Annotated in this window: 40 protein-coding genes (2 of these 40 only partly in view); 15 read left to right on the forward strand and 25 right to left on the reverse strand. The window is 34.4% G+C overall.

All coding sequences use genetic code 11. The annotated features are described in order from the left end of the window. The 8 genes from JC605_RS12715 to JC605_RS12750 all read left to right on the forward strand — a co-directional run. Positions 1-216: the final stretch of a TonB-dependent receptor gene (locus JC605_RS12715; protein ID WP_198856548.1), read on the forward strand. It extends 3,072 nt beyond the left edge of the window; only the last 216 of its 3,288 coding nucleotides appear in the window; the start codon falls outside the window, past its left edge; it ends in the stop codon at positions 214-216. A gap of 25 nt (positions 217-241) precedes the next feature. Beyond that, positions 242-1,975, forward strand: coding sequence for a RagB/SusD family nutrient uptake outer membrane protein (locus JC605_RS12720; RefSeq protein WP_198856549.1), 1,734 nt, complete (start codon positions 242-244; stop codon positions 1,973-1,975). Positions 1,976-2,211: 236 nt separating this feature from the next. Then, a complete protein-coding gene (locus tag JC605_RS12725; protein WP_198856550.1) occupies positions 2,212-3,414 on the forward strand; it encodes an exo-beta-N-acetylmuramidase NamZ domain-containing protein in 1,203 nt (400 codons plus the stop codon). A gap of 301 nt (positions 3,415-3,715) precedes the next feature. Further along, the gene (gene murQ / locus JC605_RS12730; RefSeq protein ID WP_198856551.1) at positions 3,716-4,543 is read left to right on the forward strand and encodes an N-acetylmuramic acid 6-phosphate etherase; all 828 of its coding nucleotides are present in this window, start codon (positions 3,716-3,718) and stop codon (positions 4,541-4,543) included. Between the two features lie 170 nt (positions 4,544-4,713). After that, positions 4,714-6,222 (forward strand): sodium:solute symporter, encoded by a 1,509-nt coding sequence (locus tag JC605_RS12735; protein WP_198856552.1) that lies wholly within the window; start codon positions 4,714-4,716, stop codon positions 6,220-6,222. A 74-nt stretch (positions 6,223-6,296) separates the two neighbouring features. Continuing rightward, positions 6,297-9,293, forward strand: a complete 2,997-nt coding sequence (locus JC605_RS12740) for a glycoside hydrolase family 3 N-terminal domain-containing protein (RefSeq protein ID WP_198856553.1) — start codon at positions 6,297-6,299, stop codon at positions 9,291-9,293. Between the two features lie 111 nt (positions 9,294-9,404). After that, positions 9,405-10,676: an acyltransferase family protein gene (locus JC605_RS12745; RefSeq protein ID WP_198856554.1), complete on the forward strand. Its 1,272-nt coding sequence runs from the start codon at positions 9,405-9,407 to the stop codon at positions 10,674-10,676. A 359-nt stretch (positions 10,677-11,035) separates the two neighbouring features. Continuing rightward, positions 11,036-12,526 (forward strand): PLP-dependent aminotransferase family protein, encoded by a 1,491-nt coding sequence (locus JC605_RS12750; RefSeq protein WP_198856555.1) that lies wholly within the window; start codon positions 11,036-11,038, stop codon positions 12,524-12,526. Between the two features lie 131 nt (positions 12,527-12,657). Here JC605_RS12750 and JC605_RS12755 read toward each other — a convergent pair whose 3' ends face one another. After that, the gene (locus tag JC605_RS12755) at positions 12,658-14,802 is read right to left on the reverse strand and encodes a catalase (protein WP_198856556.1); all 2,145 of its coding nucleotides are present in this window, start codon (positions 14,800-14,802) and stop codon (positions 12,658-12,660) included. A 537-nt stretch (positions 14,803-15,339) separates the two neighbouring features. Between JC605_RS12755 and ligD the strand changes: the two genes are divergently transcribed. After that, on the forward strand, positions 15,340-17,901 hold the full coding sequence (gene ligD, locus JC605_RS12760) for a DNA ligase D (protein WP_198856557.1): 2,562 nt from the start codon (positions 15,340-15,342) through the stop codon (positions 17,899-17,901). Here the strand turns inward: ligD and JC605_RS12765 are convergent. From JC605_RS12765 to JC605_RS12870, 22 genes are all read right to left on the reverse strand, one after another. Beyond that, entirely contained in the window at positions 17,898-18,677 is a 780-nt protein-coding gene (locus tag JC605_RS12765) for a Ku protein (protein WP_198856558.1), read from the reverse strand. The genes ligD and JC605_RS12765 overlap by 4 nt on opposite strands. Positions 18,678-18,839: 162 nt before the next feature. Then, a complete protein-coding gene (metQ, locus tag JC605_RS12770) occupies positions 18,840-19,652 on the reverse strand; it encodes a methionine ABC transporter substrate-binding lipoprotein MetQ (RefSeq protein ID WP_198856559.1) in 813 nt (270 codons plus the stop codon). A 120-nt stretch (positions 19,653-19,772) separates the two neighbouring features. Beyond that, positions 19,773-20,426 (reverse strand): methionine ABC transporter permease MetI, encoded by a 654-nt coding sequence (locus JC605_RS12775; protein WP_095929005.1) that lies wholly within the window; start codon positions 20,424-20,426, stop codon positions 19,773-19,775. Then, positions 20,419-21,450: a methionine ABC transporter ATP-binding protein MetN gene (gene metN, locus JC605_RS12780; RefSeq protein ID WP_198856560.1), complete on the reverse strand. Its 1,032-nt coding sequence runs from the start codon at positions 21,448-21,450 to the stop codon at positions 20,419-20,421. Before metN ends, JC605_RS12775 begins: the two co-directional genes overlap by 8 nt. 333 nt (positions 21,451-21,783) lie before the next feature. After that, positions 21,784-22,788 (reverse strand): hypothetical protein, encoded by a 1,005-nt coding sequence (locus tag JC605_RS12785; RefSeq protein WP_233074097.1) that lies wholly within the window; start codon positions 22,786-22,788, stop codon positions 21,784-21,786. A 14-nt stretch (positions 22,789-22,802) separates the two neighbouring features. Beyond that, positions 22,803-24,017, reverse strand: a complete 1,215-nt coding sequence (locus tag JC605_RS12790; protein WP_198856562.1) for a hypothetical protein — start codon at positions 24,015-24,017, stop codon at positions 22,803-22,805. A 176-nt stretch (positions 24,018-24,193) separates the two neighbouring features. After that, the gene (locus JC605_RS12795) at positions 24,194-25,111 is read right to left on the reverse strand and encodes a DMT family transporter (RefSeq protein WP_198856563.1); all 918 of its coding nucleotides are present in this window, start codon (positions 25,109-25,111) and stop codon (positions 24,194-24,196) included. Continuing rightward, entirely contained in the window at positions 25,111-26,250 is a 1,140-nt protein-coding gene (gene nagA / locus JC605_RS12800; RefSeq protein WP_198856564.1) for an N-acetylglucosamine-6-phosphate deacetylase, read from the reverse strand. The genes JC605_RS12795 and nagA overlap by 1 nt, the downstream gene beginning before the upstream one ends. Positions 26,251-26,259: 9 nt before the next feature. Further along, positions 26,260-29,463: a LamG-like jellyroll fold domain-containing protein gene (locus tag JC605_RS12805; protein WP_198856565.1), complete on the reverse strand. Its 3,204-nt coding sequence runs from the start codon at positions 29,461-29,463 to the stop codon at positions 26,260-26,262. 94 nt (positions 29,464-29,557) lie between these two features. Further along, the gene (locus JC605_RS12810) at positions 29,558-30,745 is read right to left on the reverse strand and encodes an AGE family epimerase/isomerase (RefSeq protein ID WP_198856566.1); all 1,188 of its coding nucleotides are present in this window, start codon (positions 30,743-30,745) and stop codon (positions 29,558-29,560) included. Positions 30,746-30,863: 118 nt separating this feature from the next. Beyond that, positions 30,864-32,903, reverse strand: a complete 2,040-nt coding sequence (locus tag JC605_RS12815; RefSeq protein ID WP_233074098.1) for a GDSL-type esterase/lipase family protein — start codon at positions 32,901-32,903, stop codon at positions 30,864-30,866. A 196-nt stretch (positions 32,904-33,099) separates the two neighbouring features. Then, complete coding sequence (locus JC605_RS12820) at positions 33,100-34,335, reverse strand: MFS transporter (protein ID WP_198856568.1); 1,236 nt, start codon at positions 34,333-34,335, stop codon at positions 33,100-33,102. 115 nt (positions 34,336-34,450) lie between these two features. Next, a complete protein-coding gene (locus tag JC605_RS12825; RefSeq protein ID WP_198856569.1) occupies positions 34,451-35,611 on the reverse strand; it encodes a galactose oxidase in 1,161 nt (386 codons plus the stop codon). 31 nt (positions 35,612-35,642) lie between these two features. After that, positions 35,643-36,563, reverse strand: a complete 921-nt coding sequence (locus tag JC605_RS12830) for a dihydrodipicolinate synthase family protein (protein ID WP_198856570.1) — start codon at positions 36,561-36,563, stop codon at positions 35,643-35,645. Positions 36,564-36,659: 96 nt separating this feature from the next. Continuing rightward, positions 36,660-38,123 (reverse strand): RagB/SusD family nutrient uptake outer membrane protein, encoded by a 1,464-nt coding sequence (locus JC605_RS12835; RefSeq protein ID WP_198856571.1) that lies wholly within the window; start codon positions 38,121-38,123, stop codon positions 36,660-36,662. An 18-nt stretch (positions 38,124-38,141) separates the two neighbouring features. After that, on the reverse strand, positions 38,142-41,576 hold the full coding sequence (locus JC605_RS12840) for a TonB-dependent receptor (RefSeq protein ID WP_198856572.1): 3,435 nt from the start codon (positions 41,574-41,576) through the stop codon (positions 38,142-38,144). Between the two features lie 326 nt (positions 41,577-41,902). Further along, positions 41,903-43,135, reverse strand: a complete 1,233-nt coding sequence (locus JC605_RS12845; protein WP_198856573.1) for an ROK family protein — start codon at positions 43,133-43,135, stop codon at positions 41,903-41,905. Positions 43,136-43,301: 166 nt separating this feature from the next. After that, a complete protein-coding gene (locus JC605_RS12850; RefSeq protein WP_198856574.1) occupies positions 43,302-44,105 on the reverse strand; it encodes a DUF2490 domain-containing protein in 804 nt (267 codons plus the stop codon). A 461-nt stretch (positions 44,106-44,566) separates the two neighbouring features. Next, entirely contained in the window at positions 44,567-45,964 is a 1,398-nt protein-coding gene (locus tag JC605_RS12855; protein ID WP_198856575.1) for a TolC family protein, read from the reverse strand. Position 45,965: 1 nt separating this feature from the next. Then, positions 45,966-47,318 (reverse strand): HlyD family secretion protein, encoded by a 1,353-nt coding sequence (locus JC605_RS12860; protein WP_198856576.1) that lies wholly within the window; start codon positions 47,316-47,318, stop codon positions 45,966-45,968. Between the two features lie 2 nt (positions 47,319-47,320). Beyond that, the gene (locus tag JC605_RS12865) at positions 47,321-48,976 is read right to left on the reverse strand and encodes a peptidase domain-containing ABC transporter (protein WP_198856577.1); all 1,656 of its coding nucleotides are present in this window, start codon (positions 48,974-48,976) and stop codon (positions 47,321-47,323) included. Between the two features lie 102 nt (positions 48,977-49,078). Then, positions 49,079-49,483 (reverse strand): hypothetical protein, encoded by a 405-nt coding sequence (locus tag JC605_RS12870; RefSeq protein ID WP_198856578.1) that lies wholly within the window; start codon positions 49,481-49,483, stop codon positions 49,079-49,081. A gap of 356 nt (positions 49,484-49,839) precedes the next feature. Between JC605_RS12870 and JC605_RS12875 the strand changes: the two genes are divergently transcribed. Further along, positions 49,840-50,298: a DUF1810 domain-containing protein gene (locus JC605_RS12875; protein ID WP_198856579.1), complete on the forward strand. Its 459-nt coding sequence runs from the start codon at positions 49,840-49,842 to the stop codon at positions 50,296-50,298. A gap of 236 nt (positions 50,299-50,534) precedes the next feature. Beyond that, a complete protein-coding gene (locus tag JC605_RS12880; protein ID WP_198856580.1) occupies positions 50,535-51,944 on the forward strand; it encodes a PLP-dependent aminotransferase family protein in 1,410 nt (469 codons plus the stop codon). Between the two features lie 114 nt (positions 51,945-52,058). Here the strand turns inward: JC605_RS12880 and JC605_RS12885 are convergent, their stop codons facing one another. Further along, positions 52,059-52,322 (reverse strand): DUF2024 family protein, encoded by a 264-nt coding sequence (locus tag JC605_RS12885; RefSeq protein WP_198856581.1) that lies wholly within the window; start codon positions 52,320-52,322, stop codon positions 52,059-52,061. Between the two features lie 135 nt (positions 52,323-52,457). Between JC605_RS12885 and JC605_RS12890 the strand changes: the two genes are divergently transcribed. After that, entirely contained in the window at positions 52,458-53,189 is a 732-nt protein-coding gene (locus JC605_RS12890) for a YggS family pyridoxal phosphate-dependent enzyme (protein ID WP_198856582.1), read from the forward strand. A gap of 29 nt (positions 53,190-53,218) precedes the next feature. Continuing rightward, positions 53,219-53,923, forward strand: coding sequence for an AAA family ATPase (locus JC605_RS12895; protein WP_198856583.1), 705 nt, complete (start codon positions 53,219-53,221; stop codon positions 53,921-53,923). Between the two features lie 79 nt (positions 53,924-54,002). On the opposite strand, the gene JC605_RS12900 is transcribed toward JC605_RS12895, so the two are convergent. After that, positions 54,003-55,448 (reverse strand): glycosyltransferase family 2 protein, encoded by a 1,446-nt coding sequence (locus JC605_RS12900; protein WP_198856584.1) that lies wholly within the window; start codon positions 55,446-55,448, stop codon positions 54,003-54,005. Positions 55,449-55,948: 500 nt separating this feature from the next. Between JC605_RS12900 and JC605_RS12905 the strand changes: the two genes are divergently transcribed. After that, entirely contained in the window at positions 55,949-56,395 is a 447-nt protein-coding gene (locus JC605_RS12905) for a response regulator (RefSeq protein WP_198856585.1), read from the forward strand. Between the two features lie 12 nt (positions 56,396-56,407). Further along, on the forward strand, positions 56,408-57,671 hold the 5' portion of the coding sequence (locus JC605_RS12910) for a PAS domain S-box protein (protein ID WP_198856586.1). The gene runs 2,756 nt beyond the window's last position; the window shows 1,264 of its 4,020 coding nt (coding positions 1-1,264); its start codon is at positions 56,408-56,410; the stop codon falls past the right edge of the window.

The following is a 57,671-nucleotide window of genomic DNA, read 5'->3' on the forward strand; positions in this document are numbered from 1 at the left end:
CTTAAAAACTTTACTATCGGATACAACTTGCCAGCAGCTCTTGTGAAAAAAGCAGGATTAGAAAAAGTACGATTATATACTTCTGGTGAAAATATTGCGACTTGGGCAGACAAACGTCTTCCTGTAGATCCTGAAATTGACGAAACAGAAGTTTTCTGGGGAAGAGCTTATCCTTACACAAAAACATGGTCAGTTGGTGTTGATATCTCTTTCTAATTTCTAACTATTCAAAACTCTTACAATGAAAAAATACAATATAAAATCTAAGTTTCTGCTAATGTTTGCAACTGCTTTACTTGCAGGAAGCGCAGTTAGCTGTTCAGATTATCTTACTGATGATCCTGCAGATAAATTTACAAACGATAACTTTTGGCAGTCAGAAGACAACGTAAAAACCTTTTCATGGCTTAATTATGATACTTTTTATGGTTATGGAAATGGTACTACAATCGGACTTTCGTTCTTCTACTATCATGGAAGCGACTATAGAGTTGACGATAACTTGTCTGCCTTTACTTTCTACCAAATGCCAGTTACAGCTGCAACTACGAATCTTTATTCTTGGAATGAATATTACACGCTTATCCGTCGTTGCAACCTAATGCTAGAAAAAATCCCGACAGTAAACATGTCGACAGAAAAAAAGAACCATTACATTGGAGTTGCTAAATTTTTTAGAGCTTATACCTATTTCCGTTTAGTGCAAAAATTTGGAGATGTGCCTTACACTGACAAATATTTAGCTCAAGATGATGCTGCAGTATATGCTCCTTCAAAACCAAGAGCCGAAATTATGGACAACGTAATTGCAGAACTTCAAGAAGCAGCCGATTTGATGCTTGTAAATGATGACAAAAACGTTACGGCAAATAAATACACAGCTTACGCAGCCTTAAGCAATGCTTGTATTTATGAAGGTACTTACAGAAAATACCATTTAGGTCAAGATGGAAGCGTTTACCTTAACAAAGCAAAAGCAGCTTCTTTGATGATTATGAACAATCCAAGCTACAAATTGAATGCAGATTGGAAAGGGCTTTACAACTCAGTTGAATTACTTGGAAATTCAGAGGTGATATTAGCAAAACGTTATTTAACAAACGTATTAATGCACTCTCTTCAAAACTATACAAACACTTCAACAATCCAGTACGGTTTAACAAAATGGGCTGCTGACAGTTATGTAACAACAAACGGATTGCCTATTCAACAAGCTGGAAACAGCCAATACGCAGGAGACGACAATGTTACAAATACATTCACTAACAGAGATCCTCGTTTTAGTAAAACGGTAAATCCTGCTAACTACGGTTACAAAGGAAAACCTTTTGGTACAACAGCTTTAGTTTCAATGTCTGGATATGTATTTGAATTGTACAATAATCCTGCTACAACAGGTCCAGATGTAACTACAGGAGGACGCAACTATACCGATGCTCCATTATTCACTTTAAGTGAAGTGTATTTAAATTATGCTGAAGCTTGTGCTGAATTAGGAACTGCAACAAACGCAGATCTTGATTTATCAATCAACAAAGTGCGTACTCGTGCCGGAATCGCTCCTTTGACTACTGACGGAGTAAATGCTTCTGCAAATGGTGTTCAAATTAACGACCCAAGAAGAACTTCTTCTTTAGAACAATTGACTGGAGTAGTAAATCCGTTAATTTGGGAAGTTCGTCGTGAGCGTCAAATTGAATTCATGAGCTGGACAACATTAAGACAAGCTGATATTTACCGTTGGAAAAAAGGTGATTATTTAGATACAAATAAAAACCCTGACGTTAATCTTGGTGCTAGAATTGGAACTCCAGTTGGATCGCAAACTGTTGTTGATGCAAACGGATATGTAAAAATATACCCAGCAAGCACAAGAACTTTTGAACCTAAGCATTATTTAATGAACATTCCAACGAATGACATTGATTTATACAAAGCTCAAGGTGTAGAATTAAAACAAAATCCAGGTTGGTAATTCGGTAAAAACTGAAAAAACCAAATTTAATAAAACTGCCTCCGACGTGAGACTTTTCGGAGGCAGTATTTTAAAAACACTTTTTTAAAACAAATTGTGACCCCAAAAAACCTGTTCATTCAGGTTGTATCTTGTTAGTTTTTAGATTCCCCAGTCTACCAAAAACAATCATATATTCTCCGATAAAATCTTAATTTTATTAGTCCATTTTGTCTCTAACTAATAACTGTATTAAAATGATAAAATTTATAGCAAAAAGTGCTTTTGTTACAGCATTTCTGTTTTATACTCCGTCTTATTCGGCAGTCATTCAGCCCAATAAAACTATTATTTCAGTAGATAGCAATTACGCTGTTATAAAAACAGGTGCTGACAATTACGAAAAATACCTGCCGCTTTTAAAGGATAAAAAAGTTGGAATTGTAACCAACCAAACCGGAATTTTATCTGACAAAACTCATGTAGTAGATTTTCTATTGGAGAAAAAAATTACTGTTCAGACTATTTTTGCTCCCGAGCACGGATTTAGAGGAACAGCCGATGCCGGCGAACATATCGTTGACGGAAAAGATCCCAAAACAGGCTTGCCAATTATTTCGCTTTATGGCGAAAATAAAAAACCAAAACCAGAGCAGTTATCTGGAATTGATGTCATGATTTTTGACCTGCAAGATGTAGGAGCACGATTCTATACCTACATTTCTTCTTTGCATTATGTAATGGAAGCTTGCGCAGAAAATAACATTCCGCTTATTGTTTTTGATCGTCCAAATCCAAATGGTTCTATCGTAGACGGACCGCTTTTAGAAAAAGAATTTACCAGTTTTGTTGGCATGCACCCTATTCCGCTCCTTCACGGAATGACAATTGGGGAATATGCGCAAATGGTAAATGGAGAAAAATGGCTAAAAGATGGTGATCAATGTAAACTAACCGTTATTCCTTGTGTAGATTACAGCAGAACAATGCCGTACAGTTTATTGGTAAAACCATCTCCGAATTTGCCTAACGATCAGTCTATTAATCTATATGCCAGTTTATGCCTTTTTGAAGGAACAAACGTAAGTATGGGGCGCGGAACTGAGAAACAGTTTCAAATCTACGGCTCCCCGTATTTAACCAAAACCAATTTCAGTTTTACTCCAAAACCCAATTTTGGCGCAAAAGATCCTTTATACAATGGAAAAGAATGTTTTGGCGAAGATTTGACTGCTTATCCGAAATTGAAACAATTAGAACTGAAATGGCTTATTAAAGCGTATCAGAATACCAGCGATAAAACAAAATTCTTTAATGCATTTTTTACCAAACTGGCAGGAACAAAAAAATTACAGCAGCAAATTGAAAGCGGCGTTTCTGAAGCTCAGATAAGACAATCTTGGAAGAAAGATCTAGAATCTTTCAAAAAAATGCGAACAAAATATCTGATTTATAAATAACATTTCTAATTCAGTTCTCTTAGACTAAATTTTTTAAACAATAGAAACATAGACTTTGATAGACTTACAAAAAAGCGTTTCATTAGCATAAACACACACATATATATTGCTATGCAGAAATGTAGTTCTCTTTGGTTTGCTTTTTAAAGATTGGTTACCTTTTTAAACAAAAATCAAAACCTGTGTTTCTATGTTTTTAAAATTAAATTCTATTCTAAATAAAAATATCAAACTATTAATGTAAAAATAGAGAAGCCTGATAGTAGAAAAATCTCGGTTTCAATAATCAAAAAAAAGAAAAATGAAAAATAAAAATCCTGAAACGGAACAAGAATCTTTGTACAAAGACTTGGATCAAATGAGCGTGAAAGAACTTCTTACAAACATTAATACAGAAGACAAAAAAGTTCCGCATATTATTGAAGAGCAAATTCCTAAAATAGAAAAACTGGTTAAAGCCATTGTAAAAAAAATGCAGTTGGGTGGAAGATTATTTTATATTGGAGCGGGAACATCTGGGAGAATCGGAATTTTAGATGCATCGGAGTGTCCGCCAACTTTTGGTGTTCCCCATGATATGATTATCGGAATTATTGCCGGCGGAGACACAGCTATTAGAAAAGCGGTAGAAAATGCAGAAGATGATACCGAACAAGCATGGAAAGATTTGGCAAAATTCGAAATTTCAAGCTTAGATATGATTATCGGAATTGCTGCTTCTGGCAATACTCCATACGTTTTAGGCGCTTTGAAAAAAGCTAAAGAACACAACATTAAAACAGGAAGTATTTCTTGTATCAGCAATGGACTAATCGCTCAAGAAGCTGATTATCCGATTGAGTTAATTGTAGGTCCTGAATTCTTAACAGGAAGCACGAGAATGAAAGCAGGAACGGCTCAAAAACTTACTTTAAATATGATTTCTACTTCGGTAATGATCAAATTAGGAAAAGTAAAAGGCAACAAAATGGTTGATATGCAGCTGTCTAACGAAAAATTGGTGAAACGCGGCATCAAGATGATTATGGAAGAACTTGCTATTGAATATGAAGTTGCCGAAGAATTACTGCAAAAACATAAAAGTGTACGAGCTGTTTTATTAGCGCACACCAAAAATCAGGAAAACTAAAAACCACACTATCAAAATCTTTTTATAGATTTATACAAATTCAAAAACTGGATAAATTCATTTTTTGGAGTTTTTAACACCGACCTGACAGAGTAAAATCCGTCAGGTCAATTAAAAAATCTTCTTTATCTGAGTTATTTATAAAAACCAAAAATCACCAAAACTATAAAATGACACCAAGTACCATCCTTCTCCTTATTATCGTTTATTTCGGAACATTGTTCTATATATCGCACAGAGTCAGCAGAAAAGACAGCGGAAATGAAGCTTTTTTTACTGCCAATAAAAATTCAAAATGGTATTTAGTGGCTTTCGGAATGATCGGAACAGCGCTTTCAGGAGTAACTTTCATTTCTGTTCCTGGAGAAGTTGGCGCACCAAGCGGTGAGCAATTTAAATATTTTCAGTTTGTTTTAGGAAATGCACTTGGTTTTATTGTCATTACAAAACTTTTACTGCCTTTATATTACAGAATGAATCTGACTTCGATTTATGGATATATAGAGCAAAGAATGGGCTTTTTCAGCTACAAAACAGCAGCTTCTATTTTCCTAATCAGCCGAACGATAAGTTCTGCTTTCAGATTGTATTTGGTCGTGATCGTTTTACAGCGTTTTGTGTTCGATTTTTATCATATTCCTTTTGCGTTTACTGTTTTAATTTCATTGTTGTTAATCTTCTCTTACACATATCGAGGCGGACTAAAAACAATTATTATAACAGATACTTTACAGACTTTCTTTTTGGTAACTTCTGTTTTTCTTACGATCTATTTCATTTGTGATCGTATGGATTTAACTGCCATCACCGCATTTGAAGAAGTAAAAAACAGCAATTATTCTAAGATCTTTTTCTTTGATGATTTTACGGGAAGTAAATTCCATTTTGTAAAACAAATTTTGGGCGGAATGTTCGTAACTATCGCTATGACCGGTCTAGATCAAGATTTAATGCAAAAAAACTTGAGCTGTAAAAACATTGGCGAAGCACAAAAAAACATGTTCACTTTTACAGGAATCTTTGTTATCATTAATATTTTCTTTTTGAGTGTTGGAGCGTTGTTATATATATATGCAAACAAAAACGGAATAGCTGTTCCAACCGATTTAGTTACCGGAAAACCAAGAACCGATTTACTTTTCCCTGAAATTGCTTTAAACCATTTAGCGCTTGTTCCCGCAATTGTATTTTTATTGGGAATTATTGCTGCCACTTTTGCAACTACCGATTCTGCCTTAACAGCCTTAACAACTTCTTTTTGCGTTGACTTTTTAGGCATGGACAAAGCAGAAAACAGCCATAAAAAAAACACGGTAAGAATTAGACATTTAGTACATATCAGTTTTTCTATTTTAGTATTTTTTATCATCTTGATTTTCAACTCAATCAATGACAGTTCGGTAGTCGGAATGATTTTTAAAGTTGCCTCTTACACTTACGGTCCATTATTAGGATTATACGCTTTTGGTTTGTTTCAAAAATCAAGACATGTAAACGACAAACTAGTTCCGTTTATCTGCTTGCTTTCTCCATTATTCACCTATTTCATCAATGAATATTCTAAAGTTTTATTCGCAGGATATGTTTTTGATAATGAATTAATTATACTAAACGGATTAATTACTTATTTAGGATTATTTATAACCAGTTCACGCAGTGAAAAAGAAATAAGTTTCTAATTCAGCTTAATACTATTGATGAATCAATTTAAATTTAAATGCATTAAACTCAAATTGATTCTTAAAAAAACGATATGAAAAATCCATTTATAAAAATCAGTTTATACGCCGCTTTTATATTTTTAATTACCAATTGCGCATCCAAAAAAAATAATGGCGCAGCAGATGCCAAAAAGGATATTCCTTTAAAAGACACTGTTGTTTACGTACAAAAAAACACTTCAGACAAAAAAACTTTCTTTAAAGATTCTGATAAAGAAACGGCTTGGGTTGACAGCATTTACAATAAAATGACGGTACAGGAAAAAATCGGACAATTGTTTATGGTTTCTGCCTATTCCAACAAAGATTCTGTACACGTTAATCAGATCAGTAAAATGATTGAAGATTATAAAATAGGAAACGTTATTTTCTTTCAGGGCGGACCAGTTCGTCAAGCGAAATTAACCAACTTATATCAGTCAAAAGCAAAAGTACCTTTGATGATCGGAATCGATGCCGAATGGGGATTAGCCATGAGATTGGACTCTACATATCGCTATCCTTGGAATATGACTTTGGGCGCAATTCAGGATTTAAGTTTAATTGAAAATGTGGGGAAAAATATGGCAGCCGAAAACAAACGAATCGGCGTTCATTTCAATTTTGCACCAGTTTTGGATATTAATACCAATCCGAAAAACCCAATTATCGGAAACCGTTCTTTTGGTGAAGATAAAGTCAATGTAACCGAAAAAGCGCTTGCTTTAATGAAAGGAATACAAGGAAATGGCGTTTTCTGTACCGGAAAACACTTTCCTGGACATGGCGATACTTCAACTGATTCGCATCATGCTTTACCGACCGTTAATTTTTCTAAAGAACGTATGGAATTAGTCGAACTATATCCATATAAAAAATTATTCGACGAAGGTCTTGCTTCTGTTATGGTCGCGCACCTTAATATTTCGAGTTTAGAATCACAACCGAATTGTCCTTCTTCTGCTTCATATAATGTGGTTACCAATCTGCTTCAAAAAGAGTTAGGTTTTAATGGCTTAATTTTTACAGATGGTTTGGCGATGAAAGGCGCTGCCAACTTTAAAGGTCCTGGAGATCTAGAAATCGCTGTTATTTTAGCAGGAAATGATATTTTGCTTTGTCCAGAAAATGTACCCGTTGCTTTTCAGAAATTGGAAGAGGCGTACAATACGCAAGTAATTACGGAAGAACGATTGTCACATTCGGTTAAAAAAATTCTTCATTTTAAATACAAAGCAGGATTAAATAAATACAAACCGATTGATTTAAATAATTTGTACAATGATTTGAATCCGTCGCAAAATGATGCTTTACATTATAAATTGTATGAAAATGCGATTACGGTTTTAAAAAACGAAAAAGAAATTCTTCCGATAAAAGATTTAAGCGAAAAAATCGCCTATATAAAATTGGGTGAAGACACCAATAGCGCTTTCGTTTCGACATTAAAAAAATATACCAATATTACAGAAGTTAAAGACACCAATCTGGACAGTCTAAACAAAGAATTGAAAAAATTTGACAAGGTTATTATCAGTTATCATAAAGTAAATAAAGCTTGGGAAAAACAAGAATTTACATTACAAGAAATGCTTTGGCTAAAAGAAATTGCAAAACACAACAAAGTAATTCTAGACATTTTTGCAAAGCCTTATTCGTTATTGTCTATTAATAATTTTGATGATATTGAAGGATTGGTGGTTTCGTATCAAAACTCAGATATTAGTCAGGTTGTTTCGGCAGGATTGCTTTTTGGCGCCATTGAAGCCAAAGGAAAATTGCCTGTTTCTATAAATGATGCTTTCCATGTAAATGATGGATTAACTACCGAAAAACTAAATCGTCTGGCTTTTACAGCTCCAGAAAATGTAAATATGAATCCGGCAATTCTATCACAAATAGACGCCGTAGCGCAAAAAGCAATTGATGGTAAAATGGCACCGGGAATGCAGGTTTTAGTTGCCCGAAAAGGAAATGTTATTTTTCAGAAATCGTACGGAGCGCAAACTTATGATAACGGAAAAAAAGTAACCGATTCAGATTTATACGACGTGGCTTCGATTTCAAAAATGATTTCAACATTGCCAAATGTGATGCAATTGTACGATAAAAACAAAGTAGAACTGGACACCAAACTAAAAGACATGCTGCCTTTCTTTGCCAAAACAAACAAAGAAAATATCTCTTTCAAAGATTTGCTAAACCATTACGCAGGACTTCAAGCGTGGATTCCGTTTTACAAAGCAACTTTAGACAGCAACAATCAGCCTTCTGAAAAATACTATCGAAAAGCAGCAGAAAACGGTTTTACAACAAAAGTTGCCGAGAATCTTTACATTCGAAATGATTATCATGATACGATTATGAAAATCATTGCTGAAAGTCCTGTAGCTCTAAAAAAAGAATACAAATACAGCGATTTTACTTTTATCATTTTAAAAGAATATTTAGAAAGAAAAACACATAAAAAACTAGAAGAACTGAGTCAAGAAAATTTCTACAGCACTTTAGGAATGACTAATACGCTTTATAATCCATTAGACAAATTTGACAAAAGCAATATTGCACCAACCGAAATTGATAACTATTTCAGACATCAGGTTATTCAAGGTTATGTACACGATATGGCGGCCGCAATGGAAGGCGGAGTCGCTGGTCACGCAGGAATTTTTTCTAATGCCATGGATGTAGCCAAAATGATGCAGCTTTATCTTCAAAAAGGAAATTATGGCGGAATTCAATATTTTTCTCCACAAACTTTTGATGCTTTTAATACTTGCTATTACAAAAATCAAGGTGTCCTGAGGGGTTTAGGATTTGATAAAAGAGTACACAAAGGCGGACCAACCTGCGACTGTGTTTCTGAAGCAAGTTTTGGACACACAGGTTTTACAGGCAACATGGCTTGGGCAGATCCAGAAACCGAAATTGTTTATGTATTCTTATCTAACAGAACGTATCCAGAAGTAGTAAATGACGAAAATAAATTAGCCAAAGGAAAAATCAGAGAAGAAATTCAGCAAATCATTCAAGATGCAATTATCAGATAAATTCCAAATTTTAAATTCCAAATCCCAAACTATAAACTCAAAACCATCAACCATAAACTATCAACCATAAACTATCAACCATAAACTATCAACCATAAACTATAAAACCCAATGACAAAAGAACGCTTAACCTCACTCGATGTCTTTAGAGGATTTACTATTCTCTTAATGACGATTGTCAATAATCCGGGAAGCTGGTCATCTATCTATCCGCCTTTAGAACATGCTGAATGGCATGGCTGTACGCCTACTGACTTAGTTTTCCCGTTTTTTGTTTTTATTATGGGAACGGCTATTCCGTTTGCAATGCCTGTGAAGCATTTTGACGGAAGTGTTTTCAATAAAATTTTAGTTCGTTCTTTGCGAATCTTCTGTTTAGGATTATTTTTAAGTGTTTTCAGCAGAATCCATTTATTTGGTTTAGAAGGCATTCCATTATTGGGATTGCGATTGATAGTTGCTTTTGCCGTTGCTTATGCCCTTTTAGGAAACTTTTCAATGAAAATCAAAACCATTCTTGCCGTTGGCGTATTTCTAATTCTTATCTCATTATCATTTAGCGGACTTGAACATTTTGAAGACACCAGAATTCCAGGCGTTTTGCAGCGAATTGCCATTGTGTATTTCTTTACTTCTATTTTGTATTTAAAGACTAATTTAAAAACACAGCTTTTAGTTTTAGCCACACTTTTAATTGGATATTGGCTTGTAATGGCTTTTGTTCCCGTTCCTGGATTTGGTCCTGCCAATTTCGACAAAGGAACCAATCTTGCCGCTTGGATAGACGATACACTTCTAAACGGACATTTATGGGCTTCATCTAAAACTTGGGATCCAGAAGGAATCTTAAGCACTTTGCCAGCCATTGGAACTGGAATTCTAGGAATGTACATTGGTCAGCTGTTAAATTTATCTATTGATAAAATGGAAATTGTAAAAAAGACCGCCATTGCAGGAACTGCTTTAGTAATTGGAGGCTTAATTTGGAACATCTTCTTCCCTATTAACAAATCACTTTGGACAAGTTCTTATGTTTTATACACAGCCGGAATTGCAACATTATGTTTAACGCTTTTGTATTATATAATCGATATTAAAGGACATAAAAAATGGACGAAATTATTCCTGATTTGGGGTGTAAACCCAATGATCGTATTTTTCTTTTCTGGAATAATTCCGAGAGTTTTAAGTGGCATAAAAGTAGCCGATCCCGAAAAAGCTGGAGAAGAAATTGGGCTTCAAGCGTATATTTATAATCATGGAATTATTCCTTGTTTTGAAAACCCATTAAATGCATCACTCGCTTATGCTTTATCTTATGCTGTTTTCTGGTCATTCATTTTATGGATTTTCTACAAAAAGAAACTGATTTTTAAAGTGTAATTAAGATTATAATAAATTACCACAACGAGTTACAATGTAATATTCCGTAGGAATATCTGGTCGGTAGAAAAAGAATATGTCATTTTGCATTGTGTTCCAGAGGAACACCTGATTTTATATAACAGCGTTCTGTTTTACCAACCAAACGTTCCTACGGAACGTATAACCGCAATACAAATTTTTAATTCTACCAATGAGACATTCCTACGGAATGAATTAAATAATTTCAGCCGGACTTAATAGTTTGATTTGGTCATCGTTCTGGCACTTATTTAGGTAAGATCCCTTTTCTTTTTTTCTAAAAATTTTTAGAAAAGCAGTATCTTGCCGTACTAATAAAAAGTGTCAGTTTATAAATTATGGATAGTCCGGTTGAAATTCCTTTTAAAAGCTTTATTCAGCTTAAACCAGAACAAAGCACTGCTATTTATCTGCAGCTTGTTTTTGAATTTATCAAAGCCATACAAACGGGGTTTCTTCCCGAAGGTACTAAACTTCCTGGCACTAGAATTTTATGTAAAGTGCTTTCTGTTAACCGAAACACTTTAATCAAAGCCTTTCAGGATTTAGAATCACAAGGTTGGATTGAAACACTTCCCAACAAAGGAACTTTCATTTTATCTCAGCAAAAACAAAAAAACAAAGCTGAATTTAGTATTTCGAAAGAACAAAATACCACTTCAGATAATATCGGCTTTAGTTTTCAGCGTTCTACTATTCTTGAAAGTCCGATTGAAATTAGCAATTTGCCATATCAATTTAATGACGGAATGCCCGATTTACGATTGGTTCAAACCGATGTTTTGGCCAGATTATATGTTTCGAAATTAAAAAGACGAAAAACCTCTAAAACTTACGAACAGATAGAACTTCGTTCGCATTCGAATTTTAAAACTCATTTTTCCAATTATCTCAATCTTACCCGTGGAATTCGTATTTCGACTTCTAACCTTCTTACAACAAGCAGTCACGAAATCGCTTTGTATCTGGTTACAAAAGTGCTTATTACTCCAGGCGATAAAGTCATCGTAGCTTCGCCGGGATATTATATGTCAAACATGACGCTGACCAATACGGGAGCGCAGATCATTTCTATTCCGGTAAATGAAGATGGAATTGACACCAAAAAGCTAAAAGAAATCTGCGAAACAACCAAAATCAGGGTTTTATATTTGACATCCAATTATCATTATCCAACCACTATTTCGCTTAGCGCTAAAAAAAGAATCGAAGTGCTGGAATTGGCCAATCAATACGGGTTTGTGATTTTGGAAGACGATTACGATTTTGAATTTCATTATGATAATAATCCTGTTTTGCCATTGGCTGCTTTTGACTCAAATCAGAAAGTAGTTTATATTGGTTCTTTCGGAAAATCACTACCATCTGGTTTTAGCTACGGTTTTGTTGCGGCACCTGCCGAATTTATCAAAGAACTCGAAAAGCATCAAAACATCTTAGAACCCAGAATTGATGTCATAAAAGAACAAGTTCTTACCGAATGGATTACCGAAGGCGAAGTGCACCGTCTTTCTAAGAAAAATAAAAAAATCTATAAAGAACGACGCGATCATTTTGTTTCAATTCTAAATGAAAAACTTAAAGGCAAAATCAAGTTTAAAGTGCCACCAAGAGGATTGGCAATTTGGGTCGAATGGCTGGATCATTTTAATCTGATTCAGTTTCAAAAAGAATGTTCTAAACATGGTTTGTTTCTGCCAAAAACCATTTTATATCAAAGCAAAAACCTCACCGCGACCCGTTTAGGATTTGGACATTTGGAGAAAGAAGAAATGGAAAAAGCCGTTTCTATTTTGAGTGAGAGTTTGGAAATAATTCTAGAGAAATAATTTTTCAATCCATAAAACAAAACATAGCGCGTGGTTTCAACCATGGGTTATATTGGAATATAAATGTGCACAGAATAATTGTTTTATTCTAAAAAAAATGGCTGTCGCAAAAGACAGCCATTTTCATTTTATTACAGACTTTTTTCTCTTTCCCAAAAACGATGTCTTCCCAAAGCTTTTATAAACGAAGTAGCTAGCAATTTGTCTGCCCCATTTTCACTTGTCAAAACTCCAGGGTCTTTAGATTTTATATCACTGTTATTTTTTAAGACCTGTACTCCTTCGGCTTCAGCTGCAATAAATTTACAGTGATGATACGAATCATTTAAAAACTCTTTTACCTCTTTTATTTTCGAAAGATTTGCAATTCCTTTTCCACTTGGAATAAAGACACCATCAAAAAGTACCGATGCCGCAATTTTATATGTCTGATCTACTGGAATTTCTGTTCCTTCTGCAGAAACAATAGTTCCTAGATGCGGTGCTATAATAACGGCTTTTGCTCCTGCATTTTGCAAGGCCGTTTTCATTACTTTTATTGAATCTGCACTTACGCCGTCAGTACATAAAAAAGCTATTTGTCGAGTTGCAATTGTATTGGAAATGGTTGGATTTTTAAGCATACTCAAAGCATCTGAACTTCCTACATTCGGTTTTACTTTTGACGGTTCTTGATTTCCTTCATCATCTGCCCCTACCCCATGATTTATTGGTTTTTCAACATTTTTCGGAACTGGAATTCCTAAATTTTTAGCAACCTTTGATGCTAAATCAGTATTTACCTGATTTAAAAGTCCGAGCATTCTTTCTCTAATCGAAACCGTTTCTACTTTTCCCAATTCAAAAGACAAAGCACTAGCAATATGATCTTGTTCTATAGACGTTTGGCTGTTGTAAAAAAGCGCCGCCTGACTAAAATGATCCGAAAAACTGTTACTTCTCGCACGTACTTTATGAGCATCTACTCGTTCATTAAAACTTACAAATCCGCCCTGATCCATTTTGGCTTGAAATGGGCATCCGCCTCCTAAAGAATTTGGATGATAACTCACTTTACCTTTTGCAATTTCCTGACGCATGTGTCCATCACGCTGATTATTGTGCATTGGCGCAATGGTTCTATTAATTGGAATTTCGTGAAAGTTTGGACTTCCTAATCTTGATAATTGCGTATCGGTATACGAAAATAATCTTCCTTGCAATAAAGGATCATTTGAAAAATCAATTCCAGGAACTATATGTCCAGGGTGAAAAGCCACCTGTTCAGTTTCTGCAAAAAAGTTATCTGGATTTTTATTCAAAACCATTTTTCCAACAATCGTTACAGGAACCAATTCTTCTGGAACTAATTTGGTGGGATCAAGTAAATCAAAATCAAATTTATGTTCATCGCTTTCAGGAATAATCTGAACCCCTAATTCCCATTCTGGAAAATTTCCTGCTTCTATGGCTTCCCATAAATCCTGTTTATGAAAATCTGAATTTTTTCCTGATATTTTCTGTGCTTCATCCCAAGCAACTCCGTGTGTGCCTAATTTTGGTTTCCAATGAAATTTTACAAAATGCGATTCATTTTTCTCATTAATAAATCTAAAAGTATGCACTCCAAAACCTTCCATCATTCTTAAACTTCTTGGAATCGCCCTGTCGCTCATTACCCACATAATCATGTGCATGGATTCTGGCATTAGCGAAATAAAATCCCAAAAGGTATCATGTGCCGAAGCAGCCTGCGGAATTTCATTGTGCGGCTCTGCTTTAACAGCATGAATCAAGTCTGGAAATTTCATGGCATCCTGAATAAAAAATACAGGCATATTATTTCCGACCAAATCAAAAACGCCTTCCTGCGTATAAAATTTAACAGCAAAACCGCGAACATCTCGAGCTAAATCGGTAGATCCTCTAGAACCAGCAACAGTCGAGAATCGAACAAAAACTGGTGTTTTGATACTCTTATCGTTTAAGAAGCCTGCTTTGGTATATTTTTCCACGCTATTGTACAATTCAAAATAACCATGCGCTCCCGAACCTCGCGCATGAACAATACGTTCTGGAATTCTTTCGTGATCAAAATGGGTAATTTTTTCTCGTAATATGAAATCTTCTAAAAGAGAAGGGCCTCTTTCTCCTGACTTTAAAGAATTGTTATTATCGTTTATTTTAACGCCTTGGTTGGTGGTTAAAAATTCGTTCTCGGCATTTGATTTATTCTGTTCTAAATCGTTCTGTTTTCCATCAGAATTGTCTTGATTTGTTTTTTTTGAATTTTTCATTTTCTGTTGATTTTACATTTATCATTCAATGAAGCTTGTGAGGTATTTCTCAAACAATAGGCTAACAAAGTTAGATCGCTTTTCAAGCTAAAACTTATACAATTCAGCTTAAGGATTATAACATTCAAATTATAACATATATGAAAATCAATATTTTACTTATAATTATATAAGCGCTAAATTTAATCCTATAACAGAAAAAACCTTTTTGAAAGTAACTTTGAAATAGAGTTTTAATTCAAAAAGACTTATTTAATTTTTATGTTATAATTGATCTTCTAATGTTATGGAATATCAAAATAGTATGGGTAAAGAATATATTACCAGTTTCTCCACTCAATGCTCTCCTACTAGGAGTTATCAGTGGTGTAATTGGCATACTCAGCTGGATTATCATATTTAAAATGACCGATCATCAACCCCCAATTGATTTTAAAGGTTATTATATTCAGCTGTTCTTTGCCCATATTATTTTTGCTGTCACAGCAACGACGCTTTACTCTATATCATTAACCACTTTAATTCTTTTGAAAACTTATGTCACTGTCTAAATACAACCAAAAAAGAGATTTTAAACAAACTAGAGAACCTAAAGGCAAAGTGGAGAAATCGGAAGACGAACTGATTTTTGTCGTGCAGAAGCATGCTGCATCGCATCTTCATTACGATTTTAGGTTAGAAATGGATGGTGTTTTAAAAAGCTGGGCAGTGCCAAAAGGTCCGTCAATGGATCCTGAGGTAAAACGTCTAGCCATGATGGTCGAAGATCATCCGTACAGTTACAAGGATTTTGAAGGCACAATTCCAGAAGGAAACTATGGTGCTGGAATTGTAATCGTTTGGGATAACGGAACGTATACTTCTGATGAAAAAACAGTTTCGGACGAAAAACAATTGCTGAGTGATCTCGAAAAAGGCCGTTTGAGTTTTATTTTAAAAGGCAAAAAACTGAAAGGTGAATTTTCTCTAGTGAAACTTCACGGAAAACAGGAAAATGCCTGGCTTTTAATCAAGAAAAAAGATCAATATGCTTCTGATGCTGATATTTTAGAAAAAGACAAATCGGTTATTTCTAAAAGAAGTTTGGAACAGCTGATAGCAAAATCTGAAAAACAGGCTTCAAAAACAGAAGAAAAAACGGCTGAGAAAAAAGCTGTAAAAAAAAAGACCAATCCAAAAACCGAAAAAGCTGAATTTCTAAAACCCATGCTAGCCAGCTTACGAGAAAAACCTTTTGATAATGAAGAATGGATTTTCGAAAATAAATACGATGGCTATAGGACGATTGCTGTCATTAATGCGCAGCATGCAGATTTATTCAGCAGAAATCAGCTTTCTTTTACTGAAAATTTCAAACCAATCGCCGAAGAATTACAACAAATAGATCATAATGTAGTTTTCGATGGCGAAGTTGTCGTGGAAAATGATGCTGGTAAAGCCGATTTCCAGCTGCTTCAAAACTATATGAAAACTGGGATTGGAAATCTTAAGTATTATGTTTTTGATTTATTGAATTTGGATGGAAATCTAATTACCGAATTATCGCTTCTGGAACGAAAAGAACTGTTGAAAATTCTCTTCAATAAGTATTCTTTTTCGAATGTTTTTTATTCTGAACATACCGTTGGCGACGGAATACAACAATTTGAAAAAGCGGTTAAAAACAAAACAGAAGGAATCATTGCCAAAAAATCTGATAGCACTTATACTGTAAATAGAAGAAGTTCCAACTGGCTTAAAATAAAAACCGCCAATGAAGAAGAAGCAATTATTATTGGAATCACGGAACCTAAAAATTCGAGAAAGTATTTTGGCGCTCTTTTACTTGGCCAATATGATGGCAAAAAGCTGCATTATATTGGCAAATGCGGAACTGGCTTTACAAAAGCAATCCTTAAAGAATTATACACTAAACTAAAACCGCATTTTATTGAAAAATCTCCGCTTGATGAAAAAGTTCCTTTGCGCGACCCAATTCAATGGATAAAACCAAAAGTCGTATGTCAGGTGAAATTTTCGGAGTGGACACAAGATCAACATTTAAGACATCCAGTTTATCTTGGATTAAGGATTGATAAAAAGGCGGAGGAAGTTTTTTTATCCTTTAAAAAAGAAGATTTAACTCAACTAAATTCAGATGAAATGACCATTACACCAGAAAATAAAAAGGAAAAAAACGAGAACGATTATGATTTAAAAATTGGTAAAACGACTTTGCATCTCACTAATCAGAATAAAATTTATTTTCCAAAAGATAAGATTACAAAAGGCGATATTGTGCAATATTATAATGAAGTTTCAGAACTGATTTTGCCCTATTTAAAAGACCGCCCAGAGTCGATGAACCGTTTCCCGAACGGAATTGATTCTCCTAGTTTTTATCAGAAAGATGTTGATGTTGATAAAATTCCGAAATGGCTTAAAACAAAAAAAATCTTCTCAGAATCCAACAATGCTGATATTGATTATCTGATCTGCAATAATAAAGAAACGCTGCTTTATATGGCCAATTTAGGCTGTATCGAAATGAATCCGTGGAACTCGACCATCAAACATATTCAGAATCCAGATTGGCTCGTAATTGATTTAGATCCCGCCAAAGACGATTTTAAACAAGTGGTTCAGACGGCCTTGGTTGTAAAAGAAGTTTTAGACGAATTGGAAACCGAATGCCTCTGTAAAACTTCGGGCGCTTCTGGACTTCATATTTATATTCCGCTTGGCGCGCAATACGATTATGATTCGATTAAAATTTTAGCCGAGTTAATTGCCAAAGAAGTACATTCCAGACTTCCTGATATTACTTCGGTTGATAGGAGCATCAAAAAAAGGAAAAATAAACTGTACATCGATTTTTTACAAAACCGACGCGGACAAACTTTGGCAGCGCCGTATTCTGTCCGTCCAAAGCCTAGTGCAACAGTTTCTACGCCTTTAGAATGGAATGAAGTAAATGATAAACTGCATCCATCGCAATTTACCATCAAAAATGTATTAAAGCGATTTGAGAAAAAAGGCGATTTATGGAAACCCGTTTTATCTAAAGGCGCCAATATTAAAAAGATTATTCACAAACTGGAAAATAGTCAAAATAGTTAAGACGATTTTTTCTTTTTGTTTTCGAGACTGGCTTTCAGCATTTCCATTAAATCGTCGCTTTGTTTGTGTACCACTTTTAGTTTTGGAGCAGCTTTCTGCGGTTTTCCTTTGGCTTTCTTTTTAATGATATCCAAAAGCTTGGCTGTATATTCATCTTTAAACCCAGAAATATCAAACTTCTCTGTTAGCTGATCTATCAGTTTTTCTGCCATATCCATTTCTTTTGTCGCTTTTTTGGACATTGGTGGCAGCTTCAATTCGCTCGTACTTCTAATTTCCTGTTCAAACCGAATTCGGTTTAAAACAATCACATTTTTGTACGGTTTTAAAATTGCTAGGCTTTCTTTATTTCGCAGTACAAATCTTGTAATGCCTACTTTTCCTGAAGCTTCAAGCGCATCGCGAAGCAATCCGTAGGCATTCATTGCGCCTTTGTCTGGTTCGAGATAATAGGGCTGTTCGTAATAAATACTTTGGATTTCTTTTTCGAAAGCAAAACTTTCAATATCAATTGTTTTGGTTTTAATGGCATCTGCGGCTTCAAAATCAGAATCTTCCAGAATAATATATTTACCATCCAAATTATATCCTTTTACGATATTGGCGTAATCTACTTCTTTGCCCGTATTTTCATTAACACGCTTAAATTTGATATTAGCATGATCTTTCGCATCTAGCATATCCATATCTAGACTGCTTTCCTCTACAGCCGAAAACATTTTTATCGGAATATTAATCAACCCAAAACTTACCGAACCTGTCCAAATCGCTCTCATGATTTTTGTTTTAAAATTGAACACTAAATTTAGTTCAATCAAAAAAGGTAAGCCTTACAAAATCAAAAGATTGTTTTATATAATTGTGAATTGTAAAATGTGAGATGTGAAATGTCTTAATCCATAACATTTCACATCTCACATTTTACATATCACATTCTTTTACCAGCCTTTTACTGCTCCGCCTTTAAATTCTTGCTCGGCTGCTTTTTCAACTTCTGGAGATTGAAAAGCTTGTAAAAACTGTTTTACTTTTTCTTCGTTTTTATTGTCTTCACGGCTTACTACCAAATTCACATAAGGCGACTCTTTATCTTCCACAAATAAAGCATCACGAGAAGGAACCAATCCTGCTGCAGAAGCGAAAGTATTGTTGATGATTGCAATAGAAACATTTTCGTCGTCTAATGCACGAGGCAATTGAGGCGCTTCTAATTCTAAAATTTTTAAGTTTTTAGGATTGCTCACAATGTCAGTTACCTTTGGCAATAAACCAACACCATCTTTCAATTTCAATAATCCGTTTTTCTGTAAAAGCAATAAAGAACGTCCTCCGTTTGTTGGATCGTTTGGAATAATAATCGTGCTTTCGTTTTTCAATTCAGAAAGGCTTTTTATTTTTTTAGAATAAGCTGCAATCGGATACACAAACGTTTTTCCGATAATGGCCAATTTGTAACCGCGTTGTTTTGATTGTTCATCTAAATACGGTTTATGCTGAAAAGCATTTGCATCAATATCACCCTGACTCAAAGCTTCGTTTGGAATCACATAATCGTTGAAAGAAACTAATTCTACTTCCAATCCGTATTTTTCTTTTGCCACTTTTTTAGCCGCTTCTGCCACTTTCAATTCTGGACCTGAAGCCACTCCCACTTTAATAAAATGAGGATCATTATTTTTTTTATTTCCACAATTGGATAAAACAAGCGCCAAAGCCAAAACTCCAGCTATTTTTAAAATATTTCTTTTCATAATAATTATATCTTTTTTAAATTTTAACTTCTAACACTTCACTTTTGACTTTTGACTTTTGACTTTTGACTTTCGACTTTTGACTTTCGACTTTTGACTTTTGACTTTCGACTAAAAATCTTATCTATGATCGAATCGTTTTGATAATCGATCTCCCGCAAACTGAATCACGAATACTAAAATGACCAATAGAGCCAAAACTGAATTCATTGTTACGGCATCATAACCAATATATCCATATTGATATCCAACTTGTCCCAAACCTCCTGCTCCAACAGCTCCGCCCATTGCAGAATATCCGACAAGAGTAATTAAAGTAATTGAAGCCGCATTAATTAACGAAGGCAAAGCTTCTGGCAATAATACTTTGTAAACAATTTGCAAAGGAGTTGCTCCCAAAGCTCTTGCCGCTTCAATTAATCCTGACGGTAAACCTAGCAAGCTGTTTTCTACTAAACGAGCAATAAATGGCGCCGCACCAATACTCAACGGGACTAAAGCTGCACTCACACCAATTGAAGTTCCGACAATGGCACGTGTAAACGGAATCATCCAAACGATTAAAATAATAAATGGAATAGAACGAAAAACATTTACCACAACTGATAATGTTCTGTTTAAAACTGGCTGTTCTAGAATTTGATTTTTACGAGTTAAGAACAATAAAATTCCAGTTGGAAGTCCTAACAAAAAACCGAAAAAGCCCGATACAAAAGTCATAACAATGGTTTCCCACGTTCCTTTTAATAATAAATCTATAAGAGAATCAGACATAACCTATAATTTCTGTTTTAATATGTTTTGAATTAAAATACTGAATTGCCGCAGTGTAATTTTCGCGTTTTCCTGAAAGTTCAATCAGCATTACGCCAAAATTAACTTCGCCCGCCTGATCCATTTGTGCGCTTACAATTTTGAAATCGGTATCAAAAAGTCTTGAAACTTCTGATATAACCGGTTCATTAACCGATTTTCCTGTCATTTCTAATTTCAATAACGGATTCAAATTTCCGTTATCTTCTTTCTGTAATTTTTCCTGATAAACAGAAGGAACATCAATATGTAAAGACGAAGCAATAAACTCTTTTGTCAATTCATGTTTTGGGTCTGCGAAGATTTCTCCAACACTTCCTTGCTCGATCAATTTTCCATGACTGATTACCGCGACTTCATCACAAATCGATTTTACCACTTCCATTTGATGCGTAATCAATAAAACCGTAATATTCAGACGTTTGTTAATGTCTTTCAATAAATTTAAAATCGATCTTGTAGTTGCAGGATCTAGTGCGCTTGTAGCTTCATCAGACAAAAGTACTTTCGGATTATTGGCTAAAGTTCTTGCAATAGCTACTCTTTGTTTTTGTCCGCCCGAAAGACTTGCTGGATAATCGTTTGCTTTTTCGGCTAAACCAACTAATTGCAATAATTCTAAAACACGTGTTTTGATTTCGCCTTTTGAAGTTCCAGCCAATTCTAATGGAAAAGCCACATTGTCAAAAACAGTTCTAGAAGAAAGCAGATTAAAATGCTGAAAAATCATTCCGATTTGTCTTCTTTCAATCGCTAATTCTGCGTTTGATAACTGCATTAAAGCTTTTCCGTCAACGATAATTTCGCCAGAAGTTGGTCTTTCCAACAAATTCACGCAGCGAATCAGCGTACTTTTTCCTGCTCCGGAAGTTCCAATTACACCAAAAATTTTCCCTTCAGGAACTGTCAAAGAGACATCAGACAAAGCCGAAACGATTTTGTCTTTCTGATGAAAAGTTTTGGTTACATTTTTTAATTCAATCATTTTTTGAGTTTTAAAAACAAAAAAGCCTTTCATAAATCAGTTGAAAGGCTTTTTTGAAATAAATTTTATCATTTTATATTTAAGCCAGCTCAATAAATACCATAACAGTAGCACAGCACATCATGCTGCGACGATAATAATTATTCATTTTCTGGTTCTGTTTCTTCATAGCGAGTGCAAATTTAAATAGTTATTTTCAATTTTAACGCATAAATTATCAAAACTTTTATTAACCTATCAATTTAGTAGGTTATTTTAAGGCTTTAAATAAAAAAATCCAAATTCCAATTTGAAGTTTGGAACTTGGATTTAAAAGTATTGAGAGTCAAAATCTTAATTGTTCTGTTCTGCAATTACAGATTTATTCAATTTAATAACTCTAATTTTTTTATTGGTATTATCAGATAAGAAAATACGGTCATCAAGCTGTGCCGTACCAACAATAGTCCCAAATGGATTTTTTCCTAAAATATCAGAAGCGCTTAAAACCGCTTTGTAATTCATTTTATTGAACTCTGCTTTTGGATACAATTTTAAATAAGAAGCACTTCCAATATTTTCTGAAGTAACTGCCCAATCCTTACTAAAAGATACTGCAATTGGTTTAATATCCAAAAATTGCACTTTTTGCGGCTCTATAGGAGTTGTAAGCGAAGCTTCTGCATTAGCTTTTATATTGGCTATATTATAATACAAATAGCTTTTTGCATCTCTTCCTGCTACTACCAAATTTCCGTCAAGAATATCTAATGAATACACTTCTGTCCATCCGTTTAAAGTATTTAATTTGGCAATAGGTTTTAAATTCCAATCGCTGGTTTCTGTAATTTGAGAAGCGTCAAGAACTTTTATGCTTTTTTCTTTTTCTTTTACAAACACCAATCCGTCTTTTGCTACAACACCAAAAACGTGTACAAAAGTTTGCCACCATTGACCGTTTCCTACCGTACTGATTCCCGCATTTGTAGTTTCATCAAAAACAAATAATCTCGATTCTGTACTTCCTACATAAATGCGACCGTTATCAACGCTAACAGATGTTAAGCTCGTTAAAGGAATTGTTGTTGTTCCTTTTTTGTACTCTTTAATTGTTTTAATATGAGCTAATGTTAGTGCATTAAAAACTTCCAATACATTTCCGTTAATAACGTATAATTTCTCATTTGCAATTGCAATTCCTTTTGGATCGAATGCTTCTGTGCTTCCTGGAATATTTTCGTTAGTAATAGAAGCTTCATCTGTTGGATAATAATAGGTATAATCTTTAGATGCTACATCGTCTTTACTGCAATTTGTAAACAAACAAAGCGCTAAAATTAGGGGCAGAATATGTTTCATGTTTAATTTATATTTTAGTTCCATTTTCCTTCACCTTTATATTTCAGCAAAAATGGATTTTTAGGATTAATGGTAAATACTGGTTTTTTATAAGTTCCTTTTACATAAGCCGTTTTTGCATATGTTTTTAAAACTTCTGGATCTGTAAACGGAAGATCATTTAAGTAAATCAGGTATTTATAAAAATGAGTAAGCATTTCCTGTTGGCCACCGCCTTCGCCACTATTTGCTAAATTACTGCTATGGCTAAAACCGATGTGATGCGAATATTCGTGAGACCAAACCGACATTTCTCCTAACCAATGTCCAGTTACATAACCCGACTCCCATTGCGAAGCCAGATTTCCTCCGCCCCAAGCAGAATCTCCTCCTACCATAGCCATCCAAACGGTTCTTTTATCAAGATAGTTCCAATATATTTTTTCGATTTCTTCTTTAGAATAGTAATCGTAAACTCCATCAACATCTTCAGCATTTCCATGCCAATTTAATGCACCGTTTATAGCTGTCCCTGCAGTCGTTGCCTGTTCTTGTTTGTATCTGTCAAAGTTGATGAAAGTATCATAATACAAAGGATGGCTTAACGCATACGAATAGTTAATAATCATCGTAATTGCTTCTTTTGCTAAAGCTGGATTCATTGGAAGAAATTTACCCAATTCATTAATGTGGTATCCATCATGAAACTGAACTAAATGCGTCGATTTTATCTTTTTGATTTTCTTAAACAAAGGATCTTCCGATTCTATAAAAAACTCAATTGCTCCAGACGAAAATCCGTCGATTTTATCGATTGTTACCGTATTTCCTGTTTCTAGCAAATAATCATTTTTCTGCTCCGTTAAAGGAATTTTATGAAACGAACGATGAAAAGCTGGAACTTTTGAAAAATTAAAAAGCAAAAACTTCTTATCGTAATTCGCCAATTTTGCGTACACCTTAACATCTGTCAGTCCAACTGGAGAATAAAGTGAAACTTGTACAGAATCTTTTCCTTTTAAAATAACTTGAAAAGGTTCGTTTACTCTAAACCAGCGATCTGCTTTATTGTACATGATTGAAGGATCTTCGTCGTCTTCAAACATAGTCATTGGTTTATTTTCTGCGGGTAAAGCTGTAGCATCTATGCTTGGCAGGTAACTTGGTTTGTAGTTTTCGCCATCATCACTACAGCCAAAAATAATACTTGCCAATAGGGCAAATACAAAAAAGTGAGTGTTTTTTCTCATCAGTAAGTAAAGTAGGTTTGGGGTTAAAATATCATGCAAAACTATAAATATGCTCGATAAAAACAAGCATATTGCAAGAAAAATATGAATATAAAGTATACTAATAGTAAATTTTTGTATACTATTTCTATACTTAAAACTTTTTTAATGTTTTGATTTTCAAACATTTCATCTTGTCATTTTTCTTTTATTTTTTTTGAAGAAAGGCTAATATACAATCCTAATATTACGAAAACAACACCAAGAAAAGTATAAAAAGTCAATGGTTCCTCGACAACTAAGTAAGCGATTAAAAAACCGAATATTGGACACAAGAAAAGCCAATACGAAGCTTTTATCGGATTTATTTTTAAGAGATAAAGCCAAAGCTGAATGGCTCCAATAGAAACTGCAATTGCCAGCCAAAAAGTGGAAAGCCAGAAATTTAAATCTAAATTATTTTGATCTGATTTATAAGTTAAAACCAAGACAGGAAAAAGAAATACAGCTCCAATTATGGTTTGCCAGCCATTTATGGTTAAAATATGCAAATCATTCCATTCTTGCCTAGAATAATAAATTGTTCCTAATGAATATGCAATCATACTAACTAGAAGAATCAGTATTCCGCTGGGAGTTGCGAAGCTGCTTTGTAATAAAGGATAGGCCGCAAAAAAAACACCCGTAAGACAAAGCAATAAGCTAATAATATTTTTAAAATCGATTTTATGAGATAACCAAACTGCCGAAATCAAAACAATAAAAACAGGATTAGTTGCTACTGCCAAACTCCCTAAACCAGCGGATACTTTTTGCATAGCAAGAACATACAAACCCAAATAAAAAGTAATATTGAGCAAACCATAAATACTGATTTGAATCCATTCTTTTCTTTGAGGCAGACGTTTTGCCATTATAAGATGCGAAATAAGAAGCATAATGCATCCAGCGATTAGAAATCTAAAAATAGAAATTACAAAAGGCTGAGCAGAATGAAGTCCAATTTTTGTAGCTGTAGATGCAGAAGCCCACAAAAAGGAAAAAAAAATTCCGATAAAAATGATTTTGAGTTCTTTAAATTTACTCAAAATTGGAGACACTTTTTCTTTAATCATTAGGAAATAGAACTGTCGGTTTTAGAAAAATCAAGCGTTTCTATTTCACTTAAATCAGCATTGAATTGGACAAAACTGGCAGGAAAACCAGGCTTTATTTTGCCGATTTTTTCTTGCATACCAATAGCAGAAGCTACCCTTGTAGTTGCCATTTTTATTGCTTCATCAGCCGAAACATTCAGATGATTGTAAGCATTTTGCACCGCTTCTGTCATTGATATTGTAGCTCCCGCCAGATTGCCGTCTTCGTTTCTGTAAAAACCATTTTCTAAATGCGCGTCAAAATTGTCCCACTTAAAATTGGCTACTTTTCGCCCTAAAAAAGTTGCATCGCTTATTAGGAAGAATTTTTCTTGTTTTAACTTGTAAGCTACTTTTGCTGCTGCATAATCGCAATGTGCACCATCTAGAATAACTGGAGCATAAACTTCTTCATTTTCAAAAACAGCTCCAACCAAACCTGGTTCGCGGTGGCCAAACTGCGTCATGGCATTAAACAAATGTGTCACAAGATTTATTCCTTTAGAGAAATAAAATTGTGCTTCTTTGTGTGTTATGGTCGAATGGCCAATCGAGATCGTAAATCCGCTCTCGATTAGCATATTCAATTGTTCTTCTGTAAAACATTCGGGTGCAATTGTAATAACTTTTATAACATCTTTTCCCTTTCTGATTATTTCTTCTAATTCTTCATTCGTTGGCTTTCTCACCTGATCAATACTGTGGGCGCCACGTCTTAACGGATTTAAAAACGGACCTTCCAAATGCATTCCGACAACGCCATTTTTGTGCTTTTGCATGTATTCTCGAACTGCTTCAATTCCGTTGAGAATAGTTTCTCTCGAAGAAGAAATCAAACAAGGTAAAACATGTGTTGTGCCATACTTCATGCTTGCATCATAAATATCCTGAATGGTTTCTTCATTTGGAGTCTGACTGAAATAGTACTTTTCTCCTCCATTAATCTGAATATCTATAAATCCTGCAGCGAGATGATTTCCTCCCAAATTAATTTGCTCAATGTCATTTGGTATTTCTTGGTGTACTGAAATAATAGTCCCGTTTTCAATAATTACGGCCCCATTTTCAATTACTTCATCTCCTGTATGCACAATCGCATTTACAATTGCTTGTTTCATGTTTTAATTTTATTTCTTTATAATTTTACTGTTAAGTCCAGTATTTGAATCTTTTACATTTAAAAGATAAATTCCTTGAGGCTGGTCTGCCAATGAAAATGATATCTCTTTTTCGTTCAAATTTAAAACGGAAGTTCGAATTAATTTCCCAGTTAAATCGAATAATTTAATTGCAGCAATTCCAGAAGCATTATTTACTTTGATTTTAACTATATCCTTAACAGGATTTGGACTTACTTCAACACTAAATTCGTTATTTTCTATTACAGTATTTTCTGTTACTTTTTTTGCTGATAAAGAACTTGATGGAGGCAAAAATGTATCAGCTCCGCTTGTAAGCCAGTTTAATGAGAAACGGACAAAATACATCTGATAAGTTGAGCTTTCGCCATTTTCATAATAAATGCCAATTGTTCCGTCTGGCAAAATAGTAAGACTTGAATAAGCAGATGCTCCAGGAAATATTGTTTTTGGCGAACCCCAAGTTGTTCCTTCATCTGTACTCATTTGCACGCTTACATTTTTACGGCTGCTTGAAAATGGAATCGAATGTAATAAGCGATTTTTATCGTAACCATCAAGTGTTGAAGTATAACGAATAAAATCACCATCACAATTTGGATCTGTTATACTTGTTTGATTATAAGCTGTTCCCCATGTTGCTCCTTTATCTGTCGAGATATTAAAACGGCGTGTTCCCGGATTTCTTATACTCATCATAATGTTTCCGTTATTCAATTCTACCACTTTTGCTTCATCTCCATCTATTTCTGCTCTATTTGTCGATGCTGTCCAAGTAATACCGTGATCGGCACTTGTAATTAAATAATTACTAATGCGTTCTGTTCCTGAAACATTTTCTCGAACTGCAATTGTGGCAACAATTTTACCATCACGTAATTGATGTGCTCTACCAGAAGCAACAAACAATCCTTTCCAATTTGGGTTTGGTCCGTAGATCTGACTCGTAATATCTACAGGACTTCCCCAAGTTACGCCGTTATCCGTACTATGAATTACCAAAACCTTTGCAGGAACCGCATTAGTTGAAGCAAAAAATCCTTTATCTGCAGAAACTAAACACAATAATTCTCCTGTCGATTTATCTAAGACCAAAGCCGCATCTCCTGCTCCGGTTGCCGCTCCAAAATTGGCAATTGTTAATGGTGAAGACCAAGTTTTTCCGTTATCGGTACTTCTGCGCACAACAGGATCTATTTTTGCCGATAAATCTCCTGAGCCATTCCATCTTTTATCTGTTACCGTTACCAGCGAACCATCGGCAGCAGTGATGATTGCTGGAATACGATAACTTGCAGAACCTGCATCTCCAGGCGTAAATAAAAGCGTATTGGTTAATAATATTACTCGGTTTCCAGATACTGTATTTGAGGCTACATTATAAGTTATTCCGTTTGCAACAATTGACTCGCAGGTTGCATCTAATAAATTTCCTTCAGTTGCTCCAGCTGAAACATCGTAAGTAATCCAAAAATAATTATCTCCAGAAGCCAATGCTTTTGATCCGTTTACAATAAGATTTCCGCTAGAAGGTGTAACATTTCCAAATAATGTTGCTGTTGTCGGATTAAAAATTGCTGTGCTTCCGCTTGAATATATTTTAATATTTGTAACGTCGCTAATATTGGTAGTTCCTGCCATAGTAAACTTTAAAGCACTTACCGTCAACGGATTTAAATTGCCCGAAACAGAAGCTTTTACCGCTATAATTCTCTGATCTGTATCGCCTAAACCTGTTGGCAATTCTGTCTGAATCAAAGAGATTGAATTAATCTGCATTTCATTCGTCTGCGCAATAACAGAAGCTCCATTCATTAATGTTCCTGGATGATTATTCCCTGAAATATCTGGAACCGTTGTACCACTTATATTTTCAAAATCCCAAGCGGCAATTAATCCAGTTTCTGTTCCCGTTATTGCAACTGTCTTATCGGTCAAAACTTCTGCTGCAGTCATAGCTTTGCTCCAAAAACGAATGTCATCGATTTGGGCATTCATATAAGAAGAAAAATTACTTATCGTGCCAAAAAACAAATCTCCTGTATTTGAAACTGTATTTGTTCCTCCAATGTTAGACGATGTTTTAGTTTGCTGCAAAACACCATCAACATAAATTTTACAGCTTGTGGTGGCAACATCAACTACCATTGCCAAATGATGCCAAACATTGTCTGCAATACTCGAAGTTCCGTACGGCGGGCCTGCTGCTCCTGCGCTTGTCGTTAAATTTACTCCAAACTGTCCTCCTCCTGCCGAAGTATTATTTATAAATTCATATCCAATTCCAGAACCATTTGGACGTTTGCTCAAAATACGTTTTCCGAAATCGCCCGTTTTTATTCTGCAACTTATGGTTAAATTTTGTCCAGCCGCCAAGTTAAAATCACTATGATTTGAAACTAACATATAATCATTTACTCCGTCTAAATTTAAAACCATCGGAAAAGCATTTGGAAAAGTAACAGATCCAAAAAGAGTTCCCGTATGACTATTTCCTGAAATATCTGGAACTGAAGTGCCGGTTATATTTTCAAAATTCCATGCTGCCAAAAGATCTGTCGCAGGTCCATTAACAACTGCTGTCATATCTGCTTGCAATTCAGTTGCTGTCATTGCTTTATTCCAAACACGTACGTTATCAATCTGTCCTGCCCATTTGTAGCTGTTGGAAGCGTCTGAAGTTGCACCAATTACAAAGCTCACAGCATTAGAAAAATCGGAAGTTACAGAAGTAAATGTTTTTCCTGTATTGGCTAAAACTCCGTCAATGTATCCATACATAGTTCGGTTACTCGAGGCATCCATAACCAAAGCGATATGATGCCAAGTTCCGTCTGCGAGAGAATTAGCAGAATAGCCTGCTGTACTTATGCTTGCTGGAGTTCCAGTACCACTCATGTTCATGGCAAACTTTCCTGCATTTGTGCCGTTTCCTGTCCAAAATTCATATCCATTACCAGAAGTGCCATTTCTTTTAGCAAAAATTCTTGGTGTTCCAGTATTGGTTGTTGTTTTAATCCAACAGGTTACGGTTTTATTTTGACCCGAACCAAAGTCTAAATCCGGATGATCTGCCACTGTCATATAAGTTGAAGTGCCATCAAGATTTAAAACTTTACCACTTTGCGCTTTTGTATTTATACTGCATAAACACATCAAACACGAACAAAAATAGCGTAATACATTTTTCATAGTTTTTAATATTTGGTTATAAATTGGTTAAAAAGCATTAAAAAATAATAACGAAAAACTTGATGACTGGCGGATAAATCAGGATAAGCGGACTTTAATTTTTCTCAAGATATTCGTTTAATATTTGTGTACAATACCATTCCTGACGAGGCAAATGAAATGGTCCTTTATAAAGATTACCTTTGGCAGTTTGAGCTACGCTTCCGTCTCGGTGCAAATAGCCAAACCACTCCCCATTTTCTTTATCATGAAATTTACTATACGAGTAATCGTGAATCATTTTATGCCATTTTGCATATTTCTCATTTCCTGTCATGGTATAAGCCAGTAAGGTTGCAATAATCACTTCATTATGTGGCCACCAGAATTTCATATCCTGCCAATATTCCTGAACAGGATTTCCATAAACATCAAGGAAATATAGAATTCCTCCGTGTTCTTTATCCCAGCCTCTTTCCCACATATAATCGAGCATTTTACACCCTAGTTCAATTAAATGTGGATCGTTATTTCTGTATTTTGCTTCATGCAGAATAAACCATGCACCTTCTATTGCATGTCCAGGATTTAAAGTGCGTCCGTCAATATGATCAATTATAGAACCGTCTGGAGCAACTTGTTCCATGACACATTTTATATCGTCTTTTACAAAGTCATTTTCGATTTCGGCTATCCATTTCATAATCCATTCATCACAACGCGAGTCGCCAATATTTTCTCTTATTTGCTGTGCTGTATTGATCATAATCATAGGAGAGCCAATTCCTTTTGAAGGTCTTGTTGAAGTATATTTTGGTTCTAACAAACCAGGAGTTGTTGTATATTTTATGCACTCTCCAAAAAGATGTCGCGCTTGTTCTGCTGCGGCTTCATCTCCACTTGCTTTGGCGTAAGCACTCATCGCAATTGCTGCAAATGTTTCAGAAAAATAATAACGGCGTTTACGAATTGGGCTTCCATCTTGAGTGACGTGAAAAAACATTCTTCCATCAGTATCAAAACAATGTTGATTAATAAAATCGATTCCCGATTTAGCGCCATCAAGCCATTCTTGCTTTGGCTCTATTGTATTATAAAGTGTTGCTAAAAGCCAAGCTGTGCGCCCCTGAAACCAAACCGATTTATCTGTATCAATCAAATCTCCAGTTTGGTTCCGCATCAATAAGTAACCGCCATGCTCGGTATCTACAGATCGCGGAAACCAAAATGGCACTGTATTATTTAGTAATTGGTTCTGATAAAAGTCTTTTAATTCTATTAAATCAGTTTTTGAATAGCTCATTTTTGATATATGTTTTTTATGCCCGAAAATAAATTCAGGTTCAGTTATAGATAGGTGAAGTCACTTTAGCTGAAAAATCAGGTCAGCTAAAGGAAAAATATAGATATAGAGATGCTTTCTAGTTTTTGCTTATAGAATTCAGTTTAAGCTTAAAAGTGGAACATGGGAGACTGGCTTCGTTTACCAAATTTGCTGTTGTATAAGGTTTCCAGGCGTAGAAAACTTCATTAACTTTTTCGCCATTCGGAATACTAATCTCAACTTGATCTTTTATAATTTTTGCTTTGGTTTCAATCCGAATTCCTTTCTCGGTAACTAATTCAAAACCGATTAGGTCTTTTTTATCTGCGGTGTATAATTGTTTTGCATTCGAAAAAGAAACTAGAATTGCATCTCCTTTTTGAATTGCTTTTAAAGGAATTGGTCCGTTTGCTATTATTTTTTTGCCGTATGTATTTTTTAATGCCAATAACGCTAATCGCTCCCCAATTTGCCTTTTCTTTATTGGATGAACATTTGTCTCTTCTCCAAAATCCATACTAACAGCCATGCCACTATTAGGAATTTCTTTTTGAATTCTATTTTGTGCATCTCTAAATTCTGGCCACGATGGTCGATTAATTCCTGATAATTGCACAAAATAAAATGGCAATGAACCTCCCCAAGCGTTTCTCCAATTTTTGACTAATTCTGGCATTAAATGTTCATACAATTCAACATTATGTGCATTGCTTTCTCCTTGGTACCAAATAAATCCCTTTATCGGAAACGCTGTAAAATGCGAAACGCCTGCTTCGTAATTGTAACAAGGATCGTAAGGATGACGCTGTTTTGGGTTTATTGCGTTTTTTAAATTTTCGTCTGCTCTAGAGCGTACCCAAGGCTGCAAGAAATCAGATTTTCTCCAATTTGTTAATACGTCCACTACTTTATCATCATGCTCCAAAGTATATCTCTCAAACCAAGATTCTATTGGAGAACCGCCAACGGCAACTTCTATTAATCCGATTGGAATATTTTCTTCGCGAATAATGTTTTGACCAAAGTAAAAGGCTACTGCCGAAAAATCTTTGGCACTTAAAGAATCGCATGTTTTCCATTTTCCAGAAAAATATTTCAACTGATTTACTTTTTCTAAAGTAATCGAGTCAAAAGCTTTTTCGTTTGTTTCTTGAATAGCTTCAAAATTGAATAATCTAAGGTTGGTGTTCTCAACCGCTTTCTTTACTTCAGAGATTCCATTTTCAGATTTTTTTAGAGGAAAAGCCATATTAGATTGTCCTGAACAAAACCAAACATCTCCAATTAAAATATTTTTTAAAGTGATTTTTTTATCTAAAGTTGAAATTGAAATTTCGTGAATTCCTCCAGATTTCATTGCTGGAAAAATAACTTTCCATTTTCCTGCTTCATTTGTTGTTGCAATTTCTTTTTTATCATCAAAAACTACTTCAACTTTTTCTCCTCCATTTGCATTTCCATAAATTAGAATCGGCTGGTTACGCTGTAAAACCATATTATCGGTAAAAACAGTTCCTAATTTTAAACCTCCAAAATCTTGGGTAACATTTTCGTAAACTGTCTGTGCTAAGATTTTTGCCCCTTCCTTTGTTGGATGCAATGCATCTGGAAAAAGGTCTGGACGCGAATATAATTTTTCATGAAGGTCAATTAAATTGACATTGTTGGCTTTTGTAATCTCGCCGATATGCTCCTGAATTTGCCAAAACCAATCTCGGGTTCCCGATTTAAAACGAGGATGTTCATTGAAAATCGGAGTCATACGACAGATAAAGATTTTTACATTCGGATTCTGTTTTCTTAATGCATCAATCAGCCAAAAATAATCGGCATTAAAATCTTCTTTGTAATTCGGCCAGTTCCTCGGATCAGTATCATTTAATCCCAAATGAATAATTGCAATATCCGGCTGATAGGCAATCGCATCAGAGCATTCTTTAGTTTTATAATAAGGTTTACTCCCTTTTTTTAAAAGAGTTGCACCACTGTGTCCAAAATTTCTAATTTCATAACCATTTCCCATTAAAACCTGCAATTGCGAAGGATAAGATTCTGATTGCGGGTTTGCCAACAAATATCCCGCTGTAACAGAATCTCCCAAACAAGCCACTTTTACAGTCGTTTTTTGTGCATTCATTTTAAATGGAATGACTGTAAAAACTATTAATAGGAACAGAAATAAATTTCGTTTTTGTGTTCTCATTTTTTCTTCAAATTCTATTAAAATTGAGGAATCATGAGCCGAGCGAAACGGCAAGGCTTCGCCCAGGCTTATAAAACCAAAAAACCTAACTAACAAATCTAATTTTTAAAAAAGGGTAAATAATTATGCTTTAAGCCTCTTCAAAATCGTTTACTTTTGGGCGCAAAAAACTAATTTGTGTTATAAGGGCAATCAGTACGATACCGGCCATCAAAGAAAAACCATAACCCAAATTACCAGTATCGGCTGATTTACCTAACAAAGAGGTGACCAATGCGCCACAGCCAACTCCTGTCATATTTAAAATACCATAAGCCGTAGCCCGATATTTTGAAGAAACAAATTGACAGATAATGGGCATATTGTTTGCGTCAAACATTCCGTATCCTATACCAAAACACAAAACTGCGCCAACCACGTGAAGCAACGAATGCCCAAATCCGATCAACATTAATGCGGGAATAGTTAAGCTTAAACCTATCGCGCTAGTATAAATTCTTCCTTTTATATTTTTTTGAACCCATTTATCTGATAAAATTCCACCGAACACAACTCCCAATAAAGAAGAAAATGAAATTGTAATCGTTGCTAAAGGCCCAGCCTGATCCATTGAAATACCTAAATTGTCTGAGAAAAGCGTTGGAAGCCAGTTTTTAGTTGCCCATCCCGGTAAACTTATAATCGCGAAATAGAAAAGAATTACCCAAAAAGAAATATTGGTAAATAATAGGGCTAGACCTTTTAGCAAAGAAACTTTTTCGTGTGTTTTATTAAACTCTGGATCAAAAACCTTTGTCTTTTTCTCAAATAAAAAGAAAACCAAAATGATAGAGTAAACCACGCCTACAATTCCGAAATGATGAAAAGTAGAATGCCAAGAATATCTTGCTGCAATTGTCGCTCCAAAGCCACCTAAAGCCGAGCCAACATAAAGCCCTGTCATGTGGATCCCGATGGCAAGTGATCTTGTTTTTTGTTGATGATAATCGGCAATTAAAGATAAACCAGCAGGAATGTATAAAGCTTCGCTCACGCCCATAATGGCTCTTAGCCAATAAACTTCATCGTATGTTTTGGCATAACCCATTGCATAGGTAACTGCAGACCAAACAAATAAACTCCCAATAATTAGCCATTTTCTATTTAATTTATCGGCGATAATTCCAGAAACTGGACTCATCAAAGCATAAATCCAAAGAAAAACTGCCATTAAGCGTCCAAAATTTTCTCCTGAAACTAATTCAGGAATGTCACTTTCCATTGATGGTCTCATGGTTGCGAGCATCTGCCTGTCCATGTAGTTTAATAAAGCTACAATCCAAAGTAACGCGACTACGAGCCAAGGATAATATTTAGAGTTTTTCATTTTGGTTTTGGTTGATTTTTGGTTTTTTATTAGCAATCTTCAATTAAACCTGACAGGTTTTAAAAACCTATCAGGTTTCTAAGCAACTTAACTTAATTAACTTAGATTTTTATTTTTATTCTACAGTTCCAATCATAACATCTGGTGTACGAATTCCAGGTTTTATTTCTCCATTTGATAAAACAATTTTATCGTTCCAAAGTACTGCTGTTGTCGTTACATGAGCTAGAAATGGCAATTCGCCAATTTTTGTCCATTTATTTTTTAAAGTATCGTACAATAAAACGGCATTGTAAAATCCTTGATGTGTTGTATTTAAGATATTTTTTTCGGCAATTAATTTTGCTTTTTCTTCTTCTGAAGCTGTCTGTGAAATTTGAGATAAATAGGTTTCTATTTTATGAAAAGTTTCTCCGTTATCTCCTCCGGTAATAATGATATAGTTTTTCCCAAAAGCGACTCCTGCTCCTGCTGAAAAATTAGTAGTTTTCTTTCCGTCCGTTATAATTGCTTTAGTTTCCCAAATTTGTTTTTTCAGGTTGAAAGCCAATGTTGTGTTGTGCAAATCACTTATTCCAGAAGCTGTTTTGGTTCTTCCTCCAACAACATAAATGACTTCATTCTGAACCACTGCTACTGAATTTGCTAATGCAAAAGGTAATTTTGGTTCTGATTTCCATTCTGGCTTGGCTTTATTTAAATCAATGCTAAAAACCAAATCGGAACTTTTTGTGGCTTCATCGCCGCCAATTGCATATACTACATTGCTTACATTTACAAGAGCAATATTGGTTATTTGGATTGGAAAATCGGGCAGTGCTTTTATTTCAATTTCATTTTTTTCAGAATTCCAATTTAAAATATGTGCTTTGTTGGATAAACCATTCTCATTTTCTCCTCCAACGTACACGATTCCTAAACTGGTTGAAACATTGCCGCAATACGCAATTGGTTCTGGTAATTCTGCTATTGATTTTTTATTCCAATGAAAGGTTTTATCGTTTTTTTCTAAAACATGAATTTCTTTTGAATAATGCTTCTTTCCTCCTTCCCAAGGCATTTTATCTTGAAAATTTGCTCCTCCAGCTACAATTAAAACATCATTTGTCACGCCATTAATTGGTCCTGCAAAACCTAGAGAAAGACTTCCATCGGCATTTTGAAGCTGCGCTGCTTTTTGCCATTCTATTTTTGAAATATTTTTTTGTTGCGAAAGACCAACTGTTGCTGACATAATTGAAATAGTAAGAATTGAGAAAGAAAAAAATCGATTCATAGTTGTTTGTTTTAGCCGAAAACGAAACGTATTATTTTGATTTAAAGGCGTCAAAATTTAAACCTGCAACATCTTTTTTGAATAATTCAAATTGTTCTGCACTCATGTTTTTGACTGGCAATCTGAATTCTCCTAAATTATGTCCAACCAATTTCATGTAGGCTTTTCCAACTGAGATTCCGCCATACTTTCCTAAGAAACGAATCATATCAATTGACTTTTGCTGTAACTTTCTGGCTTTCGTTAAATCATTAGCATTAAAAGCATCGATTAAATCATAGTACAATGGTGCAGCATAATTAAAAGTACTTCCAACAGCGCCTTTAGCACCTAAAACTAATGCTGAAAGCATGTTTTCGTCACGTCCCCAAAGCATATCGTATTTTCCGTTTTCATAACTCATACAGCTCTGAAAATCCATAAAATCTTCATGTGTATATTTTACTCCTGCAAAATTTGGAAGTTTTCCATCCAAAGCTCTTACCAAATCAAACATTGGAATATTTACTCCTGTCAAGACTGGAATATGGTAGTAATACAATGGCATATTTGGAACGCTTTCTCCCACTTTAATACAGATTTCTGCAAGTGTATCTACATTGCCAGGTTTAAAGTAAAACGGAGCTGTGATTGAAACTGCATATAAACCTATTTCATACGAATATTTTGCTAGTTCAATACAGTCTGTTAAACAAGTTCCGCCAAGGAAAACCATTACTTTAAAATCGGCATCATGATTGGAGCAATCTGCCCATGCTTTTGCAACCGTTTTTTTCTCTTCTAATGACATCGAAACCCCTTCGCCAGTAGAACCAATTATAAATGCTCCTGTTACGCCATTTCTTTTTAGAAAAGTATAATAAGCTGGAATCAGGCTCACATCCAATTTTCCACTCTCATCAAATGGAGTAAATGGAGCTGAAATAAGACCTTGTAAATGTTCGATTTTCATGACTTTTATTTTTTGATTTTTTCGTTTTATCAAACTGGAAAAGTTTTTCATTTCCAGTTTGATTTTAAACTTTAGTTTTTTTATTCTTTGTTTCGTTTAATTGGTATATCCCGGATTCTGAACAATTTTAGGATTGAAATTGATTGTGTTTTGAGAAATTGGAAACAATACTTGTTTTCCTGCCATTGACGGAACTATACTTGTTTTATTAAAACGAACAATATCCCACCATGATTTTCCTTCAAAGGCCATTTCTTTTAAACGCTCTCTTAAAATCACATCGTCATTTGCTGCCGGAGTATCATTTGTAAATGAAGCCGATGCGTCAGCTCTTTTCATTACCAAATTCATTTCTGTGGTTGGATCCTGACCTAAAGCGTTTTTAATCTCTGCTTTCATTAATAAAATATCTGCCCAACGGTAAATAATGATATCACTCACAAATCTTCTGATTGTTCCGTCTACAGTTCCATTATATTTTACCAAACCTGTAACTACTGGAGTTGTACCGTTATATAAAGTTAAATACGTTGCGTCTTTTCTGGTATCTGTAGCTGCAAAATTGAATCTTGTAATGTCTGGCTGTACTCTCGAAATACCAGCATTTCCTGAACCTGTTCCTAATGTACCGAAAACAGCTGTTGCCTGTGCTGATGTTAATGGTGCAAAATCACTTGGTCCAACAAACATAAACTGATTCCAGTTATCTAATAGTGATGACGTTAAATCTGCTAATGAATAACGAACTGCAAAAAGCACTTCGGCATTTCCTTTTTTGTCAAAAGCAAAAACATCTTTGAAACTTGGCATTAAAGTCGGTGTTCCCGGAATTGCATTTATTGCTGCCAAAGCATTATTTAAATCTGCTGTTCCTCCATTTAATTGTTTTGCTGTCCATAAATTCACTTCTGCTTTTAAAGCATAAACTGATGGAAGAGCCAATTGCGTTTTGTTATTGTTTGCATCTGGAAAATTAGCAATGGCTTGATCAATATCTGATTTAATAAAGGCAAATGTTTCTTCAATCGTATTTCGCGGAATAATATATTGCGACTGATTGGAATTTTCTGTTGGTTCTGTTACAATTGGCACTCCTCCCCAAGAACGCGCCATAATGAAATAACATAACGCACGCATGGTATAGGCTTGAGCAATATATCTTTTTTGCTCTTTTACTGTTGATGGACTAAATGTAATTTTTGGCACATATTTTAAAACCAAGTTTGCCGAATGAATTACAGTATATAAGCCAGCCCAATCTACATCTATATTTTGTGGTGTAAGATTGTTGTTATAGTAATTTGCCAATGTTAAAGGAGACTGAACTCCACCAGTAATTTCTGCACTTCTTGCCCCTCCTAACAAATAATAATTTTGCTGAGTTTGGATTCTGAAGTTAACATACATTCCGTTTACGCCTGCTTTGGCATCATCTTCTGTTTTCCAGAAACTATCAGATGTAATAACACTATCAGATGTTAATTCTAAATCATCTTGACAAGAATTAAAAAGAGAAAGACTTGAAAAAAGTATTGTGTATAAAAGAAATTTCTTTTTCATGATTTTTTAATTAAAAATTTACAAACTGATATTTAAACCAAGAATAATGTTTCTAGGCACTGGGTAAGTTCCTGTAGAACCAGCTGCGTTTAATCCTAAACTAGATCCTCCGTCAATACCTTGTACTTCTGGGCTTAATCCTTTGTATTTTGTAAAGTAGTATAAATTACTTCCTGTAACATACAGACGAAGTGATGTTAAACTTGCTTTTTCGATAAGTGTTTTTGGAAAACTATAACTGAACGTAATTTCTCTTATGCATAAATAATCTCCGCTTTCGTAGTAACGGCTGTTACCTTGGAACATATTGGTATTATAAGCTGCTCCACTCGCTTCAGATCTAAATAAGTTGTTCTGATTGGTTTGATCTGCCCAACGGTAACGAGGAACATCTGTAATATCTCCTTCTTTCTGCCATGCTTGTGCGCTTTCTGCCAACAGTCCGTAGTTACCTTGAAACTGACCTAAGAAACGTGCTCTTGCTTCGTTGTAAATTGTTGCTCCTAAAGAATAATCTGTTCTAACTGTTAGAGAGAAACCTTTGTATGAAGTATCAAAATTGAAACCTCCTACGAATGTTGGGAACATATTCCCCATATATTGTCTATCTCGGCTATCAATGATTCCGTTATTGTCTGTATCTTCAAAAACTGCGTCTCCAGCAAATTTTCTTCCATCAGGATTACCGCCATTTGCAGCCGTTTTCGTTACATAAGTATCGTGAACTTTTGCATTGTATGCATCTGCTTCTGCTTGAGTTGAAAGAATATATAATTGTTTATGAGCGTAGAAATTTCCAATTTTTTGTCCTTCCTGTAAACCTCCTACATATACATATTTACCACTTTTTGCATCCCAGATCTCAGTACCTCCAATTCTATTATTTCCATTTCCATTAAATGGAAGTTTTTCAACTGTATTGGTATTGTGCGAAACGTTTGCTCCAACATTTACTTTCCAATCATTCTTATTGTAAACATTTGCCTGAACTTCTAGCTCAAAACCTTTGCTTCTTAATCCTCCTAAATTGGTCAAAACAGTTGAGAAACCACTATTTGAAGGCAAAGTCAGATTTGTCAATAAGTCTGATGTCAATTTGTTATAGAAATCTCCAATGATTCTAATTTTATCTTCGTTTAATCCGATATCAAAACCACCATTTATCGTTTCAGATTGTTCCCATTTCAATCCTGGGTTTGCAATTTGAGAGTTGATAATCGCCGATTGTCCATTGTAGCTATTTGGAAGTCCGTTTGTAGTTCCTGCATATAATCCTCCAGCTTGGAAATCTCCTAAAGTTCCTAAGTTTCCGTTTACACCATAACTTCCACGAAGTTTAAGAGAAGAAAAGAATTTTGGCATTGTGTTGGCCCAGAATTTCTCTTCCTGCATATTCCATCCTGCCGAAATCCCAGGAAAGAATCCATATCTATTGTCTGGTCCTAAACTTGATGAACCGTCATAACGAAATGAAGCCGTTGCAAAATATCTGTTTTTATAATCGTAATTAACACGTCCGAAAACACTATTTAAAACCAATTTCGTATTGTTGCTGTAAACTGAAACCGGAATTGGAGATGAATCTAAAGTCTGCGCTAAATCTGAAGGGCTTCCTTTTCCTGCTGCATTAAAATATTTAATGGTTCTATCGTATTTTGAAACTCCTAGTTTAGCATCAAAGTTTCCAATATTTTCCCAATCTTTTTTATAAGCAAAAACTCCTTCGTATTGCACTTGATAGGTTTGATTGCTCAATCTTGTTGCAGTTCTTGTATTATCAACCAAACCGCTGCTTCCGCTTAAAAATGCCTGTTGAAAAGTATTGTCATTTTCATTCTCGCTGTATAATGAAATGGCTGGTGTGAAAGTAAAATCTTTTGCAAGTCTTAATTCACCATCTACACTCATCTGAAGCTTATCGTTTTCATTTTTCCCTTTAACTTTCCCCATCTGGTACAATGGATTTCCGTTAATGTTGTTTTGTCCTGGAGCTAAAGTTCCGTCTTCTAAATATAATTTTGTAGTTGGTGAGTTTCCTAAATATCTATTGAAAACTACACTATTAGCCACAACCTGATTGTTGCTTGCTTTTGAAAATAAAACACGTCCGTTAATTGTAAAATTGTCTGCAACTTTTAAAGAAGCGTTTAATTTACTGGTAAATCTTTGGTATCCTGTGAATATCGTAATACCATCACCTTTTAAATATCCTAAACTCAAATCGAATACGCCTGTATCAGTTCCTCCGCTAAAACCAAGTGTATGGCTTTGTGTAATAGCATCTTGAAACAAGATATCATTCCAATCGGTACTTTTGTACATAATCGTGCTGCTTGGGTTTAAAGGATCTGCAATTTCTTGCCAGCCTTTTGCCTGAAGTGTACTTATGGTTTCTGCAGATAAATTAGATTTTAATAAAGTAGCAAACGGAGTATTGTTTTCTAGATTATTTCCTGTACCTGCAGGCGTAGCACCGGTCAATTGTCCTAAACGTGCGATACCAGTAGTTGTAGAAAGTCCTGCAAGTTCGGCTGCATTATACAATCCTTCACGTTGCATTTTAATGTAATCGCCTCCATCCATAAAATTGTATTTTTTACCAATTCTACTGTTTTGAGTTGAAACATTATAAGTAACTTTTAGTTTTCCTGCCTTACCTGTATTTGTAGTGACAATGATTACACCATTTGAAGCTCGTGCACCATAAATAGAAGTTGCAGCAGCATCTTTAAGCACTTGAAGTGAAGCAATATCTAAAGAGTTAATATCATCGATCTGATTTCTAATGACACCATCAACAATATATAAAGGAGTTGCGCCAGAAGGATTATCTATTGAAGTACCTCCACGAACAATTACATTGGAAGCTTTTCCTGGCTGTCCTGAAGAAGTTTTTACAACCAAACCTGTAACGCTTCCTTGTAAAGATTGCGTAACGTTTGAGTAAGGTACGTTTTCAAGTACTTTTTTATCCAGTTTAGAAACTGCAGTACTTAAAGTTCTTCTGTTTTGAGCTCCATATCCTACTACAATCACCTCGTTCATTTGCTGTCCTATTTCTTTTAAGACAATGTTCAATGGACTTCCCGTAATTGCAACTTCTTGATCTTGTAGTCCTATATATGTAACAATTAAAGTTGTTGCATTATCTGGGACTTCAAAAACAAAATTTCCGTCAAAATCTGTTTGAGTGCTTATGTTTGTTCCTTTTGCAACAATATTTACACCTGGTAGCGATTCACCTTTTTCATTGGTTACTTTACCAGTAACTTTCTTCTGAATTGGGTCATTCTTTTTTACATTTTTATCCGTAAACACAACGCTTTTTTCTGTGCTAGCAGACGCTAATTGCATAGTAAAAGCTAAAAGTAACGTAGAAGTAAGTTTAACAACTTTTACGTGTTTAGGAGTAAACCTAAAATTTTTAGGCTTACTTTTAGGCAATAATTTCATACTTTTGTAATGGTTTGGTTAATAAAACTTTGTTAAGGTCAATTTATTTATTTCCAATCAACCGTTCTGATGAAGAACAAGCCAGCAATGTTCACAGCATTGGCTGGCTTTTTTTATGATCAAAAAACAATATTTTTATCCAAATGGTTAGTTTGGTTTTATTCAAATCTTAATTCTAGTTTTTCTTTTGTAAGCAGCCAACTTCTATTGATTAGATGTAAACTTTGCTTAAATATTTTATTATTATTTTGTAAAGATATAAAAATATTTAAAATAACAACTTTAGTTATTAAAATATTTTAATAAGTATGAATTTATTTTTTAAATTAATTATTAATAAGAGGAAACAACAGCTTTTCTTTGATTACACAACAAGCGCCTATAACTCCCGCACGGCGCCCCAAAGTTGATTTTTTAAGCTTCATATCACGATTGACTAAACCTAATGAATATTTTTTAAGAGCTGATTGAATTGGCAGAAGTGCATAATCGCCAAGTTGTGCGAAATCTCCTCCAATTACCAAAAGATCAGGGTTAAAGATGTTTAAAAGGATAGATAAGTAACGTCCCATTTTCTCACTTTGCTGTGTTACAAGATCAACACAAAGAGTATCTTCTAAATTTACAGCGCCTGTAATTATTGCATGATGCTGTAAAACTGGTGAGTTATCATCTAAAACAACTTTAGATTGCTTACCTTCTTTTATTGCTTCTTTAAACTGATTAATTAAAGACCAACCCGATATTTCAGTTTCTAGACAACCTAGTTTTCCGCATTGGCACATTATTTCATTGTTAAATATCGTACTATGTCCAAACTCGCCAGAATAGCCCGATTTTCCATAATAAAGCTTTCCGTCAGTAATCATTCCTATTGCAACTCCCCAGCTATAATTGACAAAAATGATATTTTGCTCATCATCGACAACACCTTCGCAATACTCGCCAAAAGCCATTGCACGCGTATCGTTTTCTAAGTGAACTGGAAGATTTAATTGTTCTGAAATAATCTCTGTCAGAGGTCGGTTTTCACTGAAAAAATAGTTATAGCTAAAACCTTCCATCGAATTAATTCGGCCCGAAAAGTTAATGCAGACACCAACAATCATTTTCTTTTCTACCAAACTATCTTCAATAAATGAATTAATTAAACTGCAAAATTTAAGAAGAGATTCTTGAGTGTTTTCTAAAGTAAAAGAAGTTCCAAGCTCTACGCTTACCAACTCATTTTTAATATTTTGAAGTCCGATTGACATACTCGTTAACCCAACTTCAACACCTAAAAAATAAGCACAAGTCGGATTGATACTAAACAGAGAAGGTCTACGCCCGCCGCTGTTAGTAATTTTTCCCATGTCAACAACATAGTTTTCTACTAATAATTCGTTAACCGCTTTGGTTACTGTTGGAACACTTGATTGAAGTTCTGCACTTAATTCGGCAATAGTCGAATTACCTCCAGACAATAAACGCTTTACAATTGATTGTCTAAGCAAATGCCACTTTTGTTCAGACAAACTTTTGTCTTTACTATTATCTAATAAATCTTTTAAACTCATTGCTTTCCTTATTTGGTTCACAACAAATTTAAATTATTTTTTAAATCAGCATAAAAATACAGTCTTTAATATTAAATTATTTTAAATACTGAAACTTGTTTTTAAAAATTAAGGCCAGGAAATAATTCAAAAATAAAATAGGAAGAAAAACAATGAAACAAAAATACTAATCTGCACCACCATCTACGCTATCAAATGTTTCGCGTTCTTTTGGTTTTACGCTATATTTTAATGAAACCATCGGTCCGTAGTAAACATCAAATTGAGTTCCGTTTGTACGCAATTGCATCTGACCGATTACGCCCGCCAAGAAATGAATATTCGGCGTAATTCCAGCAGTATAGTAAACCGATAATCTGAAAATATCAAAATGTTCATCGGCATAATCTTTAGAAGCAAATTTCAGCATCAATTCGGTATAATAGCCAATATTTGGTGCTAGAAAAATTGGTTTTTCTTTGCTTTGTCTCAAATAATGATTGACTCCAAAACGAGCTCTTATTCTGGGAACTGTTTGATGATTGCCATTTCTGTCATCAAAAAACTTGGTTTCAAAACGCACTTGTTCGAAAAGAGAACCTTTGGGCATTTCCTGCGTATAGGTTCCCATAACGATAAGTCTATTTTCTAACGTTTTGTAATTTCCCGCTTCTTCTATCGCATATTTCTGATTGTGTGCATATCCTAACCAAAGTTTCATATTTTTAAAACCAGAATAAATAATCCAAGGTCTTATTACTTTACGCTGTGTATATTCAAAAGGATTTCCGTTTGTGTAAGCGCCTTGTGTAACGAGCTGCATATCTGCCTGACCGCTCAAATTCCATTTTTCTATTAACGGAAACGCAACATCAACCTCGCTTATAGATGCTGGAATAAATCCCATTGTGTAAGGAGCGTCTTGGGCTTTTAAAACTTGAGAAAGAATGATGCAACAAAATACAAGGAAACTCTTTTTTAATAAACTCATAATTCGTCAATATTAAATTACACGGCTTCGAAATAAGAAAGTCTATCAAATTTAGATAAAGAAGTTTTTAACTTTAAAAAAAAGCGGTTTCATGTTATAATATGAAACCGCTTTCTAGACATTTCTTCCAAACAAAAAAGCTTTAGAAAAATATCTAAAGCTTTTTTTAAATCAAAATTCTGAAAATTAATATAATGCAGACAGGTACAAAGCTGACTGTTATTTTTATGTACACATGATATTTCGCCCCTCTGGGGCTATTTTATAGATCAAACATACATTTCTATAAATATTTCGTCCCACTGGGACTAGCGATGTATAGTCCCACCGAGGCTTTTTATAGCTCTGGAAGAGCAAAATATTTATAGCTAAAAATCTATGCTCCCTAATTCAGAAGCTCCAGAGGAGCGACATGTTAGATTTCTATAAATTTCAATTATCCAATTATGCATCGAAATTTGTTAATCTGGATTTGCCAATATTTTGTACAATTCGGCATTCGACAGATAAAACTGATTCTCTAAACTTATTTGCGACAATTTTGCGCTAACCAAATTGTTTTCTCTTGAGTTGATTAAGAAAATCGAACTTTCTCCGAATGAAAATAATTTTTCTTCTGAGTTCAGCATTGTCATATAATCTTTTACGAGATTGTCAATTACGACTTTCTGTTTTCTTAATGATGCAATTTCAGTCTGCTGCGCTTTTACTTTATTTTTAAGTTCTAAGCGCTGTTGATCTATGTCAAACTGCATGTCCTGAATTTTAAGTTTTGCCATTTTTAAACTCCCACGTTCTTTTCTTAAGAAAATAGGAAAACTGAAATCGATATTAAACTTATAATCGTCGGCGTTGAAATTATTCCAGTAATTTGGTTCTGAAATATAGTTGTAACCTACATTAATTTTTGGAAGCAATGAATTGGCTTTTAACTGGCGATTGACCTCCAAAATATTCATTTTGGTTTCTAGAGACTGAATTTTTGGATGTGAGTCTAACGACTCCACATCTACCATCATAGCATCTGTCTTTAAAGTTTCTTCTATAGTCTGAATTAGATTTTGTTCAGGTTTTACTAAATCTCCAAGCTCTACAGGAACATTTTCAATCCATAAAAAATTAGCCAGTTTCAATTTTGCTTTTGCTAATTTCAGGTTTCCATTTTCAACATTCAGTTCTCTGTTTCGTACCGTAATTTTGGCTTCAACACTGTCAATTGCGGGTGCATCACCTGCTGCGATCAGCTTTTTAACGCCTTCAAAACGAGTACTGGCAAAACCTAAATAATTTTTATACAATTCGGCTTCGTTGTAACTTTTTCTCCATTCAAAATAAGCTTCACTCGCCTGATACAAAACCTCAATTGCTCTTAGTTTTCGCTGTGCATCACTTAGTTTTACCTGAAGTTTTCCTTCGCGAACATCTGCCATTCTTTGGTTAATAAACATTCCCTGACCTAAAGCAACATTAATTCCGAGCGAAGTTAAACCTGCTTCTGGCGTTTTGTTCTGCGGGTTATAATATTCCCCGTTCGTATCGTCAAAACCTGCTTTAATCTCAACTCCATACCAAGTCGGAATTTTGAAACTGCTGTTTAATAACGAATAATATTCTGTGCCTTTAAATTCTTTCTTATTATAATCTACTTCAAGTTTTGGATCAAATCCGCCTCGTGCCATCATCAGTTTTGCCTGAGCATTTGTTACTTCAAGATTGGCTTGCTTTACCAAAGGGTGATACTTTTTTACGTAGCCCAAAAACTCAATAAAAGTAAGTTCCTCTTGATTAAAATTCTGGCTCTGCAGTGTAGAAAAACTTAATAGAAATAAGAAAGAAAACAGTTTTACTAGATTTCTCATTTTACTTTTTCTCCTTTCCTTTATCTTCTTTTTCTCCTGAATTGTAATAGTTTGGTGGGAAACCATTCAAGTTTCGCCAAATCTCGTACCATACCGAAACGGTTTCTAACAACGCTATACTTTGCGCACCAGCACCAATACTTAATTCTTTTGGCCAGTGACGATCTTCTCCATCTGGCGAAACCAGAATTCTGTATTTTCCGTTTGGACTAATGAAATTTTCTATAGCTACAACTTTACCCCCGTAAGTTCCATAAGACAACCCAGGCCATCCAGAAAATACAATCCTAGGCCATCCATCAAACCAAACACGAACTTTTGCACCACGATGCACAAGCGGTAAATCGATTGGATCTACATAAGTTTCTACTGCAATATCGTATTTAGCTGGCATGATACTTACAACAGGAGTTCCTTCTTTAATAGTTTCTCCAAGACCTGCCAATAAAGCACGGTTTACATAACCACTCTGTGGCGCTGTAATATAGTACAAACCATTTCTAAGTCTGTAGTTGGTATATTGATTCTCTAGTTTGTTAACCTGAGCTTCTGTGTCATACTGTGTACTTAAGGCAGTAAATTTATCACTTCTTGATTTTGATATTTTTTCAGCATATTCGGCAGTAATTCTGCTAACTTCTACTCTTGCATTAATCAATTCGTTTTTACTGCTCAAAAGTTTATTTTCTTGCGTAATCACATACGCTTCAGACTCTTGCAGCTTTAATCTTTTCTGCTCGACATCTGTCATTGGTTTTAAACCTTCTTTATTTAAAGCAGTAGAACGATCAAATTGTGTTTTTGCAATTCTAAGCTGTGTTTTTACTGCAACCAAATCCATACTGTCGCTTTTTATTTTCAGTTGCGACTGACGAATTTTGTTTTGCGCCTGCTGTAATTTCAATTGTTTTTCTGTATTCAAAGACTGCGCTTGAACATCTAGCGAATTTACTTTGTCACCGTATGATTCTACCGCCATTTTTTTGGCATCTACTTGTTGTTTGGTATTGTTAACCAAATTAGGATCCAAGTAATCTTCTTTGATCTCCGAAATGTAAAGTATCGTATCTCCTTTCTTTACATAATCTCCTTCTTTTACAAACCATTTTTCAATACGTCCTGCAATGGCATTATGAACCGTTTGAGGTCTCTGATCTGGTTTTAAAGTTGTTACAGAACCTGTTCCCGAGATGTTTTGTGTCCAAGGCAAGAAAAGGCATAAGACAGCAAAAATCAAAAATCCGATTATGACTTTGTTTAAAATTTCGTAATGAGGTCTACGAGCAACACTTGTAATCGATTTGTATTTGCCCGGCGTTATAAGTACGTTGTTATCTTTAGATAGGTTGAGCATGATTAAAGCTTTATGTCGTTAATAATTTTTCCGTCATCAATCGTAATCATACGACTGCATTTGCTTTTCCAAACATCATTTTTAGAAGTCACAATAACAGTCCAGTCGTTTTCTTCAGAAAGTAAAAAATCAACAATTTTACTCGAAGTCAATTCGTCCATTTTGTCAACTGGATCTTCTAAGAATAAGATATTCGGTTTACCCACAATACTCCTTGCCAAAAGAATCTTTTGAACATCAGAAGCAGAAAGTTCACGACCTCCAGGATGAATTTGATTCTCCAACCCGTTTTCGAAAGTTTTAATATATGGCGTAAGACCAACATTATCTAAAGCCCATTTTAAATCATCACTATTTAGTTCTTCATTTCCAAAAACAATATTCTCGCGAATTGTTCCTGCAAAAAGTGTATCGCCTTGCAAAAATGTCCCCGATTGTGCTCTGTATGTATCTTCATTAAGACGATTCATATAATTATCGGTCACATACATGGCACCGCTTTCTGGTTCTAGAACACCCGAAAGCAATCGCAGCAAAGTACTTTTTCCTGCCCCATTTGTTCCTGTAAGAATAATTTTTTCGCCTTGAGAAATTTTCAAGTTGATATTCTTAAGTGATTTTTTATTGTGTCCTGGATAATTATAACTCATGCTTTCGGTCTCAATATTGATTCCTTTTTCTGTTTTATCTGAAGTTTGAGGAATGCATGAAATCTCCATATCAGTCACCTGACCAATTTTTTCAACAGAAGTTAGCACGTCGTAGAAAGACTCCAATCCGAAGATGATTTTTTCTACCGAGTTAATTAATAATACAATTACGATTTCAGCTGCTACGAACTGCCCTATGTTCATTTGGTGGTGAATTACCAGAAAACCACCGATAGATAATAAGGCAGCAGTAACAATTACTTTAAAAATAGTCAGCTGAATATATTGCTTCTTCATTACCTGAAAGTGCTTTTCACGGTAATTGACGTAGTTGGTTACATAGCCATCATTTCTGTCCAATGCATATTCAAAAGCTCCTTTTCTGCGGAAGCTTTCTCTATTGCGGGCAATTTCTTGAAGCCATGCTGCAACTTTATATTTAAATTTTGATTCGTTCAAACTTGTCTCAAGACCATCTTTGTACGAAAATTTAAAAATGACATATAAAATGACAATAAATAAAAGTCCGATTACCATAAAGAAAGAATGGTAAAGAACTAATAGAATAATCCCCAGACCAACCTGAAGGAATGCGGTGCAGAAATCAAGCAATAATTTTGCAGTGCCTTTCTGTACCATTAAAGTATCAAAAAAACGATTGGCTTTTTCGGGAGCATATTCCGAGTACATTTCTTTAAATTTTATTAAAGGCATTCTGTACGCAAATTCAAAAGACGAACGCACAAAAATTCGCTGCTGCAGATTCTCTACAATTCGCAGCTGCAAAATCGTAAGAACACCTCCAAAACCAACGCCCACCGTAACTAGAATTACCAGAACGATCCACGAGACGCTTAGCTGTCCGCTTTGAATAAAATTAATAATAGCTTGGATTCCCAAAGGCAGAGAAAGATTTACTAACCCTGCAAATGCAGCATAGAAGATAATTTGATATACATCGCGTTTATCGAGCTGCAATAAGTTATAAAAACGTTTAAATGGTGTCATGAATTTAAAGTATAAATACAAGATTATTACATAGAATAAATATACGGCAAAAACCGCATTAATGGATTAAGATTTTTATCCTAATCCTTAAAAAACAAGTATTTATGAATTCAATCGAGGAGGTGGTATATCTATTTTCCCATGAAAGCCAAATGAGAAGATTGTATTGTCAATATATTTTTTTCCTTCAAATTCTATTAAGAAATAAAAATTAGGCATTAGTGATTCTGATGAAACCAAATATTCCATTAAAGGAATTCCTTTTGACAATTTAGCCGTTTTAGTATCTTTTGTTTTGTAATCGTCCATTTCTTCTGGAATTCCGTCACATTTAAAGATTTTCTTCAAGAAATTGCAAGTAATGCCTTTTACAGTATAAGTTTCAGCATTATCACTCAAGATTCTTCCAACACTATTAGAAATGTTTAAACTGCTAATTAGAAAATAGCCGACAAGCAACACCTGAAGGCATTTACATAAAAAGCTATTTTTAATTTTGTTCAACATAGTCTAAAAAAAGGCTGAAAGTTTACCCAAATCAAATCATTTTGATTCAGGATCCCAGTAATTTAAGGCGTTTATTCTATTTTTTCTGAGCGCGCAAGTTAGAGCCATTTTTTTTGCAGAACATTAAAATAACATTAGAATTTAGAACCATTCAAAACTTTAGAAATTTATTAACAAGGCATTCTTACAGGCTATCGGAATTATGTAAAGACTAATTGCAATTCTATAACTCATAATGACTTAAGCAATCTACTTTTGGTAAGCAAAAAAAATTTGACAACATACAATAAAGAAATATCGAAGTGTTACCTATTAAAGAAACTCCATATATAAACAATTTAATACAGAATCAAGACATGATTTACGCAAAGAATGATTTGACCCGATTTCTAGATGCTCAAAACAAATTGTACTTAACTGCTTTTTCTGAAATTGAAAAAGGTAAAAAAGAAACGCATTGGATGTGGTTTATTTTTCCGCAGATTAAAGGACTAGGAAAAAGTACGATTTCAGATTATTATGCTGTAGCAGATTTAAAAGAGGCAACCGAATTCTTAAATCATCCTATTCTGTCTAAACATCTGATTGAAATTTCAAAACTTTTATTGACTTTTAATAAAAAATCTGCCGAAGGAATTTTGGGCGATTTAGGCGCCAAAAAACTACATTCTTCTATGAGCTTGTTTGTTTTGGTCGAAAATGCCCATCCTGTATTTCAGCAAGTTTTAGACACTTTTTTCTTTGGACATCTGGATCAGCTTACTTTAAATTTTACTCAAAACACTAGTGTTCTGCCAAACACAGTACTTTCTTAATATTCTTAGGACAAAAAAAGGGAATAGGTTTCTATCTATTCCCTTTTTAATGAATTAAAAAAATCTCTTCAATACTTTTCTTTTCTAAATTTTCATTCTAAAACAACAAAAACACTTTTAAGGTACTGCATGTGAGCTTGCTTTTCTTCAAAATAATACACAATTATTTTCCATTTATAATTATTGTATTTTTGGACTAGCAAATTATCTTCATTTATAAAAAAGAAACAGTCCACATGCTTCGACCTTGGCCTTTAGAAATTCAGTTAGACAAAAAATCAGATAAAGCCATTTATCTCCAAATTGCCGATGCTATAATTGAGGCTATCCAAACAGGAAAATTGGTTAGCGGAAATGCTTTGCCAGGAAGCAGACAATTGGCTGAATTATTAAAAGTAAACCGAAATACTGTTGTAGAAGCTTTGGATGTTTTAATTGCCGAAGGCTGGCTTGTAACAATTGACCGAAAAGGAACTTTTGTAACCGAATCACTTTCGCAAATTCATCATTCCACAGAAAATAAAAAAGAGCAAAATATTACAATTGAAGAGCCTAAAAGCTTTTTGGTTTTCGATGACGGACTTCCAGACAGCCGTCTTGCTCCAATGAACGATTTGGCAAGAGCGTATCGAGAGTTGTTTAGCCGAAAATCGCGTTGGCAAATTATGGGTTACAGCAACGAATTGGGAAATTTAGATTTTAGAAAATCAATTGCTCAAATGCTCAATTTTAAGCGTGGCATGAGCATTTCTCATGATCAAATCTGTATTACGCGCGGAAGCCAAATGGCGATGTACCTTGCCTCTCATTGTATTTTAAAATCGGGCGATTTTGTTTTGGTCGAAAATCCTGGCTACAAACCTGCTTGGGAAGCTTTCGAAAATGCTGGCGCAACTTTACTTCCGGTAAATGTAGAATCGGACGGATTGGATATCGATCAAGTCGAAAAATATTTGCAGCATAAAAATATAAAAGCCATTTATGTTACACCACATCATCAGTTTCCAACTACGGTTACTTTGTCTTTAAAAAAGCGTTTAAAACTGATTGAACTTTCGAATCAATATAATTTCACGATTATTGAAGATGATTATGATAATGAATTTCATTTTGGCCAAAGACCAATACTTCCGATTTCTAGCTATTCGGGTTTGAAAAACTATATTTATATTGGCACTTTCAGTAAAATTGTTGCTCCAGCTTTACGTATAGGATATTTAGCCAGTTCGAATGAAAACATTCAGAAAATTGGAAATCATAGAAAAATAATCGACGTTCAAGGCGATAATATTATGGAAGAAGCAATTTTAAACCTCATCAATGAAGGCAAAATAAAGCGCCATCTTAAAAAAGCCAATTTGGTTTATAAAAGCAAAAGAGATTTTTTCGACAGCTTATTAAATCAATATCTTCAACATAAAATCGTTTTTACAAAACCGGAAGGCGGACTTGCTTTTTGGATTGTTCCAAAAGCAGAAATTAATGTTTTGGAAATTTTCGAAAAACTAAAATCGCAAGGCATTCGAATCATGAGTTCTGATCGATTTAGTTTTGATGAAACCATCAAAGGTTTTCGTCTGGGTTATGCTTCTCTTTCTGAAAAACAAATGGAAGAAGGAATTAAAGCGCTTTCTAAATTGCTTTAAAAATTAAACGCAGATTTTACGGATTTGCTATTGCAAAAACGCGGAAAAAAACTGATTTTAAAATCCGTCGAATCAGCGTTTTCGCGATAGCAAATCTGTTTTATCCGCATTCATTTAATTACAATTTTCCATTTCAATAATAGAAAAACCATTTTCCCGAACTTGATTTTCTACTTCGATTGGCGCTTTATCAATGTGGCAGAAACGGCATTCTTTAGAAGATAATGTTTGTCCTTCCTCATCTACACTTTTCAGATATAATTTTCCGTATTCGTACACTTGTTCTGCATCGTTAACATTTTCGTCAACCAAAATATCAAAATGCATAATTTTTCCATCTTTGCGGGTTACGTAGGTATCCCAAACTGCTATTTTCATTTTTTATAAGGTGCTAAGTTTTTTTTCTCTATGCAAATTTATTCTGGATTTAAAAGTTTAAAATCATCCAGTTTTTTCATTTTTTGAAATGTACTGGTCCAGTATGATTTTATGGTTTAGATTTAATTTTGCAGTATGAAAAACGATATTATTTTTAATTTGATTAAAGTGCATCAACGCATTGAAAGTGCTTGCAGAATTGCTGGAAGAAATCCTGAAGATGTTCAGCTTTTATTAGCGACCAAAACTGTTCCAGCTGAGCAAATACGAATTGCAATCGAGGCTGGCGAGACTTTAATGGGGGAAAATAAAATGCAGGAATTGCGAGATAAAAATGATGTTTTGAAAAGTCTTCCTGTCGAACGTCATTTTATTGGACATCTTCAAACGAATAAAGTAAAAGATGTTTTGAAATATGTAACTTGTATTCAATCTCTAGACCGAATTAATCTGGCCGATGAGTTACACAAACAACTTCAAAACCAAAATAGAAAATTGGATGTTTTTGTGCAAGTCAATACTTCCTACGAAGAAAGCAAATTCGGATTGGCGCCAGAAAATGTTTTGTCTTTCATTAAAAAAATAAAAACATACGAAACTTTAAATATTAAAGGTTTAATGAGTATTGGGCTTTTGGATGTTGAAAAAGAAAAAATGATTCCGTCTTTACGACTTTTAAGAACCATAAGAGATGAAATATATTCTGAAGGAATTGAAGGTTTACAAGATTTGAAACTTTCTATGGGAATGTCTCAAGATTTAGAACTCGCCATTGCAGAGGGTTCTAATATGGTGAGAATTGGCACTTCGATCTTTGGAAACCGTTTTTTAGGAAAAGAAATCTGGAACGAAAACATTGCAGAATAAAACTTAATTTTGCAGCAAATTAAATGCAGATGAACCTGAATGATCTTACCGTAATTGATACTGAAAAAATTGCTTTAGACGATTTGTTTTTTAGTGATGAAAATAAAGCCGCTTTGCTTCAGATAATCAAGGAACATCAATATATTGAAGAATTAAAACAATACAATCTTAAAGTTGACAATAAGATTTTATTGCATGGAAGTTCTGGCTGCGGCAAAACGACAACAGCAAAAGCAATTGCCAATGCTTTAAATAAAAAGATAATTATTGTAAACCTCAGCACTGTGGTCGATTCTAGAATTGGCGAAACTTCTAAAAATCTAAAAGCTATTTTTGATAAGGCTATTCGCGAAAGAGCCGTATTATTTTTGGATGAATTTGACCAAATTGGAAAAAGCCGTGACAGCGATGATAAAGATGTTGGCGAAATGAGACGTTTGGTAAACACAATCATTCAGCTTTTTGATTATTTCCCTTCTGATAGTTTATTGATCTGTGCAACGAATCATTACGAAATAATAGATAGCGCTTTATTGAGAAGATTTCAGCTTCGTTTGAAATATGAAATGCCTTCAGAAAAACAGCTCGATATTTATTATGACAAAATTTTAAGCACGTTTCCAGAACATTTTCAGAACATCCAAAGAAAATATTCTGTTTCTTATGCCGAAGCTTTAGATTACACCAATACTACAATGAAAAGGCAGATTATTGCTGCTTTAGATTCTAAATAAAAATGAGAAAACCCGCTGACACTACAGCGGGTTTTCGTTTGGCGGAGTTTTATATAATAGAATGAATAGTGTTCTTAATTTATAGTCCTCTTGTCAACCAACCTCTTTTGTTGGCTGTTGCAATGGCATAAGGTGCAATCCAGAATAAACTGAAAGTGTAGAAAACACTATAAGAATAAGCCCAGAAAGATTCTGCAAGCGTATATCTTTTTGCGTAAAATACCATCGAAAATGTTGAGAACATTAATATAGCAACCAAAGTTGAACTAATGAATAATATTGGGTGAACTGCAATAAAGTAGAACATGAATAAAAAGAACGGATACGTCATTGCAATTTTAAAAAACTGATTTAAAAACAGCATTCTAGGTCCAAATTTTGATTCTTTTCTAAAATCCTTGAAAACATATTTTGCCATCATAAGATTTTCGCGAACATTACTTCTCGCCCATCTAATAAACATTTTGTATAATCCTTTGTATTCTTCTGGAACATTAGTTAATACTACTGCATTTCTTTGAAATTTCACTTCTAAACCTTGTTTCAAAATCATATTGGTAAGAGCACGATCTTCGCCAATATCTGATGGCTGCCCCATAAAAGTTTGGTTGATCCATTCTGGCAGACAATTAAAAACTGCATCTCTTCTGTAAGCAGCCAAAGCTCCTGGCGTACATAATACAGAACCCAATTGGCTTTCAGCAGAACGTTGAAATTCGAAACTCATTACAAAACTTACATTAAGCATTTTTGGTAAAATCGCTTTTTTATTGTTCAAAACCTGAACGTTTCCTGCAACTGCACCACATTTTTTATTTACCACAAATGGGCTAACTAAGTTTCTTAAAGTATCTTTTTTTACTATAGAATCACTATCTACAGTTACGAAGATTTCTCCTGTTCCTAATTTGAAACCTCTGTACAAAGCCTGACGTTTTCCTTGGTTTTTAGGCTGCTGAAAAATCGTAACACGATCTCCTAATTTTGCTTTTGCTTCCTGCATCCAGTACCAAGTATCATCTTTACTTCCATCGTCAATAGCAAGAAGCTGCAGTTTTTCTGCTGGATAATCGCTTTCTGCAAGACTTAATAAAGTGTCCCAAACTAGTTTTCCTTCATTGTATGCCGGAACGATAATCGTACAAGTTGGCAATAAATCATCTGATACTGATGGAATAGCTTTGTATCTTAAGTACAAATACGAACTGTACAAGAAAACCCCTGTTTGGTAGAAAAATAAAAGTGTCGTAATTATTAAAAATGGCAATCCCCAAGTCGAAGCAATTCTTTCAAAATGAAATTGCTCAAAATCGTCTTGCAATTGAAATACCATAACGGCCCCTGCAATTAGTAATAAGAAAGTAGCAATAAGAATCGCTAATCCAAAAGGACTTGTCGGTCTTTCTACATGCACTTTTTGTGATTTTTCGTTGGTTCTAAAAAAAGAACCGTTTAATGTTTTTTTGCTGATAGCTGAACTGCCGTTCGCATAAAATTGTTCTGAGATAATTGTTTCGCTTTTCATGCTTATACTCCTTTTTTAATTTTCTTAATTTGGCTTTTAGCAAAATCTTCTCCCTTTCAAAAACGGACACATTAGAGATTTTGACACTAACACAATTTACAAGCGGCATGCCAATACGATTTTAAACTGGTACAGAGCCATTTAGAAAAACAAGAACAAAAAAGAGTGTGTAATTATTTTACACTTTTTGGATACGGTATACACTAAAATCGTGATTTTTGGAATGAAATAAATGAGATTCTAAAAGGTTTTACAGTATTTGTTTCTTCTATTTGGTAAAGAAATATGAATCTCAAAAAGCACGCTTTTAAATAAAAACCTGCAAAGAATTAATAAAACGCATTTATTGAATTAAAATTGCATTAGAGAAAAAAATCAATGATATTTTCTTCTTTTTTTCTTCTTTTAAAAAACATTCTTCACAAAAAAACTAGAAATCTTACTTAAAAAAGTTAAATTTATCGAAAGAAAACTTAACCCTAAATTAAGGAGAATAAAAAATGAATAAAGAGCATTATTATCTTTTATTGGCTGATGACGACGAAGATGACTGCCTTTTCTTTAAAGAAGCTCTCGATGAAATAACGATCGGCACTACGCTGTCAATGGTACACGACGGTGTCCAATTGATGAATTATTTGAAAACTAATATTTCAAATCTTCCCGATGTTCTTTTTCTGGACTTAAATATGCCTAGAAAAAATGGCCTGGAATGTTTAGATGAAATTAAAAATGACGAAGAATTAAAAGCCCTGCCAATTATCATTTTCTCTACTTCGTTAGACGGCGAAATAGTTGACAAATTATACCAAAAAGACGCTTCTTTTTACATTAGAAAACCAGGTGAATTTTCTAAACTTAAAAATGTAATAGAAAAAGCACTTACCATTGCATCCGAAAATAATTTTAAACAGCCCGAAAGAGCCAATTTCATATTGCAACCTTAATCTTCTCTGGAAATGAACCGCAAACACAAGGAACATTATTTTCTTTCTCAAGAAGGTGAAATGGGGAATTTAATTCGTTCTGCAGATTGGAGCAAAACCTCTTTGGGAAATCCTGAAAATTGGCCTCAGAGCTTAAAAACAATGACGGCAATGATACTTGGCAATCCGTTTGGAATGTACATTGCTTGGGGAGAAAATTATACCCAATTGTATAATGATGCTTTTCGTCCTATTCTTGGTGTTTCTAAACATCCAAAAGCATTAGGCATAAGCTCGCGGGAAACATTCAGCGAAATTTGGGATACTATAGGTCCTATGTTTGCCGATGTAATGAAAGGACATGCGGTAAGTTTTCCTGATTTTAAGGTTCCACTGCATCGAAATGGCTACATAGAAGATTGCTTTTTTGACTTTTCGTACAGTCCGATAAAAATCGAAGATGGCTCTATTGGTGGCATTTTGGTAACGGTTATAGAAACCACCGAAAAGAAAATTGTTGCAGATGCGCTACAGGAAAGTAATGTGCGATTTGTCAATAATATTATGCAAGCGCCTGTGGCAATGTGCATTTTTAAAAGCGAAAATCATATTGTTGAAATTGCCAATGAACAAATGTTGCAGCTTTGGAATACAAAAGCCGAAAATATAATTAACAAACCAATTTTTGAGATTCTGCCAGGATTGAAAAAACAAGGTTTTGATGAAATTCTTAACAGCGTTTTTAGAGACGGAAAAAAAATTGCTACAGATGAACTTTTTGTCCAACTAAACCGAAACGGACAAACTGAAAACACCTATATTAATTTTGTTTACGAAGCTTTGCGCGAAAAAGACGGCACTATTTCTGGCATTGCAGCAATTGCTACAGAAGTTACTGCTCAGGTTTTGGCACGTTCAAAAGTTGAAGAAAGTGAACAAAAAATAAGACAGCTGGTAGAAAATGCACCTTTTCCGATTGCGGTTTATGTTGGAAAAGAAATGCGCATTGAACTAGCAAATGAATCTATTATAAAAATTTGGGGTAAAGGCCCAGATGTAATCGGAAAAACATACCGAGAAATTCTTCCAGAACTAAAAAATCAATCGGTTTTTGAACAAGTAGAATCGGTTTTTGAAACTGGCCTATCTTTTCATTCTAGAAATTCGCGTATCGATATTGTCATCGATGATAAGCTGCAATCTTTTTATTTCAATTACAGTTTTACTCCTTTATACGATTTAAATGGTAAAATTTATGGGGTAATGAATACCGCTGTAGAAATTACAGATTTGTATA

It is taken from the genome of Flavobacterium sp. IB48 (assembly GCF_016405855.1).
Classification (GTDB): domain Bacteria; phylum Bacteroidota; class Bacteroidia; order Flavobacteriales; family Flavobacteriaceae; genus Flavobacterium; species Flavobacterium ginsengisoli.

Coding starts and splice junctions, on each gene's coding strand:
- JC605_RS12720 (WP_198856549.1), top strand. CDS start 242: ATGAAAAAATACAATATAAAATCTAAGTTTCTGCTAATGTTTGCAACT.
- JC605_RS12820 (WP_198856568.1), bottom strand. CDS start 34,335: ATGAAAAACTCTAAATATTATCCTTGGCTCGTAGTCGCGTTACTTTGG.
- JC605_RS12810 (WP_198856566.1), bottom strand. CDS start 30,745: ATGAGCTATTCAAAAACTGATTTAATAGAATTAAAAGACTTTTATCAG.
- JC605_RS12815 (WP_233074098.1), bottom strand. CDS start 32,903: ATGAATGCACAAAAAACGACTGTAAAAGTGGCTTGTTTGGGAGATTCT.
- metQ (WP_198856559.1), bottom strand. CDS start 19,652: ATGAAAAGAAATATTTTAAAAATAGCTGGAGTTTTGGCTTTGGCGCTT.
- JC605_RS12905 (WP_198856585.1), top strand. CDS start 55,949: ATGAATAAAGAGCATTATTATCTTTTATTGGCTGATGACGACGAAGAT.
- JC605_RS12790 (WP_198856562.1), bottom strand. CDS start 24,017: ATGAGAAAAAACACTCACTTTTTTGTATTTGCCCTATTGGCAAGTATT.
- JC605_RS12725 (WP_198856550.1), top strand. CDS start 2,212: ATGATAAAATTTATAGCAAAAAGTGCTTTTGTTACAGCATTTCTGTTT.
- JC605_RS12875 (WP_198856579.1), top strand. CDS start 49,840: ATGATTTACGCAAAGAATGATTTGACCCGATTTCTAGATGCTCAAAAC.
- JC605_RS12850 (WP_198856574.1), bottom strand. CDS start 44,105: ATGAGTTTATTAAAAAAGAGTTTCCTTGTATTTTGTTGCATCATTCTT.
- JC605_RS12830 (WP_198856570.1), bottom strand. CDS start 36,563: ATGAAAATCGAACATTTACAAGGTCTTATTTCAGCTCCATTTACTCCA.
- JC605_RS12845 (WP_198856573.1), bottom strand. CDS start 43,135: ATGAGTTTAAAAGATTTATTAGATAATAGTAAAGACAAAAGTTTGTCT.
- JC605_RS12840 (WP_198856572.1), bottom strand. CDS start 41,576: ATGAAATTATTGCCTAAAAGTAAGCCTAAAAATTTTAGGTTTACTCCT.
- JC605_RS12785 (WP_233074097.1), bottom strand. CDS start 22,788: ATGAAACATATTCTGCCCCTAATTTTAGCGCTTTGTTTGTTTACAAAT.
- JC605_RS12855 (WP_198856575.1), bottom strand. CDS start 45,964: ATGAGAAATCTAGTAAAACTGTTTTCTTTCTTATTTCTATTAAGTTTT.
- JC605_RS12885 (WP_198856581.1), bottom strand. CDS start 52,322: ATGAAAATAGCAGTTTGGGATACCTACGTAACCCGCAAAGATGGAAAA.
- JC605_RS12805 (WP_198856565.1), bottom strand. CDS start 29,463: ATGAAAAATGTATTACGCTATTTTTGTTCGTGTTTGATGTGTTTATGC.
- JC605_RS12890 (WP_198856582.1), top strand. CDS start 52,458: ATGAAAAACGATATTATTTTTAATTTGATTAAAGTGCATCAACGCATT.
- JC605_RS12740 (WP_198856553.1), top strand. CDS start 6,297: ATGAAAAATCCATTTATAAAAATCAGTTTATACGCCGCTTTTATATTT.
- metN (WP_198856560.1), bottom strand. CDS start 21,450: ATGATTGAATTAAAAAATGTAACCAAAACTTTTCATCAGAAAGACAAA.
- JC605_RS12880 (WP_198856580.1), top strand. CDS start 50,535: ATGCTTCGACCTTGGCCTTTAGAAATTCAGTTAGACAAAAAATCAGAT.
- JC605_RS12745 (WP_198856554.1), top strand. CDS start 9,405: ATGACAAAAGAACGCTTAACCTCACTCGATGTCTTTAGAGGATTTACT.
- nagA (WP_198856564.1), bottom strand. CDS start 26,250: ATGAAACAAGCAATTGTAAATGCGATTGTGCATACAGGAGATGAAGTA.
- JC605_RS12900 (WP_198856584.1), bottom strand. CDS start 55,448: ATGAAAAGCGAAACAATTATCTCAGAACAATTTTATGCGAACGGCAGT.
- JC605_RS12895 (WP_198856583.1), top strand. CDS start 53,219: ATGAACCTGAATGATCTTACCGTAATTGATACTGAAAAAATTGCTTTA.
- JC605_RS12775 (WP_095929005.1), bottom strand. CDS start 20,426: ATGTCTGATTCTCTTATAGATTTATTATTAAAAGGAACGTGGGAAACC.
- murQ (WP_198856551.1), top strand. CDS start 3,716: ATGAAAAATAAAAATCCTGAAACGGAACAAGAATCTTTGTACAAAGAC.
- JC605_RS12755 (WP_198856556.1), bottom strand. CDS start 14,802: ATGAAAAATTCAAAAAAAACAAATCAAGACAATTCTGATGGAAAACAG.
- JC605_RS12870 (WP_198856578.1), bottom strand. CDS start 49,483: ATGTTGAACAAAATTAAAAATAGCTTTTTATGTAAATGCCTTCAGGTG.
- JC605_RS12795 (WP_198856563.1), bottom strand. CDS start 25,111: ATGATTAAAGAAAAAGTGTCTCCAATTTTGAGTAAATTTAAAGAACTC.
- JC605_RS12865 (WP_198856577.1), bottom strand. CDS start 48,976: ATGACACCATTTAAACGTTTTTATAACTTATTGCAGCTCGATAAACGC.
- ligD (WP_198856557.1), top strand. CDS start 15,340: ATGTCACTGTCTAAATACAACCAAAAAAGAGATTTTAAACAAACTAGA.
- JC605_RS12835 (WP_198856571.1), bottom strand. CDS start 38,123: ATGAAAAAGAAATTTCTTTTATACACAATACTTTTTTCAAGTCTTTCT.
- JC605_RS12735 (WP_198856552.1), top strand. CDS start 4,714: ATGACACCAAGTACCATCCTTCTCCTTATTATCGTTTATTTCGGAACA.
- JC605_RS12750 (WP_198856555.1), top strand. CDS start 11,036: ATGGATAGTCCGGTTGAAATTCCTTTTAAAAGCTTTATTCAGCTTAAA.
- JC605_RS12860 (WP_198856576.1), bottom strand. CDS start 47,318: ATGCTCAACCTATCTAAAGATAACAACGTACTTATAACGCCGGGCAAA.
- JC605_RS12825 (WP_198856569.1), bottom strand. CDS start 35,611: ATGAATCGATTTTTTTCTTTCTCAATTCTTACTATTTCAATTATGTCA.
- JC605_RS12765 (WP_198856558.1), bottom strand. CDS start 18,677: ATGAGAGCGATTTGGACAGGTTCGGTAAGTTTTGGGTTGATTAATATT.